The organism is Corallococcus sp. RDP092CA, assembly GCF_041903675.1.
Taxonomy (GTDB): domain Bacteria; phylum Myxococcota; class Myxococcia; order Myxococcales; family Myxococcaceae; genus Corallococcus.
This window is the reverse complement of the sequence record NZ_JAYESI010000008.1, coordinates 171,568-229,238: the sequence shown is the minus strand read 5'-3', so window position 1 is coordinate 229,238 and position 57,671 is coordinate 171,568. Positions and strand designations below refer to the sequence as shown.

Below are 57,671 nucleotides of genomic sequence, written 5' to 3'. Positions count from 1 at the left end.
TCGCGCGCGAAGCGGGCCACGCCACCTGGACGGACCTGAAGCAGGCCCTGGAGGCCCGCGAGGGGCGCCTGGACACGCGCGCCCTCTTCCAGAAGGGCCAGAGCGTGTTCCTCAACCGGTGGTTCTCCTCCTACGAGGGCGCCGCTCGCTCCTTGGAATCGCAGGGGGGGTTCCTCTTCCCCTTCCGGACGCAGTGCTTCGTCTGCGAGGCCGACTTCCTCCAGGCGCTGGGCATCGACCCGCGGGACGCGGACTGGGAACGGATGGGCCGCGACTGGGTGCGCCCTCGCGACGCCGCCGCGAAGGACCGGCTGGAGGCGAAGCTCGTCGCGCGAGGCTACGGAGGCCCCCATGTCGGCCGGTGACGACTCGCGCGCGGAACGCGCGGAACGCAAGCGCGCATACAAGGAGGCGGAAGTGCCCATGGGCATCTACGCCATCCGCTGCCACGCCAACGGCAAGCTGTTCGTGGGCCACGCGCTCAACCTGACGGCGATGTTCAACCGCATCCGGTTCGAGTTCGCCCAGCGCATGCACCGCGTCCCCGAGCTCCAGGCGGACTGGGAGCGCTACGGCGAGGCGGCCTTCTCCTTCGAGGTGCTGGACAGGCTCAAGCCCCGCGAGGAGCCCGGCGGCCCTCCGCCCGCGGAGGAGCTGAAGGTGCTGGAGGAGATGTGGCTGGAGCGCCTGAAGCCCTACGGCGACGCCGGCTACAACACGCCGCCCAGGACCTGAGCCGCCTCGGACGTCTCAAGGGAAGTCCAGTCACATTCCTGGAAACAATCCGTCACATCCGCGTAACGAAGAAGTCACACCCACCCTTCAAGGTCCGGAATCGCAGTGCCACGGCGGAGCCCCCGTTCCGCCGTGGCCGTGCTCCCCCGCACCCGAGAAGGGACTCCTCATGGCCTTGCCTCGTCCGCGCCTGTCCGGCGCCTTCGCGTTGTTGGCCTTCGCCCTCACCGCCTGTGGCAGCGACCGCCCCGACACCTGGACCGACGCCTCCCACGGGAAGCACGCGCCACCGGCCTATGACGTCGTCTTCCCCCAGGGGCAGGTGCAGCGCCTGGACATCGTCGTCACGCCGGAGGACTGGGCGACGATGCAGGACGACATGACGTCCATGCTCGGCGAGTTCGGCGCGGGCGGAGGTATCGGCGGGGGCATGGGTGGCCCGCCCGATGGTGGCATGGGCGGCGGTGGCGGAGGCGGCTTCCCCGCGGAGTTCGAGGCGGCCTGCGTAGGCAAGGCGTCCGGCGAGGCCTGCACCGCGACGTTCAACGGAAACACCTTCACCAGCACCTGCTCCACGTCTCCCATGGGCGGCGCGCTCGCGTGCCTCCCGACGGTGGGCGGGGGTGGTGGCGGCGGCCCTGGCGGGCCTCCCGACGGCGGCGGGTTTGATCCAGGCGGCGGCGCGGGTGGCGGCGGAGGCGACCTCATCCCCAACACGCCGGTGTACGTGCCCGCGACGGTGAAGTTCGAGGGCAAGACGTGGAACTACGTGGGGCTGCGCTACAAGGGCAACTCGTCGCTGTCCCAGGGGTGGCGGAGCGGCGTGGGCAAGCTGCCGCTGCGCTTCAACTTCGACAAGTTCGAGGACGCGCACCCTGAAATCGAGGGCCAGCACTTCTACGGCTTCGGCAAGCTGTCGCTGTCCAACGCGGTGGCGGACGCGTCGCTCCTCCGCAACAAGGTGGCCACGGACCTGTTCCGCGAGGCGGGCGTCCCGGCCAGCTACACCGCGTTCGCCGCCGTCTACCTGGACCACGGCGACGGACCTCGATACTGGGGCCTCTACACGCTGGCGGAGGACCCCGGCGACCCGCTGCTCGAGCGCTTCTTCGGCGACGACAGCGGCCCGCTCTACGAGGCGGACGGCACCGGCGCGCGGCTCCAGAGCTTCGACGAGGCCTCGTTCGAGCCGGACAACAAGGCGGCGGAGAAGGCGGGCTGGGGCAGCGTGCAGGCGCTCATCACCGCGCTCAACTCGGACCGCGCGGACTCCGTCGCGTGGCGCACGCGGCTGGAGGCCACGCTGGACGTGGACGGCTTCCTCAAGTGGCTGGCCTACAACACCGTCATCGAGAACTGGGACGCGTATGGCGCCATGGCCCACAACTACCTGCTGTATTCGCACCCGGGGGAGAACGGCCGGCTGCACTGGGTGACGTGGGACCATGACCGGTCGTTCCAGGACGGCATGCGCGCCACGTCGCTGTCGCAGGAGTCCGTGGACGCGACCTGGCCGCTCATCCGCTACCTGATGGACGACCCCGTCTACCGGCCCGTCTACGAGAAGTACGCGCTGGAGGCGGTGGACGGCCTGCTCGCCCCGGGGCCGCTGGAGGCGCGCTTCCGCGAGGAGCACGCGCTCATCACCCCGTGGGTGGTGGGCGAGAACGCGGAGCAGGCGGGCTTCACGTTCCTGAGCAGCCCGCAGGCGTTCCAGGACGCGCTCACCGGGGCCAACGGCCTGGTGGACTTCGCGACGAAGCGGCAGGCCGAGGTGCGCGCGGCCTTCGGTACGAGCCCATGACCGCGACGGCCCGTGTGCAGGACGCGGACAGGTCCGCGCCCGCCGCGGAGCAGGACCGGGAGCGGCGCTTCCAACCGCCGCGCGAGGCGCTGGCGTCCTTCCTGAGTGCCATCCAGGGCTGGACGTCCCGCCACCTCTACGCCCCGGACCTCCCCGTGGCCTACACGCGCACGACCTACCTGGACACCGACGGCCTGGACTTCCTGGGCACGTGCCACTCGGGCCAGGCGGAGCGGCTGCGCCTGCGGGAGTACGCGGGCGCGGCCCACCCCTCGGAGGCGCCGGTGCTGACGGGGACGCGCTTCCTGGAGCTCAAGCGCAACCACGGCGAGCGGCGCACCAAGGTCCGCCTCCCCGTCACGGAGGCGGAGGCCCGCGCGGTGCTCACCGGCCAGCTCCTGCCGGTGGACGGCGCCGCCGCGCGGCTCTTGCGGCAGGCGAGCCTCTCGCCGGTGCGGCCCTGGGTCACCGCCTGGTACCAGCGCACCACGCTGGCCACGGTCTCCCGCGACGTGCGCATCACGCTGGATGAAGGGCTGGTGTTCGCGCTGCCGCCGGACACGCCCCCGGCCGCGGCGCTCGCGGCCCCCACGCGGCTGCTGGGCCGGGCACCGCCCTCGACGGTCGTCGAGGTGAAGTGGAAGCGCGACGCTCCCTCCTGGCTGGAGGAAGCGCTGTGGGGGCTGTCGTCGCATGAGACAGCCGCCTCGAAGTTCGAGCAGGGCATGCGCGCGCTCCTGGAGGACGCGCGTCCCACGAAGTGAATCCCCCGAAGGAAGCCCCCCTCCCGTGCCACCGAGACTCCGCCCCCCTTCTGGCCGTGCCATGCCCGCGCGCGGGCTGCTGCTGACATCGATGCTGCTCTGCGCCTCCGCCAACGCGCGGGAGGCCGTCAGCTCGCTTCCCCCCGCCGCTTCGGAGGACACCGCCCCCCCGCCAGTGTTCACGGAGGACGGCGCGAGGCCGCCGGCCCGCGTGCCCTCGGAGCCCGCTTCCGCGCCCACCACGGCCGCACCCGCCGAGGGCGTGGGGGCTCCGTCCTCCTCGCGGACGCTGCCGGAGCCGCCGCCCGCCGCCGAGCCCTTGCCACCTCCTCCAGACAACGAGACGGGGTCGGATGCGCCGCCTCCCACCGTGCGGCTCCCCACCGGCTCCGGCGTCATCGAAGTGGGTGGCCGGCTGTCGGTGCGGGAGACGGTGGACTCGCGCCCGGACAAGGTCTGGTCCGGACGGCTGTCCCTGCCGGCGACGCGCCTGGAGGCCACCTACCGCTTCAAGAAGAAGCTCAAGGCGGTGGTCGAGTTCGACGTGCAGGACGGCCTGAAGGACGCCTACGCCTGGCTGGACCTGCCCCACGGCTTCGCCATCCGCGCGGGCCAGTTCAAGGTCCCCCTGTCGCTCATCGAGCTGGAGTCGTCCCGGTCGCTGCCGCTCGCGCGACGGGGCCTCTTGCGGGACGTGCTGCGCGACGCGCTGGTGCTCAGCGGTCGCAGGCCCGGCGCCCAGCTGGAGTGGAAGTGCAAGGGCTGCGCGGTGGACCTGAAGCTGCGCGCGGGCGTGTGGCAGACGGGCCATGACACCGGCAAGGTGGACCTGGCCAAGGGGCTGGGCGTGGTGCCCGCCTTCCGGGGCACGCTCAGGCTGGGCACCGTGGAGCTGGGCGCGTCCGCGCTGCTCCAGCCCGCGGGCGCCATCGACGGGGGCTCGCACACGGGCTGGACGGCGGGGCTGGACGTCCAGCACGAGCTGCCCGTGGGGCGCGGCGCGCTGCGCACCTGGGGCGAGGTGCTGGCGGGCCGCACCGAGCTGCTCACCGGCCTGGAGGGCCCCTTCCTCACCGCGCGGGCCTTGAGCGGCTGGCGCATCGGCGGTGGGACGTCAGGCGCGCTGTTCGTGGAGCCCTTCGTGATGCTGTCCGCGCTGGATCCGGACCGCACGCTCCACCAGGACCTGGTGTGGGAGGGCGCCGCGGGCCTGAACGTCGGCCAGTTCCGCCACTGGCGCCTCCAGGCCCAGGCGGAGGTGCGCAAGGCCGGTGACGCGGTGCCCGCCGCCGTCACGGCGCTGGAGGACAACCTGGCCTCGCGCAAGGCCGTGCTGTTGCAGATGGAGGTCTCCTTCTGATGTTCATCGTGTTCGAGGGAATCGACGGGTCGGGCAAGACGACGCTGTCCAACCGCGTGGCGCGCGAGCTGCGCCGGGCCGGGCTCACCGTGCGCCACGTGCGCGAGGACGGGCGGCTGGCCTCGCCCGTGTCGGAGGGGCTGCGGCGCTTCACGCGCGACCCGCTGCACCTGGCGCTCACCCCCGTGGCGGAGCTGCTGCTGTACGCGGCGCGCGAGGCGCAGCTGCTGGAGGAGGTGACGCGGCCGGCGCTGGCGGAGCACGACGTCGTCATCGCCGACCGCTTCCTCTACACCGCGGAGGTGCTGGCCCGCTTCGGCCGGGGCCTCCCGGAGGCGGAGGTCCGCGCCGTGCTGGACACCTGCCAGCGCGGCCTCCAGCCGGACCGCGTCTTCCTCATCGACGTGGACCCCGCCATCGCCCGCGCCCGCCGCCGCGCGTCCAAGCTGCTGGCGAAGGACCGCTCCACGCCGTCGCGCAAGGGGCTCACCGGCACGGGCCTCCAGGCCCGCCTGCGCGCCGGCTACCGCGCCCTGGCCGCCGCGAGCCCGGAGCGCTGGAGCGTCATCGAGAACACCGACGTCCCCCTGGACGAACAGGTGACCCGGCTGGTGGAGGGCGTGCTGCGCGTCCGGCGCGGTGAGGCGCCCCTCCCTCACGAGGGCCTGGCGCGCCCCCCCGCCCCGGCGCGCTCGCTGCCGGAGGCGCGCGGCCGGTTCCTGGCGCGGCTGGATGGCTGGGCCGTGGACGAGCCGGGCCTCGCCGCGTGGTTCCTCGCCGGCATGGAGGGCCCGGACGTCGAGGCGCGCCGCGCGCTGCTGGCGGAGCGGTGCCCGGAGCTCATCGCCCACGGGCTCTCCGGCCTCACCCACCCGGCCGCCTGGGAGTGGCGCCACCGGCTGGAGGGCGCCGCGCCCGAGCAGGTGCTCGCCTCCCTCACCGAGGCCGCCAGCGACGCGCCCGAGGCCTGGCGCCTGCGCGAGCGGTGGGAGGCGCGGGCCCCGGAGGCCGTGGCCGCGTCGCTCATGGGCCTGGACTCCGAGCGTGCCTGGCTCATGCGCGACCGGCTGTCACACGCCGCGCCGGAGCCGGTGGTGGTCTCCCTCTCGGGCCTGGACTCCGAGCGCGCCTGGAGCGAGCGCTGGCGCTGGCTGTCCTCGCGCGGCGGCGACGCGGCCTTCGCGGACGAGGGCGTGGCGCGGGCGCTGTGCCGCTCGCTCCGGGGCGTGGACAGCGAGCGGGCGTGGGCGTGGCGCGAGCGCGCGATGGCCGTGGCGCCGGACGCCGTGCTGCGCTCGCTGGAGGGGCTGGACAGCCCCCGCGCCTGGGCCCTGCGTGAGCAGCACGCGGCGCGCGCGCCCAAGGCGGTCATCGGCTCGCTCGCGGGGCTGGACGTGCCCGCCGCGTGGACGCTGCGCGAGACGTTCGGCGTGACGTGCGAGGAGGTGCTGGACTCGCTGACCGGCATGGACGTGCCCGCCGCGTGGCATCTGCGCGCGGTGCTCGCGGACACCTGGCCCTCCGCCACCGTGAAGAGCCTGGGGGTCCTCGCCGCGACGGCGCGGGGCGCGGCCCTCACGCTGGAGCTGCTGGAGCGCCACCCCCACGACTTCGCCCTCCTGCGCCAGGCGGCGCGGGCGGCATCCCTGGTGCACGAGGAGCCTCGCCATGGCGTCGCATGATGTCTTCACCGCGGGCGCGCAGGCGTCCGCGCACGGATTGCCGCTCCTGGAGGTGCTGGAGCGGCTGGGCTTCGCGCTGGTGCTGGGGGCGCTGCTGGCCTTCCGGCCGTGGCGGCGGTGGATGCCGCGCGCGCCGGTGATGGCGCAGGAGACCATGCACACCCAGCTGCTCATCGCCATCGCCGGGGCGGTGATGACCACGGTGATTGGCGACAGCATGTCGCGCGCCTTCGGGCTGGTGGGCCTGGGCGGCTTCATCCGCTTCCGCTCGGGCATCAAGGACTCGCGCGACGCGGCGGTGATGTTCGTGATGATTGGCGTGGGCATGGCCTGCGGCCTGGGGGCCTTCCCCATCGCCGTGTGCGCCACGCTGTTCTTCGGGACGGTGCTGCTGGCGCTGGACTCCACCCTCCAGCGCCACCCGCAGCGGCTGAGGGTCTCCCTGGACGTGGAGGACCTGGGCGCGGCCCTGCCTCCCTTGCGCCAGCTGCATCCCGACTCGCGCGTGCTCACCCTGGAGCAGGCCAGCGCCCTCCCGGGCGGCACCGCCGTGGTGGAGCTGGCCGTGCCGGAGCGCACCGACACCTTCCTCCTCCTGGAGAAGCTGCGCGGCGCGCTGCCCGGCGTGCGCGGCGCCTCCATCGACCCCGAGTAGCCCCCTCCCCCACCGCGCCTGGAGCCCCTCATGTTGCAGCGACTGATGCCAAGGTCGGACGGCTTCTTCGACGACTTCGACGCGCAGTGCGCCACCACGCTGGAGGGCACGCGCCTCTTGCATGCGCTCCTCAGCGACTACCGGGACGTGGGCGACCGCGTCCGGGCGCTCCAGGCCGTGGAGCACCGGGGCGACGCGGCGGCGAAGGCCGCCTTCACCCGGCTCCACCGCGAGCTCATCACGCCCTTCGAGCGCATCCACATCCACGCGCTCGTGTCCCGCATCGACGAGGTGCTCGACTTCGCGCACGCCACGGCGGCGCGCCTGCACACCTACGAGCTGCCGGAGTGCCTGCCCGAGGCCACCGAGCTGTCGCGGCTGCTCGTGCTGTGCGCCGAGCAGGTCCGCGACGTGGTGACGCGCCTTCGCGTCATCAAGCAGCCCGAGCGCATCCTCACCGGGTGTGAAGCGCTCCGGCGGCTGCGCGGCCAGGCGGACGCGGTGCTGGGCGCGGGCCTGGGCCGCCTCTTCCGCGGCGACCTGCCGCCCTTCATGGTCATGAAGTGGAAGGGGGTCTACGACCTGCTGGAGACGGCCCTGGACCGGTGCGTGGATGTGGCCCGGGTGGTGGAGGGTGTCGTCCTGGAACACTCCTAGTGGCACCCGCCCCGGGTCCACGTCGTGCCGGGTGCCCCGGCGCGGCGGGACGTGCGAGGATGGCCCCCTTCATGAGCACGAGCGCCGCCCCCATCCTCGGCATTGACTTCGGGACCACCAACACCGCGGCGGCCTTCTTCGACCGGGCGAACAAGCTGCGCGTGGTGCCCATCGCGGAGAAGAGCCTCACGCTGCCGTCCATCGCGTGGTTCCACGCGGGCGACAAGGCCATCGTCGGCCCGGCGGCGCGGCGGCAGATCATCGACGACCCGCGCCACACCATCTTCGGCGCCAAGCGCTTCCTGGGCCGCCGCTTCCAGTCCGAGTACGTGTCCCGCCACCGCGGCCGCTTCGCCTTCGAGCTGGTGGAGGGCCCGGACGGCTACACCGCGGTGGAGGTGTACGGGAAGGTGACGCCGCTCATCGACGTGGCGCACTTCATCCTCAAGCACCTGAACACGCTGGCCACGCACGCGGCCGGGGCGAGGTTCGAGGAGTGCGTGCTCACCGTGCCCGCGCACGCCACCATCCGCCAGCGCGAGGCCATCCGCCGCGCCGCGGAGAAGGCGGGCCTGCGCGTGCGCGCCATCGTCAACGAGCCCACCGCCGCGGCGCTCTACTACGCCAACCTGCGCAACCCCGAGCAGACGGTGATGGTGTTCGACCTGGGCGGCGGCACCTTCGACGTCACCCTGATGTCCGTGCAGAACCGCGTGGTGAAGGTGCTGGCCACCGGCGGCGACGCGTTCCTCGGCGGCGCCAACTTCGACGAGGCCATCGTGGAGGCGCTGGTGGACGACTTCCAGCGGGAGCAGGGCATCGACCTGCGCGGCAACAAGGTCGTCATGCAGCGCCTGGTGTTCGCCGCCGAGTCCGCGAAGATGGCGCTCTCCAGCGCGCCCTCCGTCCCCATCCGCATCCCCTGCATCACCCAGAAGGACGGCGCCTTCGTGGACTTCAACGTCACGCTCACCCGCGAGCGGATGGAGGCCATGGTGTTCCAGCTCATCGAGCGCACCGCCGCCGCGTGCGACGACGTGCTGGAGAAGGCGGGCCTGCGGCCGGACGCCATCGACGAGCTGGTGCTGGTGGGCGGCCAGACGCGCATGCCGGCCATCCGCGAGCGCCTGGCCCACTTCAAGAAGCTGTCGTCGGACAAGGAGGTGCACCCGGAGCTGGGCGTGGCCGTGGGCGCGGCCATCCTCGGGCGCAACCTGGCGCGCGGCATCAGCGGCCTGTCGGACGTGGTGCCCATGCCCATTGGCGCCATGGTGCCCGGCGGCGGCCAGCACGAGGTGCTCCCCGCCAACACGCCCGTGCCCGGCACGCGCACCGTGGACCTGGAGCTGCCGCCCTGGCCGGGGCCCGTGCCGGTGGCCCTCTTCGAGGCGCTGGACCGCACCACCGTGGAGCGCGAGCTCCTGGGCACCGTGCGCATCGAGCCCGACTGGCGCGTGGCCCACCCGGGCCCCACCACGCTGGAGCTGCGGATGGGGCCGGACTTCGCCCTCACCGCGAGCCTCGTCGCGAAGGACGGGCAGCGTCAGCCGCTGGCCATCAGCGACCCGAACGCGCCCCAGCGGGTCTGAACGAGCGTCAGCCCGCGGCCCGGGAGACCACGGTGCCCTTGAGCTGCTCCAGGAGCCGGCGGCTCTCGTCCAGGGCCTCCTGGCAGTGGGCGATGAGCCCCTCCAGCCCCTCCAGCACCCGGGCGTCCGCGCGCTGCTCGATGTCCCAGCACAGCGACTCCAGCATGGCCGCGCCGAAGTAGGCCGCGTTGGACTTGAGCGTGTGCGCGGCCCGCGCCAGGTTCTCCAGCTCGCCGCGCGCGAGCGCCCCCCGCGCGTCGTCCATCAGCCGGGGCATGCTCTCCAGCGCGGTGTCCACGAGCTCCGGGAGCATCCGCTCCACCTGCCCGTCCAGGGACTGCCACAGCCGGTCCAGCGCGCCCGCCTCCAGCCCCCGGATGCGCGGCGCGCCCGGGCCGGGGGCCTCCGGGGCGCGGGCGACGGGGGCGGCCCCGGGCTCGCGCGGCAGGCGCTCCCAGGCGCGGCGCAGCGCGGAGATGAGCTCCTCCACGCGGATGGGCTTGCTGAGGAAGTCGTCCATGCCCGCGTCCAGGCACTCGCGCCGGTCCGCCATCATCGCGTTGGCCGTCATGGCGATGACCCAGGGCTGCTCGCTGACGGGGATGTCCTTGCGCAGCTGGCGCGTCGTCTCCAGGCCGTCCAGCTCCGGCATCTGGACGTCCATCAGCACGACGTCGTAGCGGTTGCGCCCGAGGAGGGCCAGCCCCTCGCGGCCGTTGTTCGCGGTGTCGGACGGGTAGCCCAGCCGCTCCAGCACCAGCAGCGCCAGCTTCTGGTTGGTGGGGTTGTCCTCCACCAGCAGGATGCGCAGCGGCATCTGCTCGCCGGGGCGCGTGTTGAACACGGAGCGCTCGCGCGTGGCGGGCGCGGGCGCCGCGGGCAGCGGCCTGGCGGAGATGAGGTCCTGGGCCAGGCACGTCATCAGCGCGTCGTGCAGCTGCGACGCCTTCACCGGCCGGGGCAGCACCGCCGTGAACAGGCCGGGCGGCTGCGCGTCGCGCTGATCGTAGGACGTGAGCAGCAGGAGCGGCAGCTCGCGCGCGTCGCGCTGCTGGCGGATGTGCGCCGCCAGCGTGGGGCCGTCCATCAGCGGCATGCGGTGGTCCAGGATGGCCAGGTCGAAGCGCGCCCCGGACTCCAGCTTCGACAGCGCCTCCTGGCCGGAGCCCACCTCCACCAGGGCCATGCCCCACGCGGCCAGCTGGCGGCCCAGCAGCTTGCGGTTGATGGCGTTGTCGTCCACCACCAGCACGCGCCGGCCGTGCAGCTTCAGCGCGTCCGGGCGCAGGGACTCCGCGCCGCGGGGGGCCTCGCGCGCCTGGAAGGTGAAGTGGAAGGTGGCGCCCTTGCCCGGCACGCCCTCGCTCTCCATCCAGAGCCGCCCGCCCATGGCCTCCACCAGCCGCTTGCTGATGGCCAGCCCCAGCCCCGTGCCGCCGTAGCGGCGCGACACGGATTCATCCAGCTGGTTGAAGGGCTGGAAGAGGCCGGCGCGCGCGGCCTCGGTGATGCCCAGGCCGGTGTCCTGCACCGCGAAGTGCAGCTCGAAGAGGCCGCCCGGCGCGAGCGGCTGGCGCGGCGTGTCCACGGAGATGGACACCCCGCCGCGCTCGGTGAACTTCACCGCGTTGCCCACCAGGTTGAGCAGCACCTGCCGCAGGCGCGCGCCGTCGCCCACCACGCTGACGGGCGTCTCGTCCGTGACGTGGTAGCCCAGGTCCAGGGACTTCTCGCTCGCGCGCATGGCGAGCAGGTCCAGCACGGACTCCACGCACTGGCGCAGGTTGAAGGGCTGCTGCTCCAGCTCGACCCGGCCGGCTTCGATCTTGGAGAAGTCCAGCATGTCGTTGAGCAGCCCCAGCAGCGCGTCCCCGCTCTGGCGGATGGTGGACGCGAAGTCGCGCTGCTCGGGCGTGAGCGCCGTGTCCATGAGCAGCCCCGCCATGCCGATGATGGCGTTCATCGGCGTGCGGATCTCATGGCTTATGGTGGCCAGGAACAGGCTCTTGGCCTGGTTGGCGTCCTCGGCGGCCTGGCGCGCCCGCTGGAGGTCGGTGACGTCGTGGTAGATGGCGATGAAGCCCATGGACTGGCCCGCCACCGTCACCGGCAGCGCGCGCAGCTCCACGTCCACCACCGTGCCGTCCTTGCGCACGCGCTTCGTCACGACGTGCACGCGGTCCTTGCTCAGCACCTCGCGCGACGTCTCCTCGGCCTCGGGACGGATGGTGTCCGCGTTGGCCACCAGCTTGAGGATGTTGCGCCCCAGCGCCTCCTGCGGCGTGTAGCCGAAGAGGCGCTCCGCGGCCGGGTTCCAGCTGAGCACCTCGAAGTCGCGGCTGATGGTGACGATGGCCACCGGGCTGTGGCGCACCACCGCCTCGAAGAACTCCTTCTGCTGCCGGAGGATGGACTCGGCCGCCTGCGCGGCGTCCAGGCCCCGCAGGAGCAGCATCCAGCCGCCGTCCTGCGGCACCGCCTGCACCCGCACCGGGCGCACGGGGCCCAGCGGGACCTCCATCTCCGGGGAGGCGTCATGCGGCGAGGAGACCTGGGGGGGCGTCCAGCCCGGCAGCACGCGGTCCACGGGCTGCCCCACCAGCAGGTCGCGCGGCCCCAGCAGCGCCTCCGCGGCGCGGTTCACGGCCACGACCCGCAGGGTCGGGTCCAGGACGAGCACGCCGTCTCGCGTGTGCTCGAACAAGGCCGGATACGCGCTGGGTGGCAGTTCGGGCAAACGTCCCCCTCCGTTCAAGAACTGTAGGTCAGTCGAGGCGCCAGTTCCATGTCATCCACGGAAAACCGTGGAGGTGGGCGGGCGCAGGGCCTTTCCCGGTGCTCCCGGGACGGCGATTCAGGGGGTTGGAGTGCCTGCCTGGCCATGGAGGGGAGCAGGTTGTTTCGATGTGTCTTCATGCAGCGCGGGAAGCTCACCCAGGGTGCTGGCGAGGACGCTCCGGGCGATGCGTGAGCGAAGCCAGCGTCCGGGGGCCCAGGGGATCCATGCCACGGCGGAGTCCCCCTGGGACATGCCAGATGCGGGGTCCTCCAACGTTACGCCCCGAGTGCGGACCTCGTGCGCGGCGAGCGTGGGGCAGCCGGCCTCCGCCAGGTCCTGGTCCAGCGCGGCGATGGCCGCGTCCAGGGAGGGGGCCGCGAAGTCCTCCAGGAGCCGCGCGTGGAAGGCGGCCTCCGTCAGGGCGATGCACCGGTCCGGCCCGGTCGCGCAGCGGCGGGCCTTCCGCGCCACGTCCGGGGGCGCGGCGAGCCCCCCGAGCTGCGGGCCCGCGAGGAGCAGGGCGTTCATCCGGGCCGTCTGCTCGGCGGGCATGGGCGCCCAGTCCGCGGGCGGCGAGGCCATGGCGTCGTGCGCCAGCCGCTCGACGTCGAGCAGGTTGACCGCGAGCGAGCCGCCCGCGAGCGAGTCCGTGCGCAGGCTCAGCCACGCCAGGTGGCGCACCTGCTGCGCGGCCTCCAGCGGGTGGCCCGTCTTGAGCCCGTGGAGCATGCGGAACTTCGCCCAGCGCTGGAGGAGGAAGAGGTCCGGGACCTCGCCGGCGGTCCAGTGGACGCGGCCTGCGGCGCTCAGGGGGCTGCCGTTGAACAGGTCCCACCGGTCGTACGCCAGCAGCCGGACCATCCAGTCGAAGTCCAGGCGGGACACGTCGATGTTCGCGGTGAGCCACCGGCCCTGTCGCAGGTCCAGCGCCTCCTCGCGCAGCGCCTCCGGCAACGCCAGCGGCGAGCCCTCCGGGGGCGGCCGCTTCAGGTCGCGCGACCAGGGCAGCCAGGCGTTGAGCAGGAGGCCCGCGTCCCCCTCCGTCCGGCCTTCGTGGAACCAGGGGTCGGCCTCCAGCGCGGCCTCCTCCGCGCAGTACGCGTCCACGCTCGCGGCGAGCGCCTCCTGATGGCGGCGCAGCGGGGCCTCGAACCGCCGCTGGAACCACACCTCCGCTCCCAGCATGCCGGCCGCGGCCAGCACGGCGAGCCCCGTGACGGAGGCCACGGCGATGCGCCGGAGCCGGCCCGGCGCGGCCCTGTCGGAGGACACCATGGCCGCGAATCCTAGGGGGCTTTTCCCGGAGGTCCCAGGAAGTGTCCGGGCCTGGCGCGCCCCTGTCTCAAGGCGGGCGACCCGCCGGGCCCCTGCCCTCCTGCCCATGGCCAGAGCCGCCGGCCCGGAATCAACGGCGGGCCCTGGCCGGTGCGGCGCGCGGGCGTCCTAGCTTTCCATTGACCCCACGGAAGAGAGAGCCGTGCCCGACGCGACGACCCCGCCCCTGATCCTCCTCATCGATGACGAGCCGGAGCTGGAAGTGATGGCCCGGTACCTCGAGCTCGAAGGCTACTCCGTGCTGACGGCGACCAACGGTGAGGAGGGGCTCGTGGCCCTGGCCTCGTGCCGCAAGCCCTGCATCGTGCTGTTGGACCTGATGATGCCGGTGATGGACGGCTATGGCTTCCTGCGACGGCTGCACGACGACGCGGCGCTGTGCGGACTGCCCGTCTTCGTGCTCACCGCCAGCTTCCCCACGGAGCAGATGGCCGGCGTCGCCGGCACCCTGCGAAAGCCCCTGCACATGGAGCTGCTGAAGGAGGCGGTTGCGCCCTACTGCCCGCCGGCGGGCGAGGAGAGCCCCGCGGCGAGCTGAAGGCCCCGCGTCAGGCCGCGACGCGGGCCACGCACTCGGGCCCGTCGTTGGCGGGCGAGTTCACCCCGCGCGCCACCTCGTGGACGTCCAGCAGCGCCTCCGGCGCGGGGACGAGCAGCGGCAGGAGGACGGCCGCCTCCTGCGGCTCCGGACGCAGCCACACGGCCTGCCCTTCCGGGGACAGGATGACGGGCATCCGGTCGTGGATGGGGGCCATCAGCGCGTTGGGGCCCGTGGTGATGAGGGTGCACGTGCGCAGCACCTCGCCCGTGTCCGGCGCCGTCCACTCCTCCCACAGCCCCGCCAGCGCCAGCGGCCTGCCCTCGCGGTGGTGGAAGAAGTACGGCGTCTTGGGCTTCGTGGACTGCTTCCATTCGTACCAGCCGTCCACCACCACCAGGCACCGCCTGCGCTTGAGCGCCGAGCGGAAGCTGGGCTTCTCCGCCACCGTCTCCCCCCGCGCGTTGATCAGCTTGTTGCCGATGGACGCGTCCTTCGCCCAGGACGGGATGAGCCCCCAGCGGAACACGTCCAGCAGCCGCGCGCCGTCGTTGGGCACCACGGGCAGGAGCTGCGTGGGACAGAGGTTGAAGCGCTCGCGCTCCAGCGTCGCGCGCGCCCCCGCGAGCCCCAGCTCGGCGACGAGCTGCGCGGGAGAGGTCCGGACGGTGACTCGGCCACACATGGGACGCGAGCGTAGCGCCCGGCGGCGGGCGCCGCACGCCCCAGGCGCCCGGCCGGTGGGGGGCCGGACGAGGAGCGCTACGTGGGGAGCTGGATGCCGGACAGGCGCTGGTACAGCTCCACCGCGCGGCTGTCCGACAGGCCGGTGATGTAGTCCGTCACGCACAACAAGCGCTGGTACGGCGTGAGCCGCTGGATGACCTCGTCGCGCCGGGGCGGACGCGGCGCCTCTTCGTCCGCCACCGCGAACTCCGGGCGCTGGAAGCACTCCAGGGGCAGGAGCTGCCGCAGCTTCCGCTCCTCCGCGTTGGGGGACTCCGCCACCACGGACAAGGCGAACATGTCCAGCAGGCCGCCCAGCGTCTTGAAGCCCGCGCTCTCGATCTGGAGCACGCGCTCGCTCCAGTAGCCGTGCTCGCGGGTGAAGTCGGTGATCTCCTCCAGCCGCGCGCGCACCTCCGGCTGGAGCCCGGTGAGCGGCGTCTCCACGCGGCCCGCCTCCAGGTCGTGCGCGTGCGCCACGAAGGCCTCCACGCACCTGGGGATGAGCTTGCCAATGGCCCTCGCACGGGCCTGGGCCATGCGCGTCTCCAGGTGCCGGGGCGGCTTGCGGACCACCGGCTCCGGCAGCACCGACTCCAGCAGCTGGCACGCGCGCTCCATGGGCACGAGCCCCAGCTTCGCGGAGTCCTCCAGGTCGATGACGGCGTAGCAGATGTCGTCCGCGGCCTCGACGAGGAAGGCCAGCGGGTGGCGGCTGAACACGCCGGGCTCGCGCTCGCGCAGGCCCGTGGCGCGGTAGGCCTCCAGCGCCAGGTCCACGTCGTCCTGGAAGTAACCGAACTTCTTCTCCGACACGACGCCCTTCGCCTTCGGCCGGGCCCCGGGCAGCACCGACGGGCGCGGGTACTTGCTCATCGCGCCCAGCGTCGCGGCCGTGTAGCGCAGCCCGCCCCGGCGCTCGCGCGACTGGAGCCGGTTGAGGATGCGGAAGCCCTGCGCGTTGCCCTCGAAGTCGCGCAGGTCGCGCCACTCGGCCTCCGTCGTGAACGGGCTCCGTCCCGCTCCCGGCGCAGAGAGCCGCTGGCCCACCCAGTGCTGGATGGCCGCCTCGCCCGAGTGTCCGAACGGCGGGTTGCCGATGTCGTGCGCCAGGCACGCCGCCGCCACGATGGTGCCCAGGTGTGATGGGTCCAGCTCCACGCCCTGCGCCTTCAACCCCAGCCCGGCCTGGTGCCCCAGCGAGCGGCCCACGCAGGACGCCTCGATGCTGTGCGTGAGGCGCGTGCGCGTGTAGTCGCTCGTCGACAGCGGGAAGACCTGCGTCTTGTCGTGCAGGCAGCGGAACTCGCTGGAGAAGACGATGCGGTCGTAGTCGCGGGAGTAGTCGTTGCGCTCGTCGAGCTGCCGGTGCGCGGCCTCCACCCTGGACGCCTCCGCCTGCGCGGAGCGCGGTCCCGACCCGACGCGGGTGTCCGACAGGAGCTTGCGCCAACGCTCCGTGCGTTCCTGACTGTCATCGCGACTCACGAGCCAAAGACCTCCGGGTGCGGTGGAGAGCCCCGCCATCGTGCTCCCCGGCACCGGGGGCGCAAGTTCCCTCGCCCTCCGGAGGCCCGCGCGTGCCCGCCCCCGGCTTCCCAGCCAGGCTGGCGGGCCCCGCGGACCGGCGCCGCGCTCCGACGGGCCCGGGCCCCAACTCCCGGTCCCCCGCGCCCTACTGGAACATCCTCCAGCGGGACGCCGTGGGTGACTCCGTGGGCAGCGCGACCGGCGCCTCCCAGGTGATGCGGTACTCGGTGTCCAGCAGGCCCAGCTTGCGCCCCAGGACCCGCGGGTTCCGCGCCCCCACCATGGTGAGCACCTCGCGCAGCACCCCCTCGTGATACGCCGCCGGCATGAAGTCGCGCCGCATGACGAGCACCGCTTCCCCCTCTCCCTTCCAGTCCACGGTGCGCTCCCCGTAGCTCACCGCCATCTGGTAGCCGGACGGCAGGTTCGACACCAGCTTGCGCGGGTCCCCCGCGGACAGGAGCAGGAAGGTGCGCCCCACCGCGGACTCCAGGAAGCTGCGCGTGGCCTGCATCCCCATCTGCCGGAGCGCCTCGTCGAACCCGCCCCACCGGGGGGACAGCACCCGCGACGCCTCCTGCGCCAGCTTGAGGAAGCTGGCCACCGGGTAGTTGAAGAAGCCCACGAAGCGGCGCTCGTCCGTGGCGGCCCGGCAGTTGGACACCGCGTCCTCCCCCACGCCGGTGCGCACGGTCTCCAGCACCCCCAGGAAGAACATGCCCCGGGCGGTGTCCAGCTCCGTCGCCGCCATGCGACGCACCGCCCAGTCCGCCTCCACCGCGCCCGCCTCCGGGTACGGCTTCGCCTGTGCTTGCATGCCTGCCTCCATGTGTCGCGTGAACCCACGCTCCACGCGCGAATCGCCAACCTGCCCAAGCCCTCTTCAGGAATGCACCGCGACCCTCGTGGCCTGGGCGCACCCGTCCGGAAACAAGACGGTGAAGCGCGAGCCCTGGCCGATGTCGCTCTCCGCCTGGATGCGCGCGCCATGCCCCTGCACCAGGCGCTTCACGATGGCGAGCCCCAGCCCGGTGCCGCGCGCCTTGGTGGTGAACATGGGCTCGAAGATGCGCTCCAGGAGCGGCGCGGGGATGCCCGGCCCGTCGTCCGTCACGCGCAGGCACCAGGCGCCATCCACCCGCGCGTCGGCGTGCACGCGGACCGTCCCGGAGCGCTCCGGCGGGATGGCCTCCACCGCGTTCTGGATGAGGTTGACGAGCACCTGGCGGAACTGCTCGCGGTCCAGGAGCGGCACCGGCAGCCCGTCCGCCACCAGGTTGTCCACGCGCACGCCGTCCCGGCGGGGCACCACGCTGATGGCCTCCTCCACCAGCGGCCGGAGCGGGCACGGAGCGCGGCGCGGCGGCCGCCCCTTCGCGTAGTCCAGGAGCTCGGAGATGAGGACCGAGCACGCCTGTAGCTCCCGGTCGATGATGTCCAGGAAGCGCGGGATGCGAGGGTCGGAGGGCGGCGCCCCCGCCTTGCGCAGCCGGCGCAGGACGAACGCGTTCGCGGTGCGCGCGGCCGCCAGGGGGGTGCGCAGCTCGTGGCTGACGCTGGCGGTGAGCTGCCCCAGCGACGCCAGCCGCTCCAGCCGCTCCGCCTGGTCGCGCACCGCGTGCACCTCCCGGACCGCGGCGTCCAGCTGCCCCACCCGCTGCGCCAGCTCCTCTTCGAGGGCGGACTCCGCCAACGCCTGGCGCCCGGCGCGCTCCCCCAGGTCGCGCAGCGCGTCCCGGCAGGCGACGACGAGCACCCCGTTGACGGCGGCCACCCAGCAGGCGTGCTCCAGGAAGCGCCACCACTCCGGGTGCAGCTGGCCGTAGACGGACTCCGGCCACAGCGCGCCCCGAACGCAGTGGTCCACCACCATGACCAGGCTCGCGGTGAGCAGCACCTTCGGATCCCGGTAGAAGGACAGCACCGCCAGCGAGCCGAAGATGTGGAAGTGCGTCTCGATGCGGCCGCCCGTCAGGTGGATGAACAGCGCGGACCAGAGCATCTGGCTCACCGCCACCACCTGCCGCGTCGTCGCCTCCCCCGGGTGCAGCCGCGTGAGCATCATCGGGAACACGCTCAGCGCCGCCCCCAGCAGCACCGCCGTCTGCACGTGCAGGTGCAGCGCGCGCACCTTGCCCTCCCACCCGGAGGGAGACACGAACACCGCCACCAGCACCGCGGCCACCCACTGCCCCAGCATCAGCCAGGTGAACAGGCCATCCACCCGCTTGCGCGCTTCCCGCAGCTGAAGCGCCAGCAACGCCGCCGCCCGCCCTTCCAGGCCGGGCAACGCAGTCACCGGAGCATGAATGGAAAAGGCTGACATGGACGAAGTCATCTCTTCACCCGGCCAGAATGGTGGCGGACCGACTTAAGCAGCAAAATTAGAACTACATGGAAACCGCAAAACCCACCATGCTGCCCGAGGGCACCTGGAGTGCCCATGCGTGAACATCGCGGGTGCGCGTCCTGGCAATGGCAGACAGCCCCCGAGGAGCGTCGTCCCGTGCATTCGCAGCCGACAATGACAAGCAGGCCATCCCCGCGTCCACCGAGCCCCCTGATTTCGGGACCGGGGTACGAGGCGCGCGCTCACGTCTGGCCAGTGGGCCCCGCCCCCGGGTCCCAAGGGGGAACAGGGGGCATCCGCGCACACGGCGCGCGCGGGCTGTCCGTGTCTCAGGAGACCGCGGCGTGGGTGCGCGAGGGGGCCTCGCGCGTGGCGTCGGTGTCGCCCCGGGGCTCCTCACGGGCGGCGGGGATGAAGGTCATGGCGCGCTCGGCGAGCGCGGCGATGGTGAGCGAGGGATTGACGCCCGGGTTGGCGGAGATGGCCGAGCCATCCACCACATACAGCCCCTCGTAGCCATACAGCCGGTGCCTCGCGTCGATGGCGCCCGTCGCGGGGGAGTCCCCCATGCACGCGCCGCCCAGGATGTGCGCGGTGGTGGGGATGCCCATGAGCGTCTCGCTGACCATGGTCATGGGGTAGCCCTCCAGCTTGTCGGACACGCGCTTCGCCAGGTCGAAGGACTCCGGCATGTTCGCGGTGGGCGCGGGGCCCTCCTGCAAGCCGGTGGTGAGGCCGGCGCGGAAGCCGGTGGTGAGCGCTCGGCCGCGGCGCATGCGCAGGTGGCCCTCCATGGTGCGCATGTAGAGGAGGATCATCGTGCGGCGCGCGAAGTCCGGGACGAACCAGGCCTGGAGGAAGCGCAGGGGGCGGCGCGCGAGCAGCCCCACCAGCCGGGCCACGCGAGACCACGCGGTGGCGCCGGGGACGTGGGGGGCCATGAGCAGGCGGAAGAAGCCGGAGCCGGCGGGGTAGCGCACGGGCTCCAGGTGCGAGTGCGCGTCGGTGTGGAGGATGGACCCGATGGCGATGCCCCGGGACAGGTCGCGGTCCTTGTGCTGCTTGCCGCTGACGATGCCGATGAGCGCCTCGGAGTTGGTGCGCACGCCGTCGCCCACGCGCTCGGAGAGGTTCGGCAGGCCGTCCTTCGCGTCCTTGAGCTTGAGCAGCAGCTCCAGGGTGCCGAGCACGCCGCCCGCGAAGATGACGTGCTTCGCGGTGAAGCGGCGCGTCTTCTTGAAGAAGCCGGTGCCCTCCTTCGCCGTCACCTCGTAGCCGCCCTCCGGCAGGGGGCGCACCCACGTCACCTCCGTGTCCGCGTGGAGCGTGAGGCCGCGCTTCTCCGCGAAGTAGAGGTAGTTCTTGTCGAGCGTGTTCTTGGCGTCGTGGCGGCAGCCCAGCATGCAGCCGCCGCACGCGTTGCAGCCGGTGCGGTCCGGGCCCTCGCCGTTGAAGTAGGGGTCCTTCACGGTGACGCCGGGCTCGCCGAAGTAGACGGCCACGGTGGCGGCCTGGAAGTCGGGGCGCCCCAGCTCCTGCCCCACCTCCTTGAGCACCTGGTCCGGGTACGTGTGGAGCGGGTTGACGGTGGCGCCGAGCATGCGGCGCGCGGTGGCGTAGTGCGGCGCGAGCTGCTCCCTCCACGGCGCCAGGTGGCCCCAGGAGGCGGCGTCGAAGAAGTCGTCCTTCGGGATGGGCAGCGTGTTGGCGTAGACGAGCGAGCCGCCGCCCACGCCGACGCCGGACAGCACGGTGACGTGGCGGAAGAAGGTCATCTTGAAGAGGCCGCGCCACCCGAGCCCCGGCATCCACAGCCAGCGCTTCAGGTTCCAGTTGGACCTGGGGAAGTCCTGGCCCTGGAGGCGCCGGCCCTTCTCCAGCATCACCACGCGATAGCCCTTCTCGACGAGCCGCAACGCGCTGACGCTGCCACCAAACCCCGAGCCGATGATGAGCCAGTCGCAGTCCATGACGTCCTCTCGCGTCTCCTGGAGGCGCGTGTGCTCCCGCTCCTCGAAGAGGTCCGCACTCTATGCCACGAGCGCGGGCCGTCCTCGCGGGGTGGCGCGCGCCCTCGGGAGCAGGACGGCGCGGACGGGCGCCTCGTGGCCTGCCTCCCCGCCCGGCGTGCGGCGGGCGGCCATCCCGTCTCCTTCGCTGATGACAAAGGTACGGATGGCTTCAGAGGACCGGCCCTCGTGCCCCGCCGCCTGCCCACCCTTGGAGCGGGTGGCGGCTACGCCGGGTCGGGCTCGCGGGGCCGGAAGAGGGCGCACGCGCGCACGGGCTGGGGCGTGTACTTCTGGGGCAGGAGCGGACACATGATGAAGGTGGACGTCCGCGTCTGGACGTAGCGGGGCGGCGCGGCGCAGCGGTGGCAGAGGCTGTCCGGGAACGGCAGCGGATCCGGTGGGGGCGGCATGGCGGTGGACAGCATCGCACGGCCCGGAGGGAAGGCGGTCGAGCCGGAAATCGGGCCTGCCTCCGACGCGCCTCAGTCCTTCAACTCCAGCCACACCGGCGCGTGGTCCGACGGCTGCTGTCCCTTGCGCTCCTCGCGGTCCACGTCACACGCCGTCAGCCGCTCCACCAGCGGCGCCGTGAGGAACAGGTGGTCGATCCGCACGCCCTTGTTCTTGGGGAACATCAGCATCCGGTAGTCCCACCAGGAGAACTTCTGCACGTCCGGGTGCAGCTTGCGGAACGCGTCCGTCAGCCCGAAGGCGCACACCTGCTGGAGCGCGTCCCGCTCGCGCAACGTGAAGAGCGTCTGCCCCTCCCACTGCGCCACGTCGTACACGTCGATGGGGTCGGGCGCGATGTTCCAGTCCCCGCCCATCACCACCAGGTCGTCCGGCTTGTGGCGCGTGTCCAGGTAGCTCCGCAGCCGCCGGTACCACTCCAGCTTGTAGACATACGCGGGCGAGTCCACCTGCTGCCCGTTGGGCGCGTACGCGCTCACCACGCGGAGGCCGTTCACCGTCGCGGAGATGAAGCGCGCGTGCGTGTCATCCACCCCGTCCGACAGGCCCCGCACCACGTCCGTGGGCTCCGTCTTCGCCAGGATGGCCACGCCGTTGTACGTCTTCTGCCCGTGCACCGCGGCGAAGTAGCCCGCCTCCCTCACCGCGTCGAAGGGGAAGTCCGCGTCGGTGCACTTGAGCTCCTGTAGGCACAGCACGTCCGGCTGGCTGCTCTTCAGCCAGTTGATCAACCGCTGCTGCCGGGCCCTCACCGAGTTCACGTTCCAGGTCGCGATTCGCATGCGGCGCGGACCGTCGCACGCGGCCCACGCCCCCGCCACGCTTTTCCCCTCGCGCCTGCGGCCCCAGGGACACACCCGCCCCGCCTCCCGAGGGCACAGGCGTTGGCACACCGGTCGCAATAGGAGGGCTCGGGCCGGAAAGCACCGGCCCCGGGCCGCCGCTCCCGGCGCCCGCCGCTGTCCCAAGAGCAGCCCCGAGGGGAGTGCCATGAACCCGAAGACGCGCACCCGGTCCCGTCGCACCGCCTCCTTCCGGCGCTTCACCGTGCCGCCCGCGCTTCGCAAGGCCCTCATCCCCGCGGCGCTGGCCGCGCTGGGGCTCGCCGCGTGGGAGGACGTCCCCCTGCCCCGCCTGCTCAAGCCCTGGCTCGTCCACGCCGTGGAGGCCCATGCCCCCCCTGTGGCCGCCGCGCCCACCCCGCCCCGCGAGGCCGCGAGCCCCGCGCCGCTGGCCGCCCCGCGCCTCGTGGAAGAGGCCCCCGCGGAGGCCCCGGCCCCAACCGACGCCCCCGGCCCCGGTGACGCGCTGGCGCTGCCGCACACGCACGCCCGCCGGGTGGACCACGTGGCCCGCGCCCAGGGGCTGCGCGAGCTGGGGGACCTCTCCGGCGCCATGACGGAGCTCCGCCGCGCGCTGCACGACGACCCGGGCGCCACGGACGCCCTGGCGCAGCTCGCGCGCACGGCCCGGCTGGCCGGGGACACGAAGCTCGCCATCGACGCGTACGCCCGGCTGGGGCAGGCGGAGCCGCATGAGGCGGGGGCGCAGGTGCAGCAGGCCCGGCTCCTGGGGTCGGAGGGCCGCTTCGCGGACGCCGTCCACGTGGGCGAGGAGGCGCTCCTGCGCGACCCCGAGGACGCGGAGGTGTACCAGGTGCTCGGCCGCGCGCACCTGGGCGCCAACGAGCTGCCCTCCGCCATCCTGCGCTTCCAGCAGGCGGTGCACCTGGCCCCCGAGCACGGCCACGCGCTCAACAACCTGGGCTTCGCCTACCTGCGCGCCAATGACGACGCGCGCGCCGTGGAGGTCCTCACCCAGGCCGCCTCGCTCCTGCCGCACGTGGCCTACGTGCAGAACAACCTGGGCGTCGCCTGCGAGCGCCTGGGCCGGCTGGAGGAGGCCCGCGCCGCCTACGCCGCCGCCACCCGGCTGTCGCCCCGCTACGTGCAGGCCCGCGTCAACGCGGAGCGGGTGGGCCGCGTGGCCCGGGCCGACCCCACGGGGCCTGCCCGGCCGGAGCCGACCGAGCCCGTCGCGCCGTAGAGCGGGCGGCCAGGAAGCACCGCCGTTCCCGGGGGGACCGCCCGGGCGGGTTCACCCCGCCCGCCCCCCGGTCTAACCTCCAGCCCTTCACCCCGCCTTCACGAGCGTCATGACTCCGGCCCGACCGATGACTCCCTCCTCCGAGCCCCTCCCCCCGGCCCCGCCCGGAGCCCCGCCGCCCAGGAAGGGCGGGTTCGGCGCCGCGCTGTGGCGCTGGACGAAGCGGCTGCTGGTGCTGGGCGTGGTGGGGCTGGTGCTCGTCATCGGCGTGTGCGTGGGCACCTACGTCTACTTCAGCCGCGACCTGCCCTCCGTGGAGTCGCTGCGCAACTACCAGCCGCCGCAGGTGACGAAGGTGACCTGCGCGGACGGCTCCATCTGCGCGGAGTACGCGCTGGAGCGCCGCACGCTCGTGCGCATCGAGGACCTGCCCCCGCACGTGCGCAACGCCTTCCTCGCCGCCGAGGACGCGGACTTCTACAAGCACGAGGGCCTGGACCCCTTCGGCATCCTGCGCGCGGGCGTGAAGAACCTCATCCCCGGCAGCCGCAAGTCCGGCGCGTCCACGCTCACGCAGCAGGTGGTGAAGAACATGCTGCTGACGCCGGAGCGCAGCCTCACCCGCAAGATCCGCGAGTGGATCCTCACCCCGCGCCTGGAGCAGGCGCTCACCAAGGATCAGATCCTCAGCCTCTACATCAACGGCGTGTACTTCGGGCAGCGCCGCTACGGCCTGGAGGAGGCCGCCCTCTTCTACTTCGGCAAGCACGCGAAGGACCTGTCCGTGGGCGAGGCCGCCGTGCTCGCGGGCACCGTGCAGCAGCCCCACCGCATCAACCCGGTGACGAACATCACCCGCGCCAAGGCGCGCCAGCGCTACGTGCTGGAGCAGATGGCCGCCCAGGGGTTCGTGGCGCGCGAGGTGGTGGAGGCGGAGAAGGTGAAGCCCATCGTGCTCGCGCCGCGCAAGGCGGTCAGCGCGGGCGCCTACTACGCGGAGGAGATCCGCCGCACGCTGATCGAGCGCTACGGCGAGAAGATGGTGATGGAGGGCGGCCTGCGCGTGGACATCGCGCTCGTGCCCAAGCTCCAGGCCACCGCCGAGCAGGCCGTGCGCGACGGCCTGGAGGCGCTGGACCGGCGCCAGGGCTACCGGGGCGCGCTGGGCAAGCTGGACGAGGCCCAGTGGAAGCGCTACCGCGAGCTCATCGTCCAGCGCATCGACGAGGCCGGCCGCCGGCAGAAGGACCAGGGCTATGTCGCGGACCTGGCGCCGCTCGCGCAGCCCGCCGCGGCTCCGGCCAGGGCCCCCACCGCGCCGGAAGCGGAAGGCGCCGAGGAGCAGCAGCCCGCCGCCCTCGCCGCGGACGCGGACGCGGAGGAAGAGGAGGCCCGGTCGCCGGAGCGCGAGCGCGTGGGCCAGGTCATCCTCAAGCCGATGGAGGAGGGGCTGCGCCTCACCGGCTACGTCCAGGAGGTGGACCCGAAGCGCAACGTGGCGCGCGTGGACCTGGTGGGCCGCACCGCGGAGGTGTCCTTCGACTCCGTCACCTGGGCGCGGCAGAAGGGCAAGAAGGCCCCCAGGGACATCTCGGACGTCTTCACGCCCGGGGAGCTGGTGTTCGTGCGCGTGCTCAAGGCGCCCCCGGCGCCGGCCTTCGTGGAGGCCACGCTGGACCAGGTGCCCGTGGTGCAGGGCGGGCTCGTGGTCATCAACCCGGCCAACCGCAACGTGGTGGCCATGGTGGGCGGCTACGACGCGGAGCGCTCGTCGTTCAACCGCGCCACGCAGGCGAAGCGGCAGCCGGGCTCCTCCTTCAAGCCCTTCATCTATGGCGCGGCGCTGGCCAGCGGCCGCTTCACCCCGCTCTCCATGGTGAACGACGCGCCGGAGTCCATCCGCGACCCGTACACGGGCAAGACGTGGCGGCCCAAGAACTTCGACGGGCGCTTCGAGGGCCCCATGACGCTGCGCACGGCGCTGAGCAAGTCGAAGAACACCGTGTCCGTGCGGCTCATCGAGGCCGTCACGCCCGCGACCGCCATCGACTTCGCGCGCCGCGCGGGCATCCGCTCCGCGCTGCCGGAGAACCTCACGCTCGCCCTGGGCACCGGCGAGGTGACGATGCTGGAGGCCGTGAACGCGTACGCCACGCTCCAGGCCAACGGCCGCTACGCGGAGCCGCTGACGCTGCTGCGCGTGCGCGACGCGAAGGGCAAGGTCCTGGAGGAGCACCAGCCGGCCTTCGAGGAGACGCTGCCTCCGGCGGTGGCGTACCTCACCACGTCGCTGATGCGCAGCGTGGTGGAGGACGGCTCGGCGCGCGCGGTGCGGGAGCTGAACCGGCCCGCCGCGGGCAAGACGGGCACCACCAACGAGTCCAAGGACACGTGGTTCAACGGCTACACGATGGACTGGGTGGCCAGCGCGTGGGTGGGCTTCGATGACAACACGCCGCTGGGCGCCAGCGAGACGGGCGGCCGGGCCGCGCTGCCCATCTGGCTCAACTTCATGCGGGTGGCGGAGGAGGGCCTGCCCGCGCGCGACTTCGAGGTGCCCCCGGGTGTCACCCAGGTGCGCATCGACCCGGCCACGGGGCTGCTGGCGGGCAACGCGGTCCCGGGCCGGATGGAGCCCTACCTGGAGGGCACCCAGCCCACCGCCGAGGCGCCGCCGCCCGGCCAGGTGACGCCGGACAACTACTTCCTGGAGGAAGGTGGCAAAAGGGGGCTGTGAGTCGCTCGCTCCTTTCGCTGGTCCTCGCGCTCGCCTTCGCCCTGCCCGCCTTCGCGGAGTCGGACGAAGGCGCGCCTCCCGCGTCCGCCCGCCTGGCGGTGGCCGTCGCGGACGCCATCCGCGGCGCGCCCGCCGAAGCGCCCGTGGCCCTGTGCCTGTCCGGGAGCTCCCCCGAGCTGCGCCGGGCGTTCGGGACGCTGCTGGCCGCGCGGCTGTCGGCGATGAGCCTGGGGCCGGTGGTGCTGGACGTCCCGCCCGAGCGCGCCGAGGCCGCCGCCCGTGAACAGGGGGCCCGCTCGCTGGCGCGGCTCACGCTGGACGTGGAGGGCGGCGAGCTGACGGCGCGGGGCGACGTGCTGGGCACGTGGGTGAACTTCTGGTCGGGCCGCACGCCCACGCGTCCGCCGAAGCCCGCCGCCGCCGTGGCCGAGGGCGTGGAGGCGGACGCCGCGGTGCTGGCGCTCGCCGCGGTGGGGACGCCGTCCGGAGCGGCGGGCCCCGGGCCCCAGCAGCGGCGGCCGGTGCGCCTGCTGGGCGCGGTGTTCGCGCGGCTGGAGGCGCCGCTGGGCGCGCTGGCGGCGGGCGACCTGGATGGCGACGGCCGCGATGAGGTGGCCGCGCTCACCGAGCACGAGGTGGTGGTGTTCGGCGCGGACGGGCGGGTGCTCGCGCGGCGGGAGCTGGAGGGCACGGCGGCCGCGGCGACGACGCGCGAGCCCTTCGGCGCGCTGGCGGTGCTGACGGGGCCACCGAGGCTCGCGGCCTGGAGCACGCGGTACGCGCGGGGCGAGGTGCTGGTGCTGGACAAGGCGAAGGGGACGCTGCGCCCGGCGGGGACGCTGGACGCCGCGCCGATGGGGCCGGCGGAGCGCGGGGCGTTCGTGCCGGGGCAGACGGTGTTCGCGCCCGAGGTGCGGCTCGCGGACGGGCGGAGCCTCACGGTGCCCGCGCCCTTCGGCGCGGCGGGCTTCGCGGGCGCGCGCATGCTGTTCGTCCACGCGGACAGCACGGCGTCGCTCTACGCGAGGCCCGCCTCCGCGCCCCTGAAGCTGTCCGGCCTGGGCGCGGGCAGCGCGCTGGGAGACCTGGATGGGGACGGCGTGCCGGAGCTGCTCACCACGTCGCCGCAGCTCCAGCCGTCGCCGGACGCGCTGCGGGTGCTGTCGTTGTCGACCGACGCCCCGATGGCGCACGAGCCCCTGTGGCAGGGAGCGCTTCCTCCGGGACGGGCGCTGTACGTGGTGACGGCGGACCTGGACGGGGACAAGCGCCGCGAGGTCATCGTGGGCTCATGGAAGCCGGACGGCACGAGCGAGCTGTTCCTCCTGCGCCAGGGTGCACCGTGATGAAGAACCATGGCCCCACGGTCGGTCCGCGCCGCGCGGGCGGCCCGCCGCGCCCGCGACAGGGAAGACGCGTGCTGCTCCGCTCCGCCCTCGCGGGCCTCGTCCTGCTGTCCTCCGCGCCGGCACTGGCGGCCAGCCGTCCGCGCTACGGTGGCGAGCTGCGGGTCGCGCACGCGGGTCCACCTGAAATCGGCGAGCCCCCGCTCGCGGACACGCCCATGGAGGCCGCGCTGCTGGGCCTGCTGACCCGGCCCGTGTGCCGCGTGGACGCCGGCGGTCAGGTCCACCCGACGCAGGCGCGCGAGCTGTCGCGCCCCGTGCCGCAGGCCCTGCGCATCGCGATGCCCTCCGCGGCCAGCGCCACCGCCGTGGCCCGCACCTGGACGCGGCTGTCATCCACGGAGTCGCCGTCGCCGTACCGCGCGCTCCTGTATCCGCTGCGGGGGGATGGCCGTCAGGTGACGTCCACGGGCGCCAACCTGGACCTGGCGCTGGCCTTCCCGTGGCCCGACCTGGAGCGCTCGCTGTGCCACCCGGCCCTCGCGACGCCACCATCGCCCGCGTCGGGCCCGTTCAGCGCCGCGGGACGGGGCGTGCTGGAGGCCCAGTCCACGTGGCCGGAGGGCCGGCCGTACCTGGACCGGCTGGCGCTCACCGCCACGGATGAGCGGGGCCTCGCGCGGCTGTGGTCCGCGCGGCAGGTGCAGGTGGGGCTGGGCATGCCGCCCGACACCGACACCTTCACGGGCGCCGCGCTGTACGCGACCTATCTGGCGTACTCGCCGCGGAAGGTGCCCGCGGACTTCCGCCAGGCGGTGGAGAGCGCCATCGACCGGGAGGACCTGACGCGGCTGTTCGTGAAGGGGCCGGCGGTGCCCATGGCGAACCTGCTGCCGCCCGCGCTGATGCCGCAGGGGTCCAGGCCCCGGCCTGGGGCTCCTCCGGCGGGCGCGGGTCGCAAGGTGACGCTCGCCTACGACGCCGCGCTGGCGGATCAACGCGCCGTGGCCGAGCGCATCCAGGTGAAGCTGCACGACCAGGGCTACACCGTCGCGCTGGAGCCCCAGTCGCGCGCCGCGCTGCGAAGCCGTCAGGCGAAGGGGGACTTCGAGCTGATGCTCAGCGCGTACCTGCTGCCGCCCATTCCAGGGCCCGCGCTGGCGGTGGTGCTGGAGGCGGGCGGGCGCAGGGACCTGCTCGGCGTGGAGCTGCCGCCCATCGGGGCGCTGACGGACGCGGGAGCCCGGGATGCGCGAAGCCGCGAACGGGCGCTGGCGCTCGCCCCATCCGTGCCCCTCATCCCGCTGTACGCCCAGGGGCTCGCCGTGCGCGCGGCGCCGGAGGTGACAGGGCTGGCGCTGGACGCGCAGGGCCTGCCGGTGCTCGAAGGCGCGTGGCTCGCGCCCGTCGAAGCCTCGGGCGGTGGAGGCCGGCCATGAGCGCCGCCGGCAGGACGCGGCGCACCGCGCACCGGATGCGGGGAGCCCGGCGCCCGGAGAGCCACGACGCGCCCTGCATCGCCTTCGTCATGCGGCGGCCCGCCATGGGCCCTCCCCATGCCGCGCCGCACACCCCGGACCCGACGCCCCTCGCCACGCAGGCCCCCAGGAAGGACCGGCCCGCATGCGCCTGAGGACCCGGCTCGCGCTCGCCTTCGCCCTGCTCGCGCTGGTGCCGCTGGCGATCGTCGTTCCCCTCACGCTGACGCGCCTGCGCGACACGCTGTCGCGTGAGCTCGACGCGCGCATGACGGCCGCCACCGCCTCCGCGCAGGAATCGCTGGAGCGCTCCGCCGCCAACGCGCGCCGCGCCGTCGAGGAGCTGGTGGAGAGCCCCGCCATGGAGGACCTCGTGCGCGACGCGCGCACGGCCCCCTTGCGCGTCATCCAGGCCAACACCGCCGAGGGCCTGATGAAGAGCCGCGGCCTCACCGTGCTCACCCTCTTCGACCGCGACGGCACCGTGCTGTCCTCGGGCCACCTGCCCGCGCGCCGCGGGGACCCGGACCCCGCCCTCTTCGCCGTGACGAAGGAGAAGTCCCCCAGGCTGGTGACCGTGCGCGTGGACGTGCGAGGCGACGCGGGCCTCCGTCAGGTCCCCGCCCTCGTCACCGCGCGGCCCGTGGACTACGGCGACGTGCGCCTGTGGGCCGTGGGCGGCGTGGTGCTGGACGACGGCCTGGCCCAGCACCTCGCCCGCCTCACGCAATCCGACGTGGCGCTCCTGTCCGGCGACGCCCAGGTCGCGCACGCGGGCAGCGCGGCCCCGCCCACCGTGGAGCAGGTCTTGCCCCTGGGCAACGCGGCCTCCGTGCGCCTCACCTTCAGCCGCGCCGCCGCGCGCGAAGCCGAGGAGGGCGTCATGCGCGCGTTCCTCCTGCTCGCGGGCCTGGGCCTGGGCTTCGCGGCGCTGCTGGGCCTCCTGGTGTCGCGCTGGATGACGCGGCCCGTGGAGGCCCTCACCTCTGGCGCCCGCCGCGTCGCGGAGGGCGCGCTGGACGTCCAGGTGACGTCCCGCGCCACCGGCGAGGTGGGAGAGCTGGTCCGGACGTTCAACCACATGACGTCCGAGCTGAAGAACACCACCGAACGGCTCATGGCCACCGAGCGCATCGCCGCGTGGCAGGAGGTCGCCCGGCGCCTGGCCCACGAGATCAAGAACCCCCTCACCCCCATCCGCATGTCGCTGGAGACGCTGATGGCCGCGCACGAGGCGGGCCACCCCAGCTTCCCCACCCTCTTCAAGGAGAGCGCGGGCGTGGTGCTGGAGGAGGTGGAGCGGCTGCGGCGCATCGTGGACGAGTTCAGCCGCTTCGCGCGCCTGCCCAAGCCCCAGCTCGCGCCGGTGGACCTGGGAGAGCTGGCCCAGGGCGTCCTGTCGCTGTACGCCGCGCCCCCGGAAGGCATCCAGTTGGAGCCCACGCTCCATGCGGGCGTGGTGGCCCGCGCGGATCGCGACCAGCTCACCCAGGTGCTCGTCAACCTGGTGAAGAACGCCGAGGAGGCGATGGCCGGCAAGGGCGGCGCGCTGCGCGTGCGCGTGAAGGGCACCGACACGGACGCCATCGTCGAGGTGGAGGACCAGGGCCCCGGCATCCCCCTGGAGCACCGCGCCCGCGTCTTCGAGCCCTACTTCACCACCAAGGACGGAGGCACCGGCCTGGGGCTCGCCATCGCCGCGCGCATCCTCCAGGAGCACGGCGGCCGCCTGGAGGTGGGCGGCGAGCCCGGCCACGGCGCCCGCTTCAGCGTCGTCCTTCCCCGCGCGAGCTGACGGACTCCAGGCCCACGCAAGAAGGCCCGGCACCTCCCCCAGAGGAGGTCCCGGGCCTCCGGGCACCGCACGGGGGGCGCGGCCGTCAGTCCTTGACGGGCGTCGCCTTGAGGGCGGCCTTGCCCTCCTTCACGTAGACCTGGAAGCGCACCGTCTTGCACGCGTACTTCGTGACGAGCTGCTCCTTGTTCTTGCGCAGCTTCTGCACGAACTTGTCGTAGGTCAGGCCGTCCGCCTGCTCACCGCAGCGCTCGCGCGTGGTGACGAACTCGCGGAAGACGTCCTGGAAGTGCTGCTCCTCCGACAGCGCCGCCGCGGCCGCGGTGTTGACGCCCGGCATGGGCAGCGGCACGGCCTGCGGCCCGTTGGGGCGCGGCGCCGGCATGGGGATGGCCTCCGAGGTGGGCCGGGTGCTGGCCTGGAGCAGCTCGCGCGGAATCGCCGCCACGCGCGTCGTCTCCGGGGACTCCGGCTCGGAGGACTGCGCCGCCGCCAGCGCGAACGGATTGGCCGCCTGCTGGAGCGAGTACGCCGCCGTGGGCTGATCCTCGAAGGCGAACGCGCCGTGGCGCGGCGCCGCCGGAGCGAGGGGCTCGGACGGGGGGGCCGGGTGCTCGAAGGGCACCGCGCCGCCCTGCGCGTACGCCGGAGGCGGCGCGAACGGCTCCGCGGCCGGCGGCGGGAAGGCCGCGGGCGGAGACGGGAACGGGAACGACTCCACGCCCGCGAACGGATCCGCGGCCGGCGGAGCCCCGAACGGCGAGGGCGCGGCGGCCTGGGGCGGCGGCATCGCGAACGGATCCGCCAGCGGCGCGGCCTGGGGCGGCGGCATCGCGAACGGATCCGCGGCCGGCGCCGGAGCGCCCGGGAACGGGAACGCATCCGCGCCAGCGAACGGATCCGCGGCCGGCGGAGCGGCCGACGCGAACGGGTTCGACACCGGCTCCGAGTGAGCCGCCGACGCGAACGGGTTGGACAGGGGCTCCGGGGGAGCCGCCGACGCGAACGGATCCGCGGCCACGGGGGCCACGGCGGCCGGCGCCGGCGGCGACGTGGTGGTCGCCGGCTGGGGCGCGGGCTGCGCGGCGGACACGGACGACGGCTGCGCGGCCATCGCCGCGGACCAGCCGAGCGTGTCCGAACCGCCCGTCACGGCCTCCTCGTCGGAGGCCTTCTTGCTCCCGCCCATCAGCGCCATCCACACCAGGCTCAGCACGAACAGGCCGCCCAGCGCGAGCAGCGCGGTGCCCTGGTACGCGGCCAGCGGGGCCAGCGTCGCCGCCGTGCCCGCGATGACCACGACTTCATACGGCGTGCCCGCCAGCGCCTGGCGCGAGCCCACGAACAGCGGCGCCTGGCCGCCCATCGCGTCGCCGTGGGTGAAGGCGGGCAGCTGCACCGGGCCCAGCGCCTGGAGCGAACCCGACTCCAGCACCGTGTCCCTGGCGCCCGCGGCGAGCCGGGGCAGCGAGCCCTCCAGCCGGGCCTTCTCCGCGCCCGCGCCGCCCACCACCTTGTCCCCCTGCACGAGCCCCACCGCGGCCGCGCCGGTCGCGTCCACCGCGCCCTGCACCGCGGCGTCCACGGCCAGGGGCGCGCCCACCACCAGCGTCAGCGCCGGCACGGGCGTCCCTTCGCCGCTCCACGCGAGCGGCACGGACGCGAACACGTGCGGCGCCCCGAAGGCGTCCACCACGGACGTGCCCGCCTTGGCGAGCGCCGCGACGTCCAGCGCGGCCGCGTCCGAGGAGGGCTCGGCGTCCGCGCGCGCATGGAAGCTCGCGTCGCCGGCCACCACCGCCACCACCGCGCCCTGGAGCTCCGGCGGCAGGCTGGCCTGCGCGGCCGTGCGCAGCGCGCCGAAACGTTCAGCAGTGAGCGGAAGCAGCCCGGCCGGCTCCTCCGCGTCCTTCGAGCCGTAGCGGTCGCGCGGGGACTTCGCCACCGGCGCCGGATGCAGCGCGCTCACGGCGGCGGCCAGCTGGGGGCTGGCGGCGAGCTTCAGCGCCAGGGATTGCACTTCCACGCGGCGTGCATCCACGCGACGCGCGACCTCGCCGGTGCCCGACGCGGCCTGGAGCGACGCACCTTCCACCGCGCGCGCACCCTGAGGCGCCGACAGCGTCGGGAGGTGAGCCAGGCCCAGTCCGAGGACCAGGAGTGCGAACAGCAGGAACTTGAGGCGGACCATCGCCGTCCTTTAGCCCAGGGGTGAGGGGTCCGCTTATAGCGTCCACCGTTCGACCCCAGCAAGGAACTGGCTCGAAGGAGCCCGGGGGCCGGATGCCTGGCTGGCATCCGGAATTCCCGGGCCCTTCGGTCTGTCACACCGCGATGCAGCCGGCCGCTAGTAGGTCGACGCGTCCGCGTTCAGGTCGTACGGCAGACCGTGGGTCCTGGCCTCGCGGCGCCGCTCCAGCGCGCGCTTGATGGCCTTCTCCAGGCGGTCACGCGTTGCGTCGATGGCCTGGAACAACGTCTCCGACGTCTCCGTCACGTGCACCGCCTCCAATCCAGGCATGCGCACCGTCACGCGGCACTCCTTGTCCACGCCGCCCTTGGGCCCGTTGATGTCCACGAGCGCGATCTCGATCTCCGACGCCTCGTCCTCGGCGAAGCGCTCGATGTGGGCCACCAGGTGCGTGTCCACATACTGCTTCAGGTTGTCCGACAGCCCCAGATGCACTCCCCGCAGCTGCACCTTCATGGATTCACCTCCGGGGACAAACATGGGCAGTCCCCCGCCCGCCCGTGAGGGGCTGTCGCAAGCCCTCCCGCCTGCCCTCCCCGGAAGCGGCCGACCGGACCTCATCCCGCCCGGGACACATGGGACGAATCCCGCGGGGCGGTGGGTTGCCCTAGTCGCATGGATGCCGAGCGAATCAAGGTCCTGCTGGTGGAGGACGACGGGGACAGCCGCGAGCTGCTGGCGGAGCTCCTGGAGGACGACTTCGAGGTCACCACCGCGTCGGACGGCGTGGCGGGCCTGAAGGCGTTCGAGGCCACGCACCCCGACGTCGTGGTCACGGATGAATCCCTGCCGGGGATGAACGGCACGGAGCTGGCGCAGCAGGTGAAGGAGCGAGAGCCCAACGCCCGCGTCGTCCTGGTCTCCGGCTACGCGCAGGTGGAGGGCGCGGACTACTGCGATGCCGTGTTGCGCAAGCCCATCGACGTGGAGCGCCTGAGCCGCATGGTGGGCGAGCTGGGAGACGCGGCGCGGCACTGAGGATGTTTTCGCGCGGGCGCCGCCTGCCATCCGCGCGAGCCGTTCCTAACATTCCAGCCATCGCCCAGGAGGGCCCCATGAGGTACTGCGCACGGTGTGGCTCGGAGTATCAGGACAGTGTCGTGGACTGCACGGATTGCCCCAACCACCCACCGCTCGTGTCCGCGGAGGAGATGCGCGAGCGCGGGCTGCCCCTGCCCCATGAGCTGGATCAGCGCCGCTTCGTGCGGGCGGGCATCGCGGACGACCCCGTCACGGCCCAGATCTTCGCGGACGTGCTGGACGAGCACCGCATCCCGTTCATCGTGCGCCCTGGCCGCTCGGGCGTGGTGGACGAGCTGACCACGGGCAACCTGCTGCCCTGGTGGGAGCTGCTGGTGCCGGACACCGAGCAGCGCCGCGCCGCCAGCATCCTGGAGGAGGAGAAGCTCCAGGAGCGCGTCTACGCGGACGAGGCCGGCCGCGCGGCCGAGGAGGAGGAGCTCGAGGACGAGCGCACCCGCCAGGCGCCGGTGGACCGCGCGCCCCCGGTCCTCTAGCGCTCCGCCGTCAGGGCGCGCCCACGGTCGCGCTGCTCCCCGCCGTCGCGGGCTGGGACGCGAGCGCGGCGGGCGGGCGCCGGGCCTCGAAGAGGCTCACGCCCGTCACCTTCCACTTGTCATAGCGCGCGTTGCGGGCGAGGAACGTCTCCAGGTCCTCGTCCACCACGCGGTTGTAGCCGCCCTTGGACGCGTGGCGCAGGTACGTGCGCTTCTTCTTCTGCACCACGAAGCCCAGGTGGGTGATGCGCGTGGCCTTCAGGGGCAGGTCCTCGCGCATCACCACCAGGATGGTGCCGGACGCCACGCCGCGCGCGTGCTCCAGCACCTTGTCCAACGGAATCATGTCCAGGGTGTAGGTGCCCACCGGCTGGCGCTCGCGGGGCAGTTGCAGCGCCATGGACGACCTCGACCGCCAGGTGTGCGCGGTGAGCGTCTTGGTGACGGTGACGGTGTCCGCCTTCGCGTACCGGCGCGTCACGTCCACCAGCAGGCCCTTCTTGATGTTGTTGGGCAGCCACTGCGCTTCCATCAGGTGGTTGCGATCCTCGTAGGTGGGCGTGCTCGCGTAGCGGATCCGCTCCAGGAGCGCCGGCACCTCGGACTCGCCGCGCGCGAGGCCCAGGGCCAGCGTCTCCTCCACGAAGGTGAGGCAGTCCACCGCGTCCAGGCGGAAGGTGGGGTCGGGGTCCACGCCCTGCCCCTCCCCCAGCGGCGACAGGACATAGGGCGTGTTGAGGAACCTCTCGCTCATGCCCAGGAGGCGCTCGGCGAGCGGGGCGTCGGCCCTGTCCGCGATGAGGGCCGCGCGCTGCTCGGGCGTGAGCCCGCTCCAGCCGTTCTCCCGCACGGGCGGCGGCGCGGTGGCGGCCGGAGGGACAGGAGCGGTGAGCGACGCGGGCACCGCGCGCGCCGGGGGCGCGGCCTCGGGGGGCGGGGCCGGCTTCGCGGGGGCCTGGGCCAGGAGCGCGAGCGCGCAGACACCCCACACGCTCACGGCGCCACCCCGGCCTTGCGCAGGATGGCCTTGCGGCGGTCATCCGCGAGCTGGAGCGTCTCCAGCTCCTTCTCGTAGACGAGCTTCTCCTCGCCCTTGGCGTTCCACGACGCGAGCACCAGCCAGTCCAGCGACGCGGCGTCGCCGCCCTGGTACAGCACGCGCGCGGCGGTGGCGGCCACGGTGCGGTCCGCGTCCTTGAGCAGCGGCGTCAGCACGGGGCTGGCCTTCTTCGCCGCCACGCCCTCGAAGAGCACCAGCCCCTGGCGGCGCACGAACTTGTCGCTGTTGCCCAAGAGCTTCTGCGCGAAGGCGAAGCCCTCGGGCGCGCCCAGCCGGCACAGGCCCCGCGCCGCGGCGAAGCGCGTGCCCTCCGAGTCGCTGTCCAGGTACGCCTTGAGCGCGGCCTTCTGCTTCGCGTCACCGCTGGCGCCCGCGGCCTCCAGCAGCGCCGCGCGGACCTCCAGGTCCTGTTCATCCCTGGCGGCGGCCATCAGCGGCTTGCCCATCTTGGCGTTCTTGGACGCGCCCAGGGCCCGCGCGGCCTCGCGGCGCACGCCGCTGCTCTTGTCCTGGAGCAGCGGCAGCACGGCGGCGGTGTTGCGGCTACCCAGCCGGGCCAGCCCCTGCGCCGCGTACATGCGCACGGTGCTGTCTTCGTCCGACGCCAGCTTCGCCAGCGTGGCCTCCCCCGTGCGCGCGCCCAGGGACGCCAGGAGCGCCACCAGGTTGCGGCGGGTGCGCTCGTCGTAGGTGGTGCGCAGCATCGGGCCGATCTCCTCGGCCGCGTAGGCCTCCTGGCGCAGGTAGCGCAGGCGGGACGTGGCGGGGGGCACGGGGGCGCCGTTGGCCACCTGGGCGAGGACGATGTCCGCCTCCGCGCGGCCCTGGGCCTTCTTGGACGCGGCCCCCGGGCCGGCGAGGGCGGTCAGGGGCAACAGCAGCACGACGAGCAGGGCACGGACGGACGGTGGACGCACAGGGGCGGGATGGTGGCAAGCGCGGCCCCCGCCGTCAAAGTCCACCCTCCCGCCCGGCCCCCTGCTCCACGCCAACCGCCCGATTCTTGACCCCCCCGGAGGCGATTGATACGACCGACGGCCTATCCCTCCGCTCTGTCGACCGAGGCCCCCGTGATGACGAAGCAGTCGCTCCTGTTGGCGTTCGCGGGCGTGCTGACCGCATGTGGCCCCGTGAAGTCCACGTCCAACATCCTCGACGCCGAGGTGCAGATCCAGGCCGCGCGCACCGCCGGAGCGGAGAAGGAAGCCCCCTACGAGTGGACGGCCGCCAACCTCTACCTGCAGAAGGCGCGGGAGGAGGTCGGCTATTCGGACTACCAGGCCGGCGTGGACTTCGCGGTGAAGGCCTCGCGCTTCGCCAACGAGGCGCGTGAGAAGGCCATGTCCGCGGCCAACAACGGCGGCGACTCCCAGGGCCGCCCCCAGAACCCGTGACGCCCGAGCGCTCCCCGATGAAGCGTCTGACCCAGTCCGCGCTTTTCACCCTGCTCCTCACCTCCCTCGCCTGCGTCAGCGGCAACAAGATCCGCGCTGACACGGAGGTGCTCACCGCCGACGTGGAGCGCGCCCGCCGCGGCGGCGCCCTGCGCTGCGCGCCCGCGGAGCTGGCCACCGCGGAGGCCAACCTCGACTTCGCCCGCGGCGAGCTCAGCCAGGGCAACAGCACGCGCGCCGCCCAGCACGTGAGGACCGCCGACACGGCCATCAAGCGCGCGCTGGAGCTGTCCAAGAACTGCGGCCCGCGCCAGGTGCTGGTGCGCGACCGCCCGGAGGCGCCGCAGGCCCAGCCGGAGCAGCCCGCCCAGCCCCAGCAGCAGGTGGTGGTCAGCATCGAGGAGACGGACAGCGACGGCGACGGCGTCCTGGACAAGGACGACCCCTGCCCCGAGCAGGCCGAGGACGTGGACGGCTTCCAGGACCAGGACGGCTGCCCGGACCCGGACAACGACAACGACGGCGTGCTGGACGCGCAGGACAAGTGCCCGCTCATCGCCGGCGTGGCGGAGAACGACGGCTGCCCGCCGGAGGCCCCCAAGGACCGCGACGGCGACGGCGTGCTGGACAACGTGGACAAGTGCCCGGACCAGCCGGAGGACAAGGACGGCTTCGAGGACGAGGACGGCTGCCCCGACCTGGACAACGACATGGACGGCATCGTGGACGGCACGGACAAGTGCCCCAACGAGCCCGGCCCGCTGCAGAACCTGGGCTGCCCCATCGTGGACAAGGACGGGGACGGCATCAACGACGACAAGGACAAGTGCCCGGACGAGCCGGAGGACAAGGACGGCTTCCAGGACGAGGACGGCTGCCCGGACCTGGACAACGACAGCGACGGCGTGCCGGACGCGCAGGACAAGTGCCCGAATGAGACCGGTCCGCAGGAGAACGGCGGCTGCCCGGATCCGGACCGCGACGGCGACGGCGTGGTGGACCGCCTGGACGCGTGCCCGGACGACCCGGGCGTGAAGGAGGAGCGCGGCTGCGCCAAGCAGTACAAGATGGTCATCGTCAAGAGGGACCGCATCGAGATCAAGAAGCAGATCCTCTTCGGCACCGGCTCCGCGAAGATCATCGGCAAGCAGAGCACCAGCATCCTGGACGAGGTGGCGCAGGCGCTGAAGGACGCGCCGTGGATCCGCAAGATGCGCATCGAGGGCCACACCGACTCGCTGGGCAACGACGCGACGAACCTGAAGCTGTCGCAGAAGCGCGCGGACGCGGTGATGGCGCAGCTGCTCAAGCGCGGCATCGATCCGGGGCGCATGGAGGCCGTGGGCTTCGGAGAGGCGAAGCCCGTGGCCCCCAACAACACGAAGGCGGGCCGCGCGCTCAACCGCCGCACGGAGTTCAACGTCGTCCGGCAGTGACGTGACGGCCCACCCCGCTTCCGTCTCACGGACGGAGGCGGGACGAGCAGCGCCCCTTCGCGCCTCCCCGGGCCTCACGCCCAGGGAGGCGCGGTCGTTTCCAGGGCAGGGGACAGCACCAGGGCGCAGCAGCCCTCGCGCCCTGGGAGAGGCAGTCGTTTCCAGGACACGAGACAGCGCCAGGGCGCAGCAGCCCTCGCGCCCAGGACGGCGCGGTCGTTTCCAAGGCACGAGACAGCGCCAGGGCGCAGCAGCCCTCGCGCCCTTCCGCGGGGCCGCAGCGCGAACGCGCGATCCAGCGCGGGGCATCGCCCGGGCGCCGCGCCCGCGCACGCCGGCGGCCTCAGCCGTCCTTGAGCAGTTCGTGCAGCACTTCGGTGGCGTAGGCGCCGCGCGGCAGCTCGAAGGTGAGCAGCGCGTCCTCGCCGTCCGCCGTGAGCTCCGCCGCGCCCAGCCGCACGCGGTACGGGCGGCGCGTGCCCTCCGTCTCGTCGCCGCCGCGCTGGAAGTCGCTCAGCGCGACGCCCGCCTCCGCGAGCAGCCGGGCCTCGGCCTCCGCCACCTCGCCCTTCGCGGCGGTCATCTTCGGGCCGAACATCGGGCCCGCCGGGCTCACCTCGAACGCGGCGACGCGCGGGCCGTCCACGTCCGGCGCCTCGCACACGAAGAGGCCGCCCGTCTCCTCCTTGCGCAGCACGTCGCCCCACAGCGCCGTGGCGAAGGTGCCCGCGGTGAGCCGCGCGGCCAGCGCCTGGTTGAAGAGGCGCGACTGGAAGGCGGACAGGTACAGCTTGCGCTGGAAGCGGTCCGGCCGCTTCGGCAGCCGCTGCCCCAGGATGAGCATCCGCCCCAGGTCCGCGTTGTCGCCGGCCCGCCCGAAGCGCTGCTCTCCGAAGTAGTTGGGCACGCCCTGCGCGGACAGCCGGGCGAAGGACTCGCGCGCCGCGCCCAGGTCCTTCACGCCGCGCAGCCGCAGCCGGAAGCGGTTCCCCCGCAGGTGGCCGGTGCGCAGCTTGTTGCCATGGCGCTTCGCCTCCAGCACGCGGACGCCGTCGAGCGCGAACTCCGGCAGGCGCGCTTCCGCGTTCGCGGGCACGGACAGCCACTGCCGCGTCACCGCCTGCCGGTCCTTCATCCCCGCGGCGCCGATGTCGTCCTCGCGCACGCCCAGCGCGGACGCCAGCGCGCGCACCACCTCGCGCGTGTCCCGGCCGCGCTTCTCCACCCAGAGGTACAGGTGCGTGCCCTCGCCGGACGGCAGGTACGCGGGCAGCTCCTCCACCTCGAAGTCCTCGGGCGTGAGCTTGAACGCGCCGCCGCACCCGGGCACGCCCGCGGTCAACCTCGGGAAGCCGGTGTCCGTCACGGCGCCTCGAGCGTGGCCAGGAGTTCCTTCACCCTGCGGGCCAGGTCCTCATCCGCGCGCGACTCCAACAGCTCCCCCGCCTGGAAGAGCAGGAAGAACATCACGTCGCTCAGCGCCTGACGGAAAGAGGCCAGCGGCTCGCTGCCCAGCTGGGCGCGGTGCTTGTCGAAGGCCTCCATCAACCGGCCCTCCGGCAGGCTCCCGTCCGCCGCGAACGCCAGCCCCTCCAGCACCGGCGACGACGACAGCGCCTGGTTGGACAGCGCCGCGTTGGCCGCCGCGATGAACTCGCGGTCCATGCCGGAGCGGGCCACCTCGTCGCGGATCTCCCGGAAGATGAAGTTGAAGACGCGCGCCACCGGCCGGGCATCCACCGGAGGCGTCGCGCGCGCCGCCGGACGCGCGCGCGGCGTGGCCACCTTCTCCTGCGCCGCGGCCGAGCTGGGAGCCCCCGCCGGCTTGTCCATCAGCCCCGCGAAGCCGCCCTCCAGCAGGCGGAAGACGACCTTGGTGATGTCGAACTCGGACAGCCGCGCCGCGTGCCCCAGCTCCAGCACCGTGCGCCGCCCGTCCAGCATGCCCAGCACGCGGTCCTCGTCCTCCTCCAGCTTGCCGTCGGACGGACGCTTGCGCGCCACGTACAGGCGGCCGTGGGGGATGCGCTTCCGGAAGTGCGCCATCTCATCGATCTTCCGGATGCTGTCCATCAGCAGGCTCTGCGTGGACAGCTGGAGGGAGTGGCCCGGCTTGTCGTCCAGCGGCTGATCGATGAGGAAGAACGCGCCCTCGCGGCACAGCACGATGGCGTGGAAGATCTCGCTCACCTGGTGGGTGACGCACTTGAAGAGGTCGTGCGCCTGGAGCACGCCCTTCTCCACCAGCGCCCGGCCCAGCTTCGCCGCGGACTGCTCGCGCAGCACCGCCTCCACCTGCGCCCGGTCCGCGTAGCCCAGCCGCACCAGCACCTCGCCCAGCCGGTCCGCGGGCTCCTCGGAGGTGGCGCCGCGCACCTCGCCCTCGCGCAGCGTGAGCGAGCGCTCACCGCCCGGCGTGTGCACGCGGATGACGCCGCTCCAGCGCGACTGGCTGAGGAACGCGATGAGGTCCGACAGCGGGAAGCCGCCCGCGTCCCCCGACAGCACCACGCGCGGCGTGGGGATGGAGCCCCCCTCCGGCGGCATGCGGGAGAACACCAGCAGGTCGGGCGCGGTGGGCATCAGCGCGTACGTCCCCGAGCGTCCCGCGAGCGCGGGGATGCCGGTCCGGTCCTCGGGGACCAGCTGCGCGGCGCCATCGATGCGGAAGCGTTGGGTCATCGAAGCGTCAGTCGGCGGCCCACGCGTTGTTGTTCGCGCGCCACTCCACCTCGTCCTCCATGCTGTGCTCGAGCTGCCCCTCCTGGAAGCCCAGCTCGTAGGCACGTCCATTGAAGAACACGGACGGAGTGCTGTTGATGGCAGCCATGCGCCCCTGCGCGTGGAAGCCGTCAATCTCGTCCTTGTACTGATCCGTCTTCAACACCGCGGCCAGCTTGTCCCCGTCCAGGCCCACCGACCTCGCCAGCGCGGGCAGCGCCTCCGGCTTGAGGTTCTCCTGCTGGCCGAAGAGGGCGTCGTGCATCTGCCAGAACTTGCCCTGGTCGCGCGCCCACAGCACCGCCTGCGCGGCGGGGATGGCGTTGGCGTGCATGGAGAGCGGGAACGGCAGGTAGCAGAAGCGCACCTCGCTGGAGTGCTTCTTCGCGAAGGCCTCCAGGATGGGCCGGGCCTTGCCGCAGTAGGGGCACTCGAAGTCGGAGAACTCCGCCACCGTCACGGGCGCGTTGGCGTCCCCCTGGCACATGCGCGGATCCACCTTGAGCTGCACGCGCGGCTCGCGGAAGGACGCGTAGTACTTGGACAGCGTGACGATGACCTCGCTCGCGGGCCCGCCTTCGGCCACCAGCCGCGCGGACAGCCGCGCCATCCGCTTCGCGTGCTTGCAGGGCGTGTGCTGCTTGAGGCACGCCCCCAGCGAGTGGGGGCAGCCGCAGTAGCAGAACTCGTCGCTGAACACCGTCGCCAGCTCGCGCTTGGCCGCGGGCGGCAGCGCGGAGAAGTCCATGCCGGGGATGCCCGTCAGCGCCTGCGCCGGATCCGACGACGGCGCTTCCGCGGCGGCGGGGCTCGCGGCCGGGGCGGCAACGGGGGCCGGGGCGGCGGCCGGCGCCGGCGCCTTGGCGGTGGCGGCGGGGACTTCCGCGCTCTTGGTGCAGCCAGCGCCCATCAGGGTCGCCGCGGCCAGCACGGGAGCAACACGCTTCCATCGAGGGAGGAGCACGGCCCCGGGGTTTAGCCACGCGCGCCGGGCTTGTAAAGCAAGGCAGCCTTTGGCAGACGGCCCCTCGCCCATGCCCAGAGTCCTGCTGCTTCACACGGGAGGCACGCTCGGAATGGCCGGTGGCCGGCCTTCCGCCCTGCGTCCCGCGGCCTTCTTCCAAACGCTCCGCAAGCGAGCCCCGGAGCTGTTCCAGCTGGCCGACATCGAGCTCGAGCTGTTCTCCAACCTGGACAGCTCGGAGATGCAGCCGGAGCTCTGGAGCCGGATGGCCGCCCACCTCCACCGCCGGCTCCCGGAGTTCGACGGGGCGGTGGTGACCCACGGAACGGACACGCTCGCCTTCACCGCGAGTGCGCTGTCATTCATGCTGCGCAATCCGCCCTGCCCGGTGGTGCTGACGGGCTCGCAGCGGCCGCTGGGGGAGATCCGCTCGGACGCCCGGCTGAACCTCATCGACGCGGTGCTCTCCGCGCTCCAGGGGCCTCGCGAGGTGACCATCTGCTTCGACTCGCACCTGTACCGGGGCAACCGCACGCGCAAGGTGAAGGTGGCCGAGTACGACGCCTTCGAGAGCCCCAACTTCCCGGTGCTGGGCACGCTGGGCGTGGACGCCACCTTCGAGAAGGGCCTCCCCTCCCGGGGCCCCTTCCGGCTCCACGAGAAGCTGGATCCGCGCGTCTTCCTCCTGAAGGTGTACCCGGGGCTGGACCCCGCCCTGCCCCTGCAACTGCTGCCGCACGTGAAGGGGCTGGTGGTGGAGGCCTACGGGGCGGGCAACGTGCCCATCGCGCCGGAGCTGGGCCGGTCGCTCCTGCCCCTCTTCGTCCAGGCGCGGGAGCGGGGCGTCCCGGTGCTGGTGGTGAGCCAGTCCTACCGCAACGGGGTGGACCTCACGCTCTATGAGTCCGGGGCCAGGGCCCTGGCGGAGGGGGCCGTGGGCGGCGCGGACATGACCCCGTCGGCGGCGCTGGTGAAGCTGATGCAGGGGCTGGCAGAGCACCCCCGGGGAGGCGAGGCCCTCGCGCGCTTCCTCCGGACGCCCGTGGCCGGCGAGCTGTCCGTCGGGCGGCCGACAGTTCCTCCACCCGCGAAACAAAGGCGCCGGCCCACGCGGGTGGGGCGGGTCGCCTGACACCGGGTGCGTGAAAGGAGCGTGGGTGTGCTTGCCGCCGTGAAAAGGCGGCCCGTAAGATGGGAGGCGCGATGTCCGAGGAGAAAACTTCCGTCCATTCCATTTCGGACCTGCTGGGCAGCGCCCAGCAGCAGAGCGCCTATCTGATCGTCATCAGCGCCAAGTCCGCCGCAGGCATCGGGCGGATGTTCAAGCTGGACCGCTCGGAGGTGGTGCTGGGCCGCAGCTCGGAGGCCCAGTTCCAGGTGGAGGACGACGGCATCTCCCGCAAGCACGCGAAGGTGGTGGCCATTGGCGACGGCCGCTTCCAACTGGTGGACCTGGGCAGCACCAACGGCACGTACCTCAACGGCCTGAAGGTGAGCGCGGCGCCGCTGTACGACGGCGACAAGATCCAGATCGGCTCCAACACGGTGCTGAAGTTCAGCATCCAGGACGCGCTGGAGGAGCAGTACCAGCGCAGCATCTACGAGTCCGCCACGCGCGACGGCCTCACCCGCGTCTACAACAAGAAGTACTTCATGGAGACGGTGCGCAAGGAGTTCGCGTACTGCCTGCGCCACCGCGTGCCGCTGTCGCTGGTGCTCTTCGACGTGGACCACTTCAAGCGCATCAACGACGTGTACGGCCACCCGGCCGGGGACTTCGTGCTGACGCGCATCGCGCAGCGGGTGAGCGACACGGTGCGCACCGAGGACCTGCTCGCGCGCTACGGCGGCGAGGAGTTCGCGCTGATGCTGCGCGAGTCCGCGGAGGACGCGGCCCTGGCGTGCGCGGAGCGCTGCCGTGTGGCGGTGGACCGCGCGGACTTCATCTTCAGCGGCACGCCCATCAAGGTGACGATCAGCCTGGGCGTGGCGACGCTCCTGGACTCGGACTTCTCCCAGCCGGAGGACCTCATCTCCGCCGCGGACAAGTACCTCTACCGGGCCAAGCACGCGGGCCGGAACCGCGTGGACGCCAAGGCCATCAGCGGCCCGTAAGCACCGGACAGGGGCCATGGGGAGCGGTCTCTTCTCCGGCCCTTCCGCGCCCCGCCGGCCGGCAGGCCACCAGCAGCCGAAGCCTGAACGCGCAAGGGCCGCTCGCGACGCGTGCGTTCGCGCGCCAGCGCTCAACATTGGGAGACTGACTCCTCGATGGCTCCCGACGCCGCGTGCGCCTGTGCGCCAGCGCTCAGCGGCCGAAGCCTGCATCCATAGGGCTCGATGCCACGTGCACCAGCGCTCAGCGGCCGAAGCCCGAACCCTCAAGACTACCGACGCCGCATGAGCTCATGCGCCAGCGCTCAGCGGCCAAAGCCCAGCCGCCGCAGGCCCTCCTCCGACACGTGCTTCACATGCGTGTCCGCGTCGTGCGCGGCGGCCTCGCTCAGCGCCGCCACCGCGTGAGGTCCGCCCAGCGTGCTCAGCGTCCGCGCCGCCGCGATGCGCACGTCCGCCACCGGGTCCCCGCGCAGGCGCTCGGCCAGGACGCGCACGTGCGCGGAGCGACCCACGAACTCCAGCGCCCGCGCCGCGGCCGCGCGCACCACCGGGTGCTCCGACGCCAGCAGGCCCGCGGCCTCGTCCCCTCGCGAGGGCTGCCGGTAGGCGGCCAGCACGTCCAGCGCGGCCACCACCACCTCCGGCGCGCCGTCCTCCAGCGCCTGCTCCGCCAGCACCATCGCGTCGACGTTCCGGGGCAGCGCTCCCAACGCCCGCACCGCGCCCGCGCGCACCGGCACCACGTTCGACGCGAGGAAGGGCGCCAGCCGCTTCGTGGGAGGCGGACCTTCCGAGCAGTCCCCCAGGAAGGCCACCGCCTCCCCCTGGACCTCCGGCGTCCGGGCATGGCGCCCCTCCGCCACGTCCCGCAGGAAGGCGAAGCACCCCTTCTCATGGGCCATGGCGCCCAGCCACGGCCGGGCGGCCTCCGAGGACTCCGCGTCCTTCACGCCCTGGAGCGCCACGTCCCGCAGGGGCTTCCCGGCGGACTCCGACAGGCCCCGCGCCGCCAGCTCGCGCACCCGTCCGTCGGCGTCCCCCAGCGCCCCCTCCAGCTCCCGCTTCGCCAGCGGGCCGTAGCGGCGCAGGGTGGCCACCGCCGTGCGCCGACGCTGCACGTCGCCGGCCGACAGGTCCGGCCGCAGGGCATCCAGCTCGCGCGAGTACACGGCGAAGAGCCGGTTGATGACCGCCTCGTCCGGGGGCTTCGCCTCATTGAGGAGCAGCCGGCCCACGGACGCGCGCTGCCGCTCGGCGACGGCGGAGAGGAGCCCCGCCATCACCGCGTCGCCCGCGACGGGCCTCGACGCCACCGCGTCCAGCACCACGCGCGTCGCGGACCGCCCCTGGAAGGTGGCCAGGTGCAGGAGCGCCGGGAGCCGCGCGGACGGCTCCTGCGAGTACATCTCCAGCGACAGCGCCTGGCGGACGTCGTCCCGCCTCGCCCACACCCGGGCGGCGGCCGCGGGGCCCCGGGCACCGGCATCCCTCAGGAAGTCCGCGGTGGAGCGGCCGGCGTCCGCGGCGGCCCGGACGGCGGTGAGACAGGCCCCCAGGTCCGCGTCCGGCGGGGTGTCCATGATCCAATCCGCCAGGGCCCGCCGCTCCGTGAGCCCCCGGCTCCGCGCACCCGCCCGGACCGCGGCCCAGCGCACCCGCCAGCTGGGGTCCTTGAGCGCGGACTCCAGCGCCTGCTGGGCCTCCAGCCCCCCCGTCCCCAGGGGGGCCACCCAGCTGTCCACCCGGCCCCCGGTGACACAGGCGCCACAGGTGCGCGCGCGCAGCGACGGGTCCGCGACATGGCGGCGACAGGAGGCCCAGCACTCGGAAGCGACCGTGCCGGCCCGGGAGGGGCTGGCCGCCAGCAGGAGCACCAGGAGAAAGAGGCGACACACGCGCCGCGGACTCTAGCGCACAAAGGGCCCATCCTTTCCGTGCGGGTCTCCTTGCCTTTTCCGGCCCGCTGCGCCATACCCCCCGACCCTCTGAAGTTTTCAGACTGCATCCAGCTAGGCGGAAGGAGGTGACTGCATGCCCGGTATTCGAGTGAAGGAAGGTGAGTCCATCGAGAGCGCCCTCAAGCGCTTCAAGAAGGCCACCGAGAAGGCCGGAATCCTCTCCGAGATCCGCAAGCGCGAGCACTACGAGAAGCCTTCCGTGAAGCGGAAGAAGAAGGCCCTCGCCGCCAAGAAGCGCGCTGTGAAGAAGGCCCGCAAGTCGTACTAGGCAGGCCCGCAGTGAGGAGCCGGGGCCCCGTCAGGTGCCCTGGCTCCCGCCGTCCCATCCGCTGGCGCGGCGACCCTTTTCCCCGCCCGTGAGGAGTCCCGACATGACCACCCTGAAAGATCGCCTGAGCGCCGACCTGAAGGAGGCGATGAAGGCCAAGGACGAGCTGACCCTGAGCGTGGTGCGCATGCTCAAGAGCGCCGTGAAGTACAAGGAGGTCGAGCCGGGCGCGAGCGAGCTGGACGACGCGGGCATCCAGCAGGTCATCGCCACCCTCATCAAGCAGCGCCGCGACTCCGTCGAGCAGTTCAAGGCCGGCGGCCGCCCGGAGCTGGCGGAGAAGGAGGAGCAGGAGATCTCCGTCCTGCAGCGCTACCTGCCCAAGCAGCTCACCCCGGAGGAGCTCACCGCCGCCGTCCAGGCCGCCATCGCCGAGGTCGGCGCCAAGGGCCCCAAGGACATGGGCGCGGTCATGAAGAACGTGAACCCCAAGCTCCAGGGCAAGGCCGAGGGCAAGGCCATCTCCGAGGAAGTGAAGGCCCAGTTGGCCAAGCTGGCCTGATCCACCTGTGGTTCCAGGGGAAGGGGCGCCGGGAGCGTGTCCCAGGTGCCCTCCCCACCCCGGGCTCGAAGCGGATTTTTTGATCCCTCGCCCGCTGCCCATTAAGCGCTGATCCACGAGGGCCTCTTCCGCCCGTCCCCCACCCCGGGAGGCAAGCGGGCAGCCTGAAGGAGCGCGCGCCGTGTCCCAGTCCCCGTCTGTTTCCGCGCCCCGCCCGCGTCCGCCCGCCCTCCCCGCCTGGGAGGACGACCCGGAGAGCGGCCGCGCCGGGCGCGTCAGACCGGGCCGGCAGGATGGCGGGCGGAAGGCCGCGCGCACGCGGAAGGATGGAGGGGCGTCGTGATTCCGGAGCACAAGATCCAGGAGGTCCTCGACCGCGTGGACATCGTGTCGCTGGTGTCCCGCCACGTGGAGCTGAAGAAGGCCGGCCGCGAGTTCAAGGGCCGCTGCCCCTTCCACCAGGAGAAGACCCCATCCTTCTACGTGGTGCCGGAGAAGCGCTTCTATTTCTGCCACGGCTGCCGGGCGAGCGGCGACGCCGTGTCCTTCGTCCAGCGCTACCTGGGCAAGACGTTCCAGGACGCGGTGCGGGACCTGGCCCAGGAGGTGGGCATCGACCTGGAGGCCGCGCAGGACCCCGGCCTCAAGGAGCGCCAGCAGGTCAAGGAGGCCACGGACTTCGCCGCGGAGCACTTCCGCGCCCAGCTCTGGCATGAAGACGAAGGCCGCGCCGCCCGCGCCTACCTGGCCAGCCGGGGCGTTTCGGAGGAGGTGGCCCAGGGCTTCGGCCTGGGGTGGGCGCCCGCGCAGTGGAGCCTGCTGGCGGACCGCTTCCAGAAGAACGGGATGCTGGAGTGGGGCCTGAAGGCGGGGCTCATCACCCGGCGCAACAGCGGGGATGGCTGCATCGACTTCTTCCGCAGCCGCCTGATGGTGCCCATCCGCGCGCCGGAGGGGCGGCCCATCGCCTTCGGCGGCCGGCTGGTCGCGGCGGAGGACGGCCCCAAGTACCTCAACTCGCGCGAGTCCCGGCTCTACAACAAGAGCGAGACGCTCTTCGGCATGGACCAGGCGCGCGACGACATCCACAAGCGCAAGACGGCGGTGCTGGTGGAGGGGTACTTCGACTGCATCGGCCTGCACCAGGTGGGCGTGCGCCACGCGGTGGCCCTGTGCTCCACCAACCTCACCGCCGGCCACCTCCAGGTGCTCAAGCGCGCGGAGGCCCGCGACCTGGTGCTGCTCCTGGACGGTGACTCCGCCGGCCTGGCCGCCGTGGAGCGGCTGGCCGGGCCCCTGCTCGCCGCGGGAGCCCCCACCCGGGTGGCGCTCCTGCCGCAGGGAGATGACCCGGACGTGTTCGCCCGCCGCGAGGGCCAGGAGGGCGTGGAGCGCCTCCTGGAGGGCGCCCAGCCCCTCACCGCCTACCTCTTCGCCACCCTGCTCCCCACGGGCAAGCAGGCGAGCTTCGAGGAGAAGATGGCCGCGCTGGAGCGGCTCAAGCCCGTCACCTCGCAGGTGCCGCCGGGCCTGACGCGCTCGGCGCTCATCAGCGCGCTGGCGGCGCACTTCGGCTGGATGCCGGCGCAGATCGAGTCGTCGCTCCAGTACAAGCCGCCCCCCACGCCCAAGCCCGCCGCCACCGCGGCGTACCCCAACGCCGTCCCCGCCCAGGCCGTGCCGCGCCCCGTGCCCAAGCCCCAGGCGGAGCGCCCTCCCCCGGAGGCGGAGGCCCTCTATGTGGCCGCGATCCTTCGGGATTCCCGGCTGCTCGCCCGCGACACCTTCCGCGTGTGTGATGAGCTGTCCCACATGGGCCTGCGGATGGTGCTGGCGCAGGCCACGTCCGGGCGGGGGCTGGAGGAGGCGCTCTTCGAGGCCTCGGAAGTCGTCAAGCGGACGCTGCTGGAGGCTGGCCGCCGGCTCTCCCCCGGGGGAATGGAGCTGGAGACGGAGTTCATCCTCGCGTGCCGCGACATCATGAAGAAGCGCATTGACGAGCGGCTCGTTTATATAAAGCGAGCGACGGAACAGACGCAGGGGGCTTTTGATTTGACAGAGGAGACGCGACTGCTCCTCTCCGAACGCAAGGAGCTGCTGGCGCTCCGCAAGCGCGTCCTGGATGAGCTGACCCCTGCTTCCTCGGCAACGGGAACAAAGGGACCAATGCAACCGGTTTGAGTTCGCGTTTGTAAGAAAGCTCGACTTTGCGGTAGATCGGCCGGCTCGCCCAGGCCAAAGCACCTGATTTTCTTAAGGAGAAGTACCCGAATGCCGACGCAGAAGCCCCCCAAGGCATCCGTGAAGCCCACCAAGAAGAAGGTGGACCCGGTGATCCGCAAGAAGAAGGCCCCGGACAGCCCTGCGGCGAAGGTCACGAAGGCAGCGGAGCCTGAGGAGAAGGTGCTGGCGGCGAAGGAAGCTCCCGCCGAGGCGACCGAGAAGATCAAGAAGAAGAAGGGCGTGGCCGCCATCGCGGACGACGTGGACCCCGAGGAGGCCGCGGAGGAAGCCGCCGCCGCCGTTCAGGTGGACCCCGACGCGGTGGAAGACGACGTGGAGGAGGATCCCGTCGCCGAGCGCAAGGAAGTCAAGGACCTGCTGGCCGCGGGCCGCGAGAAGGGCTTCCTCACCTATGACGAGGTGAACGACGCCCTCCCCGCCGACATCGTGTCGTCCGATCAGATCGACGACGTGATGAGCATGTTCGGCGACAACGACATCGAGATCGTGGACGCGCAGAAGGCCGCGCAGTCCAACGAGATCAAGCCCACCGTCGCCGTCGAGGAAGAGAAGGAAGACCAGGACGAGGACGAGAAGGACGAGGACGACGAGCCGGGCGGCAAGTCCAACGATCCCGTTCGCCTCTACCTGCGCAAGATGGGCAGCGTCAGCCTCCTCACCCGCGAGGGCGAGGTGGAGATCGCCAAGCGCATCGAAGAGGGTGAGAAGGAGGTCCTGCGCGCGCTGCTGGCCTGCCGCGTCGCGGTGGCGGACATCCTGGACATCAGCAACCGCCTGAAGACGGGCAAGCTGCGCGTGCGCGACGTCATCAAGGACGCGCCGGAAGAGGCCCAGTCGGAGAACGCCGAGGAGCCCAGCGAGGAGGCGGCCGAGGGCGAGGCCCCCGCGCAGCTGGCGCAGAGCGAGCTCAACAAGATCGAGCAGATCTCCAAGCAGATTGAACGCTTCCGCAAGTTCGCCAAGGACTGCGAGGTGCTGGAGGAGGAGCTCTCCGGCAAGAAGAAGCTGACGGAGGTCCGCAAGAAGGAGCTGAAGCAGGAGGTGAAGGACCTCCGGACCAAGATGATGGAGGTCCTGGAGGAGATGCGGCTGAACAAGAAGCAGGTGGACCGCATCGTCCTGAACCTCAAGGGCCTCATCGAGCGCGTGGAGAAGGCCGAGGAGGAGCTCGGGGACCTGGAGCGCCGCTACGGCGTGGTGATGAAGGACCTGCGCCCGCAGCTCAAGGAGTCGCGCGAGAACCCGAACATCGCCAAGAAGCTCCAGAAGCAGCTCAACTTCACGCCGGAGCAGCTGGAGGTCCTGGACCGCGACGTGCGCACGGCGGTGCGGAAGATCAAGCGCGTGGAGGAGGAGGCCAACCTCCCGGTGGACCAGCTCCGCCGCAACTACGACGCCATCCGCCTGGGCGAGAAGCGCGCCGAGCGCGCCAAGAGCGAGCTGGTGGAGGCGAACCTGCGCCTCGTGGTGTCCATCGCGAAGAAGTACACGAACCGCGGCCTGCAGTTCCTGGACCTCATCCAGGAGGGCAACATCGGCCTGATGAAGGCGGTGGACAAGTTCGAGTACAAGCGCGGCTACAAGTTCTCGACGTACGCCACCTGGTGGATCCGCCAGGCCATCACCCGCGCCATCGCGGACCAGGCCCGCACCATCCGCATCCCGGTGCACATGATCGAGACCATCAACAAGCTCATCCGCACGAGCCGCTACCTCGTGCAGGAGATTGGCCGCGAGCCGACGCCGGAGGAGATCGCGGAGAAGATGGAGCTGCCGCTCGACAAGGTGCGCAAGGTCCTGAAGATCGCCAAGGAGCCCATCTCCCTGGAGACGCCCATCGGCGAGGAAGAGGACAGCCACCTGGGCGACTTCATCGAGGACAAGAGCCTCGTGTCGCCCGCGGACGCGGTCATCAACATGAACCTGGCCGAGCAGACCCGGAAGGTGCTGGCCACGCTCACGCCGCGCGAGGAGAAGGTCCTGCGCATGCGCTTCGGCATCGGCGAGAAGAGCGACCACACGCTGGAAGAGGTGGGCCAGGACTTCGAGGTGACGCGCGAGCGCATCCGTCAGATCGAGGCCAAGGCGCTGCGCAAGCTGCGCCACCCCAGCCGCTCCAAGCGCCTGCGCTCCTTCGTGGAGAGCTGAGCCGCTGAAGTAGGCTGACCGTGGAGCCTGAAGGCCTCCGTTCCTTGAGTGGACCGGGGGCCTTCGTCGTCTTGTCCATCCCGCGTGAGGTGCGCCGTGGCCGCGAAGAAGCCCGCTGGAAAGCCCCTGCCCTTCTCCGACAACGTGATGAAGCAGGTGCGCTCCATTCCCCGGGGCGAGGTGCGCTCCTACGCGCAGGTGGCCATCTACGCGGGGAGGCCCGGCGCGGCGCGGGGCGTGGGGCGCGAGCTGAAGCACCTGCCGGGACAGGCCACGCAGGTGCCCTGGTGGCGGGTCATCCGCTCGGACGGCACGCTGGCGCCCCCGGTGGCGCACGAGCAGGCGAAGCGGCTGCGCGCGGAGGGCGTCACCGTGACGGAGAAGGGCCAGGTGTTCCGAGTGGCGCTGAAGGACGGCAAGGCCTGACGCGCGGGCGGTGCTTGCCAGGCGCGCGCGGGCGGAGAGATAGTCCGTCCGCGTCTGGCATTCGTGAGTGATGAGGGCCCTTAGCTCAGCGGTTAGAGCTGTCGGCTCATAACCGATTGGTCCCTGGTTCGAATCCAGGAGGGCCCACTCCCCTCACCTCCGTCCGCCGCCTCCGCGCTCCTTGTTCCCGCGGCGCGGCCTGGTCCAGCTCGCGTGGCACCCGCTGGCGCTGTTCCGGCGACAGTCGCGGGGAAGCGCGCGCTCAGCGCCTCTCCAGCAATGGGCGCGGATCGAAGGTGACGCGGATGCGGGTGATGCGCCCGTTCTCGACATGGCTCCAGTTCGCCACCGGCACGGGCTCGTGCCCGGAGGGATGGATCTCGAACCAGGTCAGCACGTCGTCTCCGTCCACGAAGCGGTGAAGCACGGTCACCTGGGGCGACACCTTCCACATGCCGTTGACGAGCCCCTTCACGCAGGCCTCCGCGCCCTCCGCCTTGCCGAGCGCGCCGACGAAGCTCACGTCGGGCGCGAGCGTGTCTCGCGCCATCGACTCATCCTTCGCGCTCCATGCATCGAAGTACGCCTGCACCACCTCCACGGGACGTCTCATCGCTGGCCTCCAGGTGCTCGACGGAGGAGCCCGTCGAGGATGGACGTGACCATGCCTCCCGCCATGGACAACCCAGTGTCAGGTTTGTACGCGCCTCGGCCGGCGGGGAGGCGCCTGGGACCTCTCTCGCTCCGCGAGCGGGGGGCAACCTGCTCGCGGGCGTGGCGGAGCGCGCGTCCGGAGAGAAGCTGGACGCGGACCTGCGCCGCCGCCCCTTCGCCCCCCTCGGCATTGGCGGCGCGTAGGATGCGCGGACATGGACTTCCAGGCGCGACTCGCGGCGCTCACGCACCAGCTCCGGCCCTGGTCTCCACTCTGGTCCCGCTCCATCCTCCAGGGCTGGCCCGGGTCCGGCGCCGCCTATCCCGAGGACTGGCTGGCCTATGCCCGGTCGCTCGATGAGGCGGGCGAACGGCGGCTGGACCAGGGGGTGCTCGTGGGCGCCCCGCCTCCGTCCCTGGGCGCGCTCCTCGGCGCGCTCCAGGAGCTGACGGCGCTGCCCTGGCACGAGGGCCTTCACGCGCTGACGGTCGCGGAGACACAGGGGCTCAGCGCCAAGAAGACCCACGAGCTCGAGCGGGTGCTCGCCCTGCTCGCGCCGAGGACGCGCTTCATCCACCAAGCGGTCGATATCGGCGGCGGCATGGGGCACCTCGCCCGCCTCTGTGCACGGACGTTCGGGTGGACCTTCCACAGCATCGACCGCGACGCCGCGCTTCAGGACAAGGGCCAACGCTGGCTGACGAAAAACCAAGCCTCGGGCAGGGGCACCCTGTGTTTCATCCAGGCCTCCGTCGAGGACGGGCTCCAACCGCGGATCGATCCGCTCTTCTCCGGCCGGGACCGCGCCTCCATTGGCCTGCACACCTGCGGGCCGCTCGCCCTCACGCAGCTCCGCAAGAGCCAGGGGGCGGGCTTCGTCCTGAACATCGGCTGTTGCTACGACAAGCTGGAGGCCCCGCGGGACTTTCCCGTCTCCCGCTTCGGGGCCGCGCATCCCCTGCCCCTCACCCCGCATGCCCTGGCGCTGACGACGCGGGGACGGTCTCACAAGACCGAGGCGGAGTTCGCGCGGATGAAGCAGGTGTACGCGTGGCGTTTCGCGTTCGAGCTCCTGTCGAGGCAGCGCTTTCCCGAGCGCGGCTTCGTGAGGGCAGGAGACGCGCCCCGGACGCTCTATGCCGGACGCTTCGCCGTCTACGCGCGCGACCGCCTGGAGCGCCTCGACCTTGATCCCGGCATGACGGACGCGGAGCTGGATGCCTTCGAGGTGTCCGTTCGCGCCGAGACACGGGACCTCTTGCTCTGCCATCTGCTGAGGGACCGCTTCGCGAGGGCGTTGGAGGTCGTGCTCCTGCTCGATCGCGCGCTCCTCCTGGAGGAACTGGGCTTCCAGGTCGAGCTCCTCCAGGTCTTCGACCCGCGCCTGTCTCCGCGCAACCTCGCGCTCATCGCGTCGCGAAGCCAGAGGCGCGAGACCGTCGCAGGTCCGCCGCCTCCTGCTCACGGATGACGGCTCCCCCGGGAGGCCGCGGCCCATCCGCTCGGAACAAGAGGACGCCATTTACTTTGTCTTCAAACAAAATAACCTCCCGCGCCATGGCTGGTCGTCGCGAACCCCTGGATGAGGAACAGCGTGCCCTTCATGACTCCTGGGACACGGTGCTCCGCACGGTGGGCCGAGTGGTGCTGAGCACCGTGCTCATCTGGGGGGTGTGCTCGGCGCTGCGGCATGGCGTCCATGCCACCAGCGACGCGCTGCTGGCCTTCGCCTCGGAGCGGAGCCGCTGGTGGGCGCCGCTGGTGCTCGCGGGCGTGCTGCTGCTGGGCGGGCTGCTGAGAGGGCTCCTCAACCGCAGGCCCGGCTGGAGCGACGTGGCCTCGGATGGGGTGGATGTCGCGCTCCACAACTACCACATCACCTACGAGGACTCGGCGGACGACCCGCGCCCGCGCTACTCACGCCCCGCCCTCCGGCTCGCATGGCGCAAGGCGGTGGCCACGCTGCTGACGCTGGGCACCGGCGCGTCGGGTGGGCTGGAGGGACCTGTGGTGCTGGTCGGCGAGTCGCTGGGCGCGGGCATGGCCCGCCTGACTCGCGCCCGCTCCGAGCACACACTGCGCACCTGCCAGCTGGCGGGCATCGCCGCGGCGGTCGGGACGCTGCTCAACGCGCCCTTCGCCGCCGCGCTCTTCGCGCTGGAGGTCGTCTATGGCAACCGCATCGTCTACCGGAAGCTGGCGTATTGCCTGCTGGCCGGAATCATCGCGTACGCGCTCAACAACCGCTTCCTCGGCTTCAAGCCCATCTTCGTGGCGCCGCCGCACGCGCACACATACACGCTGGGAGAGTACGGGCTCACCGCGCTGGTGGCCGTAGCGGTGTCCGCGCCCATCGCGCTGCTGTTCGGCCTTGCGATGAAGCACACGCGCAAGGTGGTGGAGCGCGCCAGCCCGGTGCTGCGCGGCGCCATGGGCGCGCTGTGCACCGTCCTGGTGGCCGGGGGCCTCGGCTACGGCGTGGGCATGGACTTCCGGCACGTGCTGGGCATGGGGGAGTTCACCATCGCGCAGTTGCTCATGGGCACACCGGGGACGCTGTCGCTGTGGTGGTACCTGCTGCTCATCGTGGGTGGCAAGCTGCTCACGACCAGCTTCACGGTGCAGTCGGGTGGCTCGGCGGGCATGCTCATTCCATCCATGGTGCTGGGTGGCGTGTCGGGCGCAGCCACGGCGCAGCTCCTCGCGTCGATGACGGGCACGGGGCCGGCGGACGTGACGGTGTTCGTGGTGGTCGGCATCGCCTCCGCCCTGGTGGCCGTGGTCGGCGTTCCACTGGCGGCCATTGCCCTGGTGCTGGAGGTGTTCGGCTCCGCCTATGGGCCGCCCGCCGTCCTCGCATGCTGCGTCACCTACGTGCTGACACTGCGGCTGTCTGTCTACAACGAGCAGCGCCGTGTGCGGGCGGTGGCGGCGGAGCCCGTCGCGGGAACGTGAGCAAAAGGCGGGCAGCGCGCCGGCGCGCCAACCACCTCCCGAAGAGGAAGAAGCCGGTGTTCATGACCCACGCGAGTGGCGAGTTCATGAGCTGCCCGAGCGCCACGAGGGGACCACGAACGCCCAGGTCGCTGATGTAGTGATAGGTGTAGCTGTAGGGGGGATCTGTCCATGCGGCAGCAGCGATGAACTCGGTGAGGAAGAAGATCATCGCCCCGGCGACGAGCACCGCACCGGCGGAGCGGCGTTGCATCATCGGGTGCGCATCCGGGGCGAGCGTCGCAGGCGTCGTGTAGCTCAAGCGCTCGTCTCGCGTGGAGCTGGGGATGGGGTCGGTGATCTCGGCCATGGGTGTGACGCGCTCCGTTGTCTGGCGAGGCTCAACCGAGGCGGGCGGCCCCACACCCTCGATGATGGCGTCAAGGAGCTGGCCCGCAGGCGCTCCTTCGTGTCGCTTCATGTCGAGCAGCCTGCACCGTGGTGTTCAAGACGACCAGGACATTGATTGCAAGGGTTTCAGACCCTATAGGTCTGACTCATAGAGCTACGTCACCTGCGGTACTTCGTCGCTGTCGCGGAAGCGGAGCACTTCGGAAGGGCGGCCGAGCAGCTTCACGTCTCGCAATCACCATTGAGCCGGCAGATCGCCCAGCTCGAGGAGGAGATTGGCGTCGACCTTTTCGTGTCCTCGGGGCGCGGCGTGAAGCTGACTCCCGCCGGCCAATCGTTCCTCGAAGGCGCCCGTGCCACCCTGGCCCGCGCCGCGCAGGCGGCCGAGGACGCCCGCGCGACGGCGCAAGGCCGTATCGGGACGGTGATGGTCGGCTTCGACGGTGCCCTGGCTGACACCCTCCTGCTGCCGGAGATCGTGCAGCGGTTCCGCGCGCGTCATCCGCGCGTCGAGGTGCGTCTCCGTCCGCTGCCGAGCGAGGAGCAGGTCGCCGCGCTACGCGCTGGCAAGATCTCGGTGGGCTACGGCTATCACTCGCCGGAAGACACCCCGCTCGTCCGCTTCAGGGTGCTGTTCCGCGAGCGCGTCGGCGTGGTGATGTCGAAGGGCCATCGACTCGCCGCACGACGCACGCTGCGGATCGCGGATCTGAAGCACGAGCGCATCCTCTGGCCTCCGCGCAAGGAGGGGCCCCGCCTCCACGACGACATCGTCGCCGCGTTCCGAGCGCACCACCACACGCTCGAGAGGGTCCACGAGGAGGTGAGCGGCGAGGTCATCCTCATGCTCGTCGCGAGCGGCGAGGGCGTCAGCTTGTTTCCCGAGAGTGCCGCACCGACGCTCCTGCCCGGAGCGGTGTTCAAGCGGGTCCGGGACCTGAACGTCACCATCCAGGGCCGCTCCGCGTGGCGTGCCATGGACGACAAGGACCCGCTCGTCACCTCACTCCTCGAGATCACGAATTCGGTGCACACCTCGCGACGGTAGACGCGGAGCAGCCGAGTCTTCAGGTGAAGCCGCTTGAGTCACCGGGCAGCGACGACAGGCTGGTGGGACGGCGTGACACCTCCCGCCAGCCGGCCTCCAAGCTCACGCACCGCGTTCAGCGTCTTCTGGATGGCCGAGAAGGAGCCCTGTCTGTCACGACGCGCGCTGCGTGGCGACGCACCGGGGCGTGGGACGGCGCCCTTGGTCCCGCCCTCGCACTGTCCGTTTCATTCCGTCCCTATCTTCAAGAGCCTGGGCTCGCCGGTGCTTCCTCCCGGCATCAGGCGGGATGATCCAAACGGATTTCCGGGAGGCCTTTCGCCACGAGGCGAGCCATGACCACCCGAGCATCCAACCCTACCGCTGAGCCCCCTCGCTACGTCCTGGAAGGCCGGGTGGTGACGCTCAACTCCCGGGATGAAGTGATTGAACGCGGGCGCGTCCTCGTCCGTGGCAGCCGCATCGTCGCGGTCGAGCCGTCGGGCGGCCCCCTCCCCGAGGCCTTCCGGGACGCCCTCCGCATCGACACCGGGGGGACGCTGTATCCAGGGCTCATCGACCTGCACAACCACTTCGTCTACGACGTGCTCACGCTGTGGCACGTGCCGAAGCGCTACCTCAATCGCACCCAGTGGCCGCGCCACGCGGACTACGCCCCGCGCATCTCCCTGCCCATCCGCGTGCTCGCGGACCACGCGCCATCCGCCCGCGCCGTCGTCCGCTACATCGAAGCCAAGGCGCTGCTCGCCGGCACGACCACGGGCCAGGGCATCCGGACCCGCGTGTCTGGCGGCGAAGCCCTCTTCCGAGGCGCCATCCGCAACGTCGAGGAGCCCCACGACGACCACCTGCCCGCGGGCAGCACCCGGGTGATGGACCTGCATGACGACACCGCGGACATCGAGTCCTTCCGCGACGCACTGGAATCCCGCGCCGCGTACTTCTACCACCTGGGCGAAGGCGTGGATGACTATGCCCATCACCGCTACCTCGACCTGGCGGACCATGACCTCGTCCAACCATCCCTGGTCGGCATCCATTGTCTGGGATTGCGGCGCCCGGACCTGGACACGATGGCCACCCGTGGCGCCAAGGTCGTGTGGTCCCCCTTCAGCAACCTGCTGTTGTATGGGCAGACCTTGGCGCTGCGGGACCTGCTCGACTCGG

General features: G+C 72.3%; 48 protein-coding genes and 1 tRNA gene (2 of these 49 only partly in view). 31 read left to right on the top strand and 18 right to left on the bottom strand.

The features are described from left to right. From U8525_RS12230 to U8525_RS12190, 9 genes are all read left to right on the top strand, one after another. Positions 1–365 carry the 3' portion of a hypothetical protein gene (locus U8525_RS12230; RefSeq protein ID WP_374265010.1) on the top strand. It extends 208 nt beyond the left edge of the window, so only the last 365 of its 573 coding nucleotides appear in the window; its start codon lies beyond the left edge, outside the window; the stop codon is at positions 363–365. Continuing rightward, a complete protein-coding gene (locus U8525_RS12225) occupies positions 352–735 on the top strand; it encodes a GIY-YIG nuclease family protein (protein WP_374265008.1) in 384 nt (127 codons plus the stop codon). Before U8525_RS12230 ends, U8525_RS12225 begins: the two co-directional genes overlap by 14 nt. 169 nt (positions 736–904) lie before the next feature. Further along, positions 905–2,539 (top strand): CotH kinase family protein, encoded by a 1,635-nt coding sequence (locus U8525_RS12220; RefSeq protein WP_374265006.1) that lies wholly within the window; start codon positions 905–907, stop codon positions 2,537–2,539. Next, positions 2,536–3,303, top strand: coding sequence for a VTC domain-containing protein (locus tag U8525_RS12215; protein WP_374265004.1), 768 nt, complete (start codon positions 2,536–2,538; stop codon positions 3,301–3,303). The genes U8525_RS12220 and U8525_RS12215 overlap by 4 nt, the downstream gene beginning before the upstream one ends. Positions 3,304–3,364: 61 nt before the next feature. Next, entirely contained in the window at positions 3,365–4,663 is a 1,299-nt protein-coding gene (locus U8525_RS12210; protein ID WP_374265002.1) for a porin, read from the top strand. Then, positions 4,663–6,345, top strand: a complete 1,683-nt coding sequence (gene tmk, locus U8525_RS12205; protein ID WP_374265000.1) for a dTMP kinase — start codon at positions 4,663–4,665, stop codon at positions 6,343–6,345. The genes U8525_RS12210 and tmk overlap by 1 nt, the downstream gene beginning before the upstream one ends. After that, on the top strand, positions 6,332–7,000 hold the full coding sequence (locus tag U8525_RS12200) for a DUF4956 domain-containing protein (RefSeq protein WP_374264998.1): 669 nt from the start codon (positions 6,332–6,334) through the stop codon (positions 6,998–7,000). Before tmk ends, U8525_RS12200 begins: the two co-directional genes overlap by 14 nt. A gap of 30 nt (positions 7,001–7,030) precedes the next feature. Then, on the top strand, positions 7,031–7,657 hold the full coding sequence (locus U8525_RS12195; protein ID WP_374264996.1) for a DUF47 domain-containing protein: 627 nt from the start codon (positions 7,031–7,033) through the stop codon (positions 7,655–7,657). 71 nt (positions 7,658–7,728) lie between these two features. After that, on the top strand, positions 7,729–9,246 hold the full coding sequence (locus tag U8525_RS12190) for an Hsp70 family protein (protein ID WP_374264994.1): 1,518 nt from the start codon (positions 7,729–7,731) through the stop codon (positions 9,244–9,246). Positions 9,247–9,253: 7 nt separating this feature from the next. On the opposite strand, the gene U8525_RS12185 is transcribed toward U8525_RS12190, so the two are convergent. Then, entirely contained in the window at positions 9,254–11,983 is a 2,730-nt protein-coding gene (locus U8525_RS12185) for a response regulator (RefSeq protein WP_374264992.1), read from the bottom strand. Between the two features lie 117 nt (positions 11,984–12,100). After that, positions 12,101–13,300 carry a hypothetical protein gene (locus U8525_RS12180; protein ID WP_374264990.1) on the bottom strand — a complete coding sequence of 400 codons (1,200 nt, stop codon included), beginning with the start codon at positions 13,298–13,300 and terminating at the stop codon, positions 12,101–12,103. A 202-nt stretch (positions 13,301–13,502) separates the two neighbouring features. Here U8525_RS12180 and U8525_RS12175 point away from each other — a divergent pair, with 202 nt between their 5' ends. Further along, entirely contained in the window at positions 13,503–13,898 is a 396-nt protein-coding gene (locus tag U8525_RS12175; protein WP_374264988.1) for a two-component system response regulator, read from the top strand. Between the two features lie 10 nt (positions 13,899–13,908). Here U8525_RS12175 and U8525_RS12170 read toward each other — a convergent pair whose 3' ends face one another. The 7 genes from U8525_RS12170 to xth all read right to left on the bottom strand — a co-directional run bounded on the left by U8525_RS12170 (position 13,909) and on the right by xth (position 21,769). Beyond that, positions 13,909–14,583, bottom strand: coding sequence for an SOS response-associated peptidase (locus U8525_RS12170; RefSeq protein WP_374264986.1), 675 nt, complete (start codon positions 14,581–14,583; stop codon positions 13,909–13,911). A 77-nt stretch (positions 14,584–14,660) separates the two neighbouring features. Then, positions 14,661–16,112, bottom strand: a complete 1,452-nt coding sequence (dgt, locus tag U8525_RS12165; RefSeq protein ID WP_374264984.1) for a dGTP triphosphohydrolase — start codon at positions 16,110–16,112, stop codon at positions 14,661–14,663. A gap of 187 nt (positions 16,113–16,299) precedes the next feature. After that, on the bottom strand, positions 16,300–16,971 hold the full coding sequence (locus U8525_RS12160; protein ID WP_374264982.1) for a DUF2378 family protein: 672 nt from the start codon (positions 16,969–16,971) through the stop codon (positions 16,300–16,302). A 66-nt stretch (positions 16,972–17,037) separates the two neighbouring features. Further along, on the bottom strand, positions 17,038–18,480 hold the full coding sequence (locus U8525_RS12155) for a sensor histidine kinase (RefSeq protein WP_374264980.1): 1,443 nt from the start codon (positions 18,478–18,480) through the stop codon (positions 17,038–17,040). Between the two features lie 353 nt (positions 18,481–18,833). Then, complete coding sequence (locus U8525_RS12150) at positions 18,834–20,474, bottom strand: GMC oxidoreductase (protein ID WP_374264978.1); 1,641 nt, start codon at positions 20,472–20,474, stop codon at positions 18,834–18,836. A 266-nt stretch (positions 20,475–20,740) separates the two neighbouring features. Then, complete coding sequence (locus U8525_RS12145; RefSeq protein WP_374264976.1) at positions 20,741–20,941, bottom strand: hypothetical protein; 201 nt, start codon at positions 20,939–20,941, stop codon at positions 20,741–20,743. Positions 20,942–20,998: 57 nt separating this feature from the next. After that, positions 20,999–21,769, bottom strand: coding sequence for an exodeoxyribonuclease III (xth, locus tag U8525_RS12140; protein WP_374264974.1), 771 nt, complete (start codon positions 21,767–21,769; stop codon positions 20,999–21,001). Between the two features lie 208 nt (positions 21,770–21,977). On the opposite strand from xth, the gene U8525_RS12135 reads away from it, so the two are divergent. The 5 genes from U8525_RS12135 (at position 21,978) to U8525_RS12115 (ending at position 30,389) form a co-directional block, all read left to right on the top strand. Beyond that, a complete protein-coding gene (locus tag U8525_RS12135) occupies positions 21,978–23,033 on the top strand; it encodes a tetratricopeptide repeat protein (RefSeq protein WP_374264972.1) in 1,056 nt (351 codons plus the stop codon). Positions 23,034–23,160: 127 nt separating this feature from the next. Further along, positions 23,161–25,770: a penicillin-binding protein 1A gene (locus tag U8525_RS12130; protein WP_374264970.1), complete on the top strand. Its 2,610-nt coding sequence runs from the start codon at positions 23,161–23,163 to the stop codon at positions 25,768–25,770. Next, on the top strand, positions 25,767–27,116 hold the full coding sequence (locus U8525_RS12125; RefSeq protein ID WP_374264968.1) for an FG-GAP repeat domain-containing protein: 1,350 nt from the start codon (positions 25,767–25,769) through the stop codon (positions 27,114–27,116). The genes U8525_RS12130 and U8525_RS12125 overlap by 4 nt, the downstream gene beginning before the upstream one ends. 71 nt (positions 27,117–27,187) lie before the next feature. Beyond that, positions 27,188–28,555, top strand: coding sequence for an ABC transporter substrate-binding protein (locus tag U8525_RS12120; protein ID WP_374264966.1), 1,368 nt, complete (start codon positions 27,188–27,190; stop codon positions 28,553–28,555). Positions 28,556–28,739: 184 nt separating this feature from the next. Next, on the top strand, positions 28,740–30,389 hold the full coding sequence (locus tag U8525_RS12115) for an ATP-binding protein (RefSeq protein WP_374264964.1): 1,650 nt from the start codon (positions 28,740–28,742) through the stop codon (positions 30,387–30,389). A gap of 85 nt (positions 30,390–30,474) precedes the next feature. On the opposite strand, the gene U8525_RS12110 is transcribed toward U8525_RS12115, so the two are convergent. Then, positions 30,475–32,580, bottom strand: coding sequence for an MXAN_5187 family protein (locus U8525_RS12110; protein WP_374264962.1), 2,106 nt, complete (start codon positions 32,578–32,580; stop codon positions 30,475–30,477). Positions 32,581–32,736: 156 nt separating this feature from the next. Further along, positions 32,737–33,096, bottom strand: coding sequence for a ribosome hibernation-promoting factor, HPF/YfiA family (hpf, locus tag U8525_RS12105; RefSeq protein WP_374264960.1), 360 nt, complete (start codon positions 33,094–33,096; stop codon positions 32,737–32,739). 159 nt (positions 33,097–33,255) lie between these two features. On the opposite strand from hpf, the gene U8525_RS12100 reads away from it, so the two are divergent. Further along, positions 33,256–33,618 (top strand): response regulator, encoded by a 363-nt coding sequence (locus U8525_RS12100; protein WP_374264958.1) that lies wholly within the window; start codon positions 33,256–33,258, stop codon positions 33,616–33,618. Positions 33,619–33,695: 77 nt separating this feature from the next. Next, positions 33,696–34,157 (top strand): hypothetical protein, encoded by a 462-nt coding sequence (locus U8525_RS12095; protein WP_374264956.1) that lies wholly within the window; start codon positions 33,696–33,698, stop codon positions 34,155–34,157. 10 nt (positions 34,158–34,167) lie between these two features. Here the strand turns inward: U8525_RS12095 and U8525_RS12090 are convergent, their stop codons facing one another. Continuing rightward, positions 34,168–35,154 carry an N-acetylmuramoyl-L-alanine amidase-like domain-containing protein gene (locus U8525_RS12090; RefSeq protein WP_374264954.1) on the bottom strand — a complete coding sequence of 329 codons (987 nt, stop codon included), beginning with the start codon at positions 35,152–35,154 and terminating at the stop codon, positions 34,168–34,170. Continuing rightward, positions 35,151–36,134 carry a HEAT repeat domain-containing protein gene (locus U8525_RS12085; protein ID WP_374264952.1) on the bottom strand — a complete coding sequence of 328 codons (984 nt, stop codon included), beginning with the start codon at positions 36,132–36,134 and terminating at the stop codon, positions 35,151–35,153. Before U8525_RS12085 ends, U8525_RS12090 begins: the two co-directional genes overlap by 4 nt. A gap of 156 nt (positions 36,135–36,290) precedes the next feature. On the opposite strand from U8525_RS12085, the gene U8525_RS12080 reads away from it, so the two are divergent. Together U8525_RS12080 and U8525_RS12075 are read left to right on the top strand one after the other, a co-directional pair. Continuing rightward, positions 36,291–36,611 (top strand): DUF4398 domain-containing protein, encoded by a 321-nt coding sequence (locus tag U8525_RS12080; protein WP_374265048.1) that lies wholly within the window; start codon positions 36,291–36,293, stop codon positions 36,609–36,611. 17 nt (positions 36,612–36,628) lie between these two features. Continuing rightward, a complete protein-coding gene (locus U8525_RS12075; RefSeq protein WP_374264950.1) occupies positions 36,629–38,047 on the top strand; it encodes an OmpA family protein in 1,419 nt (472 codons plus the stop codon). Positions 38,048–38,390: 343 nt separating this feature from the next. Here U8525_RS12075 and truD read toward each other — a convergent pair whose 3' ends face one another. Genes truD through U8525_RS12060 form a run of 3 tightly spaced genes read right to left on the bottom strand, consistent with a single transcriptional unit; the run spans position 38,391 to position 41,699 of the window. After that, positions 38,391–39,413: a tRNA pseudouridine(13) synthase TruD gene (gene truD, locus U8525_RS12070; RefSeq protein WP_374264948.1), complete on the bottom strand. Its 1,023-nt coding sequence runs from the start codon at positions 39,411–39,413 to the stop codon at positions 38,391–38,393. Next, a complete protein-coding gene (locus U8525_RS12065) occupies positions 39,410–40,729 on the bottom strand; it encodes a DUF4388 domain-containing protein (RefSeq protein WP_374264946.1) in 1,320 nt (439 codons plus the stop codon). Before U8525_RS12065 ends, truD begins: the two co-directional genes overlap by 4 nt. A 7-nt stretch (positions 40,730–40,736) precedes the next feature. Then, entirely contained in the window at positions 40,737–41,699 is a 963-nt protein-coding gene (locus U8525_RS12060; protein WP_374264944.1) for a DsbA family protein, read from the bottom strand. 145 nt (positions 41,700–41,844) lie between these two features. Between U8525_RS12060 and U8525_RS12055 the strand changes: the two genes are divergently transcribed. Further along, on the top strand, positions 41,845–42,864 hold the full coding sequence (locus U8525_RS12055) for an asparaginase (protein ID WP_374264942.1): 1,020 nt from the start codon (positions 41,845–41,847) through the stop codon (positions 42,862–42,864). 71 nt (positions 42,865–42,935) lie between these two features. Beyond that, positions 42,936–43,847: a diguanylate cyclase gene (locus tag U8525_RS12050; RefSeq protein ID WP_374264940.1), complete on the top strand. Its 912-nt coding sequence runs from the start codon at positions 42,936–42,938 to the stop codon at positions 43,845–43,847. Between the two features lie 305 nt (positions 43,848–44,152). Here U8525_RS12050 and U8525_RS12045 read toward each other — a convergent pair whose 3' ends face one another. Further along, positions 44,153–45,745: a HEAT repeat domain-containing protein gene (locus U8525_RS12045; protein ID WP_374264938.1), complete on the bottom strand. Its 1,593-nt coding sequence runs from the start codon at positions 45,743–45,745 to the stop codon at positions 44,153–44,155. Between the two features lie 136 nt (positions 45,746–45,881). Here U8525_RS12045 and rpsU point away from each other — a divergent pair, with 136 nt between their 5' ends. The 6 genes from rpsU to U8525_RS12015 all read left to right on the top strand — a co-directional run bounded on the left by rpsU (position 45,882) and on the right by U8525_RS12015 (position 51,603). Continuing rightward, the gene (rpsU, locus tag U8525_RS12040; protein ID WP_014395136.1) at positions 45,882–46,076 is read left to right on the top strand and encodes a 30S ribosomal protein S21; all 195 of its coding nucleotides are present in this window, start codon (positions 45,882–45,884) and stop codon (positions 46,074–46,076) included. A gap of 103 nt (positions 46,077–46,179) precedes the next feature. Beyond that, on the top strand, positions 46,180–46,638 hold the full coding sequence (locus U8525_RS12035; protein WP_374264935.1) for a GatB/YqeY domain-containing protein: 459 nt from the start codon (positions 46,180–46,182) through the stop codon (positions 46,636–46,638). A 339-nt stretch (positions 46,639–46,977) separates the two neighbouring features. After that, positions 46,978–48,819, top strand: a complete 1,842-nt coding sequence (gene dnaG / locus U8525_RS12030) for a DNA primase (protein WP_374264933.1) — start codon at positions 46,978–46,980, stop codon at positions 48,817–48,819. Positions 48,820–48,909: 90 nt separating this feature from the next. Next, the gene (rpoD, locus tag U8525_RS12025; protein WP_374264931.1) at positions 48,910–51,030 is read left to right on the top strand and encodes an RNA polymerase sigma factor RpoD; all 2,121 of its coding nucleotides are present in this window, start codon (positions 48,910–48,912) and stop codon (positions 51,028–51,030) included. 96 nt (positions 51,031–51,126) lie between these two features. Beyond that, positions 51,127–51,456, top strand: a complete 330-nt coding sequence (locus U8525_RS12020) for an MGMT family protein (RefSeq protein WP_374264930.1) — start codon at positions 51,127–51,129, stop codon at positions 51,454–51,456. Positions 51,457–51,530: 74 nt separating this feature from the next. Next, positions 51,531–51,603, top strand: a tRNA-Ile gene (locus U8525_RS12015). A 115-nt stretch (positions 51,604–51,718) separates the two neighbouring features. Here U8525_RS12015 and U8525_RS12010 read toward each other — a convergent pair. Further along, the gene (locus tag U8525_RS12010) at positions 51,719–52,069 is read right to left on the bottom strand and encodes a nuclear transport factor 2 family protein (RefSeq protein WP_374264928.1); all 351 of its coding nucleotides are present in this window, start codon (positions 52,067–52,069) and stop codon (positions 51,719–51,721) included. 256 nt (positions 52,070–52,325) lie between these two features. Between U8525_RS12010 and U8525_RS12005 the strand changes: the two genes are divergently transcribed. The 4 genes from U8525_RS12005 to U8525_RS11990 form a co-directional block, all read left to right on the top strand. Beyond that, positions 52,326–53,582: a methyltransferase gene (locus U8525_RS12005; protein WP_374264926.1), complete on the top strand. Its 1,257-nt coding sequence runs from the start codon at positions 52,326–52,328 to the stop codon at positions 53,580–53,582. A gap of 86 nt (positions 53,583–53,668) precedes the next feature. Further along, the gene (locus U8525_RS12000) at positions 53,669–55,066 is read left to right on the top strand and encodes a chloride channel protein (RefSeq protein WP_374264924.1); all 1,398 of its coding nucleotides are present in this window, start codon (positions 53,669–53,671) and stop codon (positions 55,064–55,066) included. A 538-nt stretch (positions 55,067–55,604) separates the two neighbouring features. After that, complete coding sequence (locus tag U8525_RS11995; RefSeq protein ID WP_374265046.1) at positions 55,605–56,504, top strand: LysR family transcriptional regulator; 900 nt, start codon at positions 55,605–55,607, stop codon at positions 56,502–56,504. 335 nt (positions 56,505–56,839) lie between these two features. Further along, on the top strand, positions 56,840–57,671 hold the 5' portion of the coding sequence (locus tag U8525_RS11990; RefSeq protein WP_374264922.1) for an amidohydrolase family protein. 752 nt of this gene lie beyond the right edge of the window; the window shows 832 of its 1,584 coding nt (coding positions 1–832); it begins with the start codon at positions 56,840–56,842; its stop codon lies off the right edge, out of view.

Coding starts and splice junctions, on each gene's coding strand:
- U8525_RS12100 (WP_374264958.1), top strand. CDS start 33,256: ATGGATGCCGAGCGAATCAAGGTCCTGCTGGTGGAGGACGACGGGGAC.
- U8525_RS12160 (WP_374264982.1), bottom strand. CDS start 16,971: ATGCAAGCACAGGCGAAGCCGTACCCGGAGGCGGGCGCGGTGGAGGCG.
- U8525_RS12170 (WP_374264986.1), bottom strand. CDS start 14,583: ATGTGTGGCCGAGTCACCGTCCGGACCTCTCCCGCGCAGCTCGTCGCC.
- U8525_RS12215 (WP_374265004.1), top strand. CDS start 2,536: ATGACCGCGACGGCCCGTGTGCAGGACGCGGACAGGTCCGCGCCCGCC.
- rpsU (WP_014395136.1), top strand. CDS start 45,882: ATGCCCGGTATTCGAGTGAAGGAAGGTGAGTCCATCGAGAGCGCCCTC.
- U8525_RS12115 (WP_374264964.1), top strand. CDS start 28,740: ATGCGCCTGAGGACCCGGCTCGCGCTCGCCTTCGCCCTGCTCGCGCTG.
- U8525_RS12180 (WP_374264990.1), bottom strand. CDS start 13,300: ATGGTGTCCTCCGACAGGGCCGCGCCGGGCCGGCTCCGGCGCATCGCC.
- U8525_RS12010 (WP_374264928.1), bottom strand. CDS start 52,069: ATGAGACGTCCCGTGGAGGTGGTGCAGGCGTACTTCGATGCATGGAGC.
- U8525_RS12005 (WP_374264926.1), top strand. CDS start 52,326: ATGGACTTCCAGGCGCGACTCGCGGCGCTCACGCACCAGCTCCGGCCC.
- U8525_RS12145 (WP_374264976.1), bottom strand. CDS start 20,941: ATGCTGTCCACCGCCATGCCGCCCCCACCGGATCCGCTGCCGTTCCCG.
- U8525_RS12135 (WP_374264972.1), top strand. CDS start 21,978: ATGAACCCGAAGACGCGCACCCGGTCCCGTCGCACCGCCTCCTTCCGG.
- U8525_RS12000 (WP_374264924.1), top strand. CDS start 53,669: ATGGCTGGTCGTCGCGAACCCCTGGATGAGGAACAGCGTGCCCTTCAT.
- U8525_RS12055 (WP_374264942.1), top strand. CDS start 41,845: ATGGCCGGTGGCCGGCCTTCCGCCCTGCGTCCCGCGGCCTTCTTCCAA.
- U8525_RS12195 (WP_374264996.1), top strand. CDS start 7,031: ATGTTGCAGCGACTGATGCCAAGGTCGGACGGCTTCTTCGACGACTTC.
- xth (WP_374264974.1), bottom strand. CDS start 21,769: ATGCGAATCGCGACCTGGAACGTGAACTCGGTGAGGGCCCGGCAGCAG.
- U8525_RS12130 (WP_374264970.1), top strand. CDS start 23,161: ATGACTCCCTCCTCCGAGCCCCTCCCCCCGGCCCCGCCCGGAGCCCCG.
- U8525_RS12225 (WP_374265008.1), top strand. CDS start 352: ATGTCGGCCGGTGACGACTCGCGCGCGGAACGCGCGGAACGCAAGCGC.
- U8525_RS12035 (WP_374264935.1), top strand. CDS start 46,180: ATGACCACCCTGAAAGATCGCCTGAGCGCCGACCTGAAGGAGGCGATG.
- U8525_RS12200 (WP_374264998.1), top strand. CDS start 6,332: ATGGCGTCGCATGATGTCTTCACCGCGGGCGCGCAGGCGTCCGCGCAC.
- U8525_RS12220 (WP_374265006.1), top strand. CDS start 905: ATGGCCTTGCCTCGTCCGCGCCTGTCCGGCGCCTTCGCGTTGTTGGCC.
- hpf (WP_374264960.1), bottom strand. CDS start 33,096: ATGAAGGTGCAGCTGCGGGGAGTGCATCTGGGGCTGTCGGACAACCTG.
- U8525_RS12075 (WP_374264950.1), top strand. CDS start 36,629: ATGAAGCGTCTGACCCAGTCCGCGCTTTTCACCCTGCTCCTCACCTCC.
- tmk (WP_374265000.1), top strand. CDS start 4,663: ATGTTCATCGTGTTCGAGGGAATCGACGGGTCGGGCAAGACGACGCTG.
- U8525_RS12150 (WP_374264978.1), bottom strand. CDS start 20,474: ATGGACTGCGACTGGCTCATCATCGGCTCGGGGTTTGGTGGCAGCGTC.
- rpoD (WP_374264931.1), top strand. CDS start 48,910: ATGCCGACGCAGAAGCCCCCCAAGGCATCCGTGAAGCCCACCAAGAAG.
- U8525_RS12110 (WP_374264962.1), bottom strand. CDS start 32,580: ATGGTCCGCCTCAAGTTCCTGCTGTTCGCACTCCTGGTCCTCGGACTG.
- U8525_RS12190 (WP_374264994.1), top strand. CDS start 7,729: ATGAGCACGAGCGCCGCCCCCATCCTCGGCATTGACTTCGGGACCACC.
- U8525_RS12050 (WP_374264940.1), top strand. CDS start 42,936: ATGTCCGAGGAGAAAACTTCCGTCCATTCCATTTCGGACCTGCTGGGC.
- U8525_RS12080 (WP_374265048.1), top strand. CDS start 36,291: ATGACGAAGCAGTCGCTCCTGTTGGCGTTCGCGGGCGTGCTGACCGCA.
- U8525_RS12210 (WP_374265002.1), top strand. CDS start 3,365: ATGCCCGCGCGCGGGCTGCTGCTGACATCGATGCTGCTCTGCGCCTCC.
- U8525_RS12065 (WP_374264946.1), bottom strand. CDS start 40,729: ATGACCCAACGCTTCCGCATCGATGGCGCCGCGCAGCTGGTCCCCGAG.
- U8525_RS12155 (WP_374264980.1), bottom strand. CDS start 18,480: ATGTCAGCCTTTTCCATTCATGCTCCGGTGACTGCGTTGCCCGGCCTG.
- U8525_RS12095 (WP_374264956.1), top strand. CDS start 33,696: ATGAGGTACTGCGCACGGTGTGGCTCGGAGTATCAGGACAGTGTCGTG.